Below are 57398 nucleotides of genomic sequence, written 5' to 3'. Positions count from 1 at the left end.
GGCGACTTCATCGGTAAGGCGGCGCTCGTTCGGCAGCAGCGGGAAGGTGTCAAACAGCGTTCCGTCACGATCGCGATTGATGTCGATGGTGCAAGCTCGCTGATCTACGAGGGCGTCTATCACGAGGGCAAGCTGGTCGGTCGCATAACCTCGGGCAGCTATGCCTATACGCTCGGCCATGATGTCGCCTTTGCGCTCCTGCCTCCCGAACTCGGAGTGCCGGGAACGGAACTGGAGGTTACGATCCTCGGCGAGATGCGCAAGGCGCGCGTGCTGGAAGAATCTCCCTACGATCCGCAGGCCCTGCGCGGCCGCATGTGACCGGGAAAGCCAAAAAGAGGGAAATCTGAACAATGAAAATCTTGGTCACCGTTAAACGTGTCGTCGACTACAACGTGAAGATCCGTGTGAAGCCGGATGGTTCGGGTGTGGAGCTTGCCAATGTGAAGATGTCGATGAACCCGTTCGACGAGATTTCGGTCGAAGAGGCTTTGCGGCTGAAGGAAGCCGGCAAAGCGGACGAGGTTGTCGTCGTGTCGGTCGGTCCGGCGAAGGCTGAAGAGACGCTGCGCACGGCGCTTGCCATGGGTGCCGACCGGGCCATCCTGGTGGAGACCGATGATGCGGTCGAGCCGCTCACTGTGGCCAAGATCGTCAAGGGTGTGGCCGAGGCTGAGCAGCCGGGCCTGATCATCGTCGGCAAGCAGGCGATCGATGACGATAGTAACCAGACCGGCCAGATGCTGTCGGCACTGCTCGGCTGGGCTCAGGGCACCTTCGCTTCGAAGGTCGAGATATCCGATGGCAAGGCAACCGTGACCCGCGAAGTCGATGGTGGCCTGCAGACGATCGACATCAAGCTGCCGGCCGTGGTCACCACCGACCTGCGCCTGAACGAGCCGCGTTATGCGTCGTTGCCGAACATCATGAAGGCCAAGAAGAAGCCGCTCGACAAGAAGACACCGGCTGATTTCGGTGTCGACACGACGGCACGCCTGAAGGTCCTGAAGACCGAGGAGCCGGAAGGCCGCAAGGCCGGCGTCAAGGTGAAGTCCGTCGCCGAGCTCGTTTCGAGCCTGAAGACCGCTGGCGTCCTGTAACCGGAAGATTTGAGGAGATATCACCATGGCCATTCTTCTTCTGGCTGACCACGACACCACCCACCTGTCCGACCAGACCGCCAAGGCGTTGACGGCAGCTTCCCAGATTGGCGGCGACGTCCACATCCTCGTGGCCGGCCCCAGGGCAATCGCCGAACAGGCCGCCAGGCTTGCGGGCGTCGCGAAGGTGCTCGTTGCTGACGATGCCGGTCTTGCCAACAATCTGGCGGAACCGCTCGCAGCGCTGATCGTCTCGCTGTCCGGCAGTTACGACACGATCCTCTCGGCGGCCACCTCGGTCGGCAAGAACGTGCTGCCGCGCGTCGCAGCCCTGCTCGATGTCGCCCAGATCTCCGAGATCACCGAGGTTGTCTCGGCCGATACCTTCAAGCGGCCGATCTATGCCGGCAACGCCATCCAGACGGTTCAGTCCACCGATGCCAAACGAGTGATCACCGTGCGCACCGCCTCCTTCGCTTCGGCTGCGGAAGGTGGTTCGGCTTCGGTCGAGAGCGTCTCGGCGGCTGCCGATCCGGGTCTGTCGACCTTCGTCAAGGATGCGCTGTCGTCGTCGGATCGTCCGGAGCTGACCTCTGCCAAGATCATCATCTCCGGTGGTCGTGCACTCGGTTCGTCGGAGAAGTTCCAGGAAGTGATCCTTCCGGTTGCCGACAAGCTCGGTGCTGCTGTTGGCGCCTCCCGCGCGGCCGTCGATGCGGGCTATGCGCCGAACGACTGGCAAGTCGGGCAGACCGGCAAGGTGGTTGCCCCGCAGCTCTACATCGCCTGCGGCATCTCCGGCGCGATCCAACATCTGGCGGGCATGAAGGACAGTAAAGTCATCGTCGCCATCAACAAGGACGAGGAAGCCCCGATCTTCCAGGTCGCTGACTACGGTCTCGTCGGCGATCTCTTCGTCATCCTGCCGGAGCTTGAGAAGGCAATGTGAGACTGCCATTCGCCGACAGGATGCACCGTCTTCTGATAGCGCGTCCTGTCGGCATGGGTTTACTTCGGTTTGCGAATGGCCCGAACTTTCCCGCTTTTACCGCCGCCGCAGTAGAAGAGGTCCGCCCCGTTTGATTCCAGGCCCGAGACGCCTGTTCCAGGCGGCATGGTGATCTTGTCAAGCACGGCTCCGGTTTCGGGATCGATGTGACGCAGGTCGCTTTCGTCACCATCCCAGGTGCCATGCCAGAGTTCACCATCGACCCAGGTGACACCCGTGACGACGCGGCTGCATTGGATGGTGCGCAGGACAGTTCCCGTCTCCGGATCGATCTGATGGATTTTCTGGCCGCGATACTCGCCGACCCAGAGCGAGCCTTCGGCCCAGGTCAGGCCGGAATCGCCGCCATTGCCTGGGGCGGGGATGGTTGCCAGCACCTGACCGGAGGTGGGGTCGACCTTGTGGATGCGGTCCTCGGCGATCTGGAAGAGGTGCCGGCCATCATAGGCAGTGCCTGCGTGAGCGGCGACCTCCAGCGAGCGCACGGTCTCGCCGCTTTCAGGGTCGAGCGCGTTGATCCTGTCGCCGGAGGCGAACCAGACATTCCTGCCGTCAAAAGTGACCCCATGCACCTGCTCGGTATCCGCAAAGGGGCCATATTCACGATCGATCTGGGCTAATGAGCTTTTCATGTCTTGATCCTCGTTAGAGTGGTTCACCCCTTGACCCTAGTCGCCTGGCAGCGGACCCGGGAGTAACAAGATTGTCGGGAAGGTGGTGAGCGGCGGCGTCATCCACCGGCAGGCCCTTCCACGACCGACGGCCTGCACCTTTCCGGTTGCTGCGAGTTGTTCGAGGGCGCGCTGGACCGTGCGCGGGCTTGCATCCAGCGCAATCGCCAGGGCCGAACTGGCCCATGCCTCGCCATCTGCCAGCAGGGCAAGCACATTGGCATGCTGCTCCTCGACCGGCGGGGCAAGCACCGCAATACGACGGCTTTCATGAGGAACAAGTGCAAAGCCATCTTTCGTGGCGCGAACCTCAGCAACCAGACGAAGGGCAGCGCGAAGGCGCCCGATCTCCACCCGCAGCCGGGCACGATGGGATTCATCCGCATGTTTGGCCCGGAAGGCTCGGGAGAGCAACGCACCACGCGAAGCATCCGCAGGCCATGCCTCGGCAAGGCCCCGAGCGAGGGCAAAGAGGACTGGCCGGGTTGCCAGTGAAACTGTCGTGCTTCCCATCCGCACACCGTTGCGGCACGCGTCGATAACGAGATCGCCGGACGCCAGTAGAGCCTCCACCTCCTCCAGCATCAGAAGGCGATCGCTATCCGCCGCGATAAGCCGAGCCGCGGGTGCATCAAGGGCGCGAGCAGCGTCCTCGATCTCGGCGATCAATGCAGGGATACCGGCTTGGCCGGCAGCATGCCGTGCGCGGGCAAAGGCATTCCGGGCATTCTCGGTCTGCAGGCGACGAACGGCGATGTTGGCGACGACGAGCTCATGGGCCGCTCGCGCCGGTGGTGGCAGCGGGCTTGGATCGAGATCGGCAAGGATGTGCTCGGCCTCGTCGAGATGACCGATCAAAAGCAGCCGCCGGATGGTAAGGTTGCGGGCGTGGGCCGCGTTCATGCGGTCGCCACGCGCTTCGAGGATTGCCCAGGCCGCTTCGAGTGCCTTGACGGGCCAGGAAAGGTCCCGGGATACCAGCGCGATCTCGGCCTCCGCAACAATGCAGCGGGCGCGGGCCACGGCTTCCCGTGGGCTGAAGGCGCGGGCAGCCTGCCGAAGAAGGATCTTGGCTCGGGCGAGGTCGCCGAGTTGCGCCATCGCGATGCCGCGCAAGGCAAGGGCGGCCGCGTCGTCGCGCAAGGCGACCCGCTTCAGGGCGCCGAGAGGATCGCCGGTCGCAAGCGCCCTGGCGGCCGCAGTGATCATCGAGTCCATCGAAATCCCGTCACACTTGTCACTCCCCGTCGTGAGCCGTGAGCCTTTATCTATACCTTCATCCTGAACCGACAACAGAAGGGAGTTTGCGATGCGCAATCAAGCCGTTTCACATAAGGACTGGCTGGCAGCCCGCATGGAGTTACTGGCTGCCGAGAAGGAATTCACTCGGCAGCGCGATGCCTTGACGCAGCAACGGATGGCCATGCCCTGGGAGAAGGTGGAAAAATCCTACAATTTCGAGGGACCGCAGGGTCGGCTTTCGCTTTCCGACCTGTTCGATGGGCGAAGCCAGCTGATCGTCTATCACTTCATGTTCGGGCCGGATTGGGAGGAAGGCTGCAAACACTGCTCTTTCTGGGCCGATAATTTCAACGGCATTCCTGTTCACCTCAATCATCGAGATGTCAGCTTCGTCGCGATCTCGCGTGCACCCCTGGAAAAGATCGAGGCCTACAAGAATCGTCTCGGCTGGAGTTTCCCGTGGGTTTCTTCCGGTGGCAGTGATTTCAATTTCGATTATCATGCTTCCTTCTCGGCGGTGGAACTGGCCGAGGGGAAGGGCTACTACAACTACATGGTCCGGCCGACTTCGGTGTCCGACTTGGTCGGGATCAGCGTTTTCTACAGGAATGACGAGGACGAGGTGTTTCACACCTATTCCTGCTACGGGCGTGGCGTCGAGATGGTCAACGGCACCTATCATTACCTCGATCTCGTGCCCAAGGGCCGCGATGAAGAGAGTTTGCGCTACCCCATGGAATGGGTCCGGCGCAACGATCAGTATTGAACGGTGTCGCGGACGTATCGTGAAGGGAGATGAAAATGATCAATACCGGATATCGTTGGGTGATCGTTGCTGCCGGCGGCCTTCTCGGCTGCCTCGCCATCGGCGCCATGTTTTCGCTGCCCGTGTTTCTCCTGCCGATCTCGCGGGATACCGGCTGGTCGGTGACCGGCGTTTCGAGCGCCATGACCATCGGCTTTCTGGCCATGGCCTTTGCAAGCATCTTCTGGGGCGGCCTTTCGGACCGCTGGGGTCCGCGACCTATCGTGTTTGCCGGATCCGTGTTACTGGCGGTCAGCCTGATGCTGGCCAGCTGGACGACATCCTTGATAGGATTTCAGCTTGTCTTCGGCCTTCTGGTCGGCGTGGCGGCGGCGGCGATCTTCGCGCCGATGATGGCCTGCGTCACCGGCTGGTTCGACACGCATCGCAGCCTTGCCGTCTCGCTCGTTTCGGCCGGCATGGGCATGGCACCGATGACCATGTCGCCTTTTGCCGCCTGGCTGGTTTCCGGCCATGACTGGCGAACATCTATGCAGATCATCGCGATCCTCGTTGCCGTCGTGATGATCCCGGTTTCGCTCCTGGTTCGACGTGCGCCGGCATTGGAGGCGAACGCTCCGGCGGCGGCTAAGAGCGTAAATACCCCGGCAGAGCCGTCGATGTCGTTGGGTGAAGTGCTGAAATCGCCACAGTTCATCATCCTGCTGCTCACCAACTTCTTCTGCTGCGCCACCCATTCCGGGCCGATCTTCCACACGGTGAGTTACGCGATTACCTGTGGCATTCCGATGATCGCAGCCGTCTCGATCTACAGCATCGAGGGGCTGGCCGGCATGGGCGGCCGCGTGGTCTTCGGCCTTCTCGGCGACAGGTTCGGGGCCAAGCACATCCTTGTGCTTGGTCTTCTCGCCCAAGCTTTCGGGGCTCTCGCTTACGTGTTTGCGGGCGGGCTTGGCAGCTTCTATGCGGTCGCTGGTCTCTTCGGCTTCATCTATGCCGGTGTCATGCCGCTCTATGCGGTGATTGCACGGGAAAACTTCCCGCTGAAGATGATGGGCACGGTTATCGGCGGAACGGCCATGGCGGGCAGCCTTGGCATGGCAACCGGACCGCTCGCAGGTGGCCTGATCTACGATACGTTCGCAAGCTATACGTGGCTTTATGTCGGTTCCTGGGGCATCGGGCTCGGCGCATTCCTGATCGCGCTAACCTTCAAACCCATCCCGAAGAGCCGCATGGCAGTGGCTGCCGCTGCCTGATGTTGTCGCTGCCTCCGGCCACCGGGGCAGGTCGGTTCAGGCCGCCCTGCTTCGGTGATCGTCACGAGGGACGGACGCGCCGGTTTCGCGAATGGTGCGCCGACGGTTCAGCTTGAAGTGGTTTACCAGTTCTGCCAGCTTGGCTGCGCCGGTTGCCAGTTCCTGGCTGATATCAGTGGTCCTTTCGACCATGCCGGCGTTCTGCTGTGTCATCCGGTCGATTTGCAGCAGAGCGTCGTTGATGTCGGACAAGCCGCTCGACTGTTCGAGTGCGGCCGAAGCGAGCGCGCCCATATTGTCATCGATCGTCGCCACGAACCGTTCGATCTCCGTCAGAGCCGTCCCGGTCTCGTCGACGAGGCGCACGCCCTCGTTGACCTCGTGCCCGGATTTTTCGATCAACCCCTTGATTTCCTTTGCGGCCTTTGCCGAACGTTGCGCAAGCTCGCGCACTTCCTGGGCGACGACGGCAAAGCCTTTGCCGGCTTCGCCAGCACGCGCTGCCTCGACGCCTGCATTGAGCGCCAACAGGTTGGTCTGGAAGGCGATATCGTCGATGACACCGATGATCTGGCCGATTTCGCTTGACGCGGTTTCGATGCGCTGCATGGCCGTGATTGTTTCGCGGACGACAGCAGCGGAGGCAGAGGCGGATTGCCTGGCGCTCTGCACCAGTTCGCGTGTCTGCTGGGTGTTCTGGGTCGAGGACTGCACGGTGCCGGTGACCTGCTCCAGAGCCGAGGAGGTCTGTTCCAGCGAGGCGGCCTGCTCCTTGGTTCGGTCCGCAAGCTCGCGAGCGGCCTCCCGCATTTCCTGGCTGCTGCCGTTCAGAATGTTGGTCTGGTTCAGAACATTGACAAGGGTCGCCTGAAACTCGCCGATCGCGATGTTGAAGTCGCGGCGCAACACTTCGAATTCGCCGGTAAAAGGCTCGTCGATCGTCTGGCGGATGTTGCATTCCGAAAGCCGGGCAAGACCGGCGCCGAGTTCCTTCACGGCTTTCAGACGCTCTGTGACATCCGTGGCGAACTTCACTACCTTGAACACACGACCTGCGTCGTCGAAGATCGGATTGTAGGAGGCCTGGATATAGACGGGTGTTCCATCCTTCGCGACGCGGACGAATTCGTCGGCTACGAACTTTCCGCTACCGAGTTCCGACCAGAAGCGTTGATAGGCTGGGCTACGGGCATAATCCGCATCACAGAAGATTGCATGATGCTTGCCGACGATCTCGGCGAGGCCATAGCCGAGCGTCGTCAGGAAGTTTTCGTTGGCGGTGATGATCTCGCCTGTCGGCGTAAATTCGATGATCGCCTGCGCGCGCGAAAGGGCTTCGAGCTTGCCCCGGTCCTCGGCGCTCTTCATACGGATTGCGGTGATATCGGTCGCGAACTTGACCACCTTGAAAGGCTTCCTGCCTCGGAAGATCGGGTTGTAGGTTGCCTCGATCCAGATCTCGCGGCCACCCTTGGCAAGGCGCTTGTATTGGCGCTGATCGTACTCACCTTCAGCCAGGCGCTTCCAGAAGGCAGCATAGTCCGCCGAGGCTGCCTCCGCAGGGTCGACGAACATGCGGTGATGCTCGCCGACGATCTCGGACAGCTCGTAGCCGATCGCCTTGCAGAAGTTTTCGTTAGCCGTCAGAATCTTGCCGTTGAGATCGAATTCGATGATCGCCTGTGACCGGTTGAGAGCTTCAAGCACGGCCGAATTGGAAAAGGAAAGTCTCGAAAACGGCCCGGCCATCGTTCGCCCCGAAATATGATTAAAGGAATGAACGGTAACGTACTGAACGGACGGTAAATTTTCGATAAATGTGATTTATCGTCGCCAATTATCTCCAGCCGAGCGCTGGCGCGACCTGGGTGAGGATCGCCTCGATGACGTGGGCGTTGTAGTCGACGCCGAGCTGGTTGGGTACGGTCAGCAGCAGCGTATCTGCCTCGGCGATCGCCTCGTCTTCCTTCAGTTGATTGATGAGGGCGTCAGGTTCAGCCGCATAGCTTCGTCCGAAGATGGCGCGGGTGTTTTCATCAATGAAGCCGATCTTGTCCTCTGCCTCCGAGCGATCACCGAAATACATGCGGTCGCGATCATCGACGAGCGCGAAGATGCTGCGGCTGACGGAGACACGCGGCGTGCGTTCATGACCGGCCTCCTTCCAGGCTTCGCGGTAGGCGCGAATCTGATCGGCTTGCTGGACGTGGAAGGGCTCGCCCGTTTCGTCGTCCTTGAGCGTGGAACTCTGCAGGTTCATGCCGAGTTTCGCGGCCCAGACAGCGGTTGCATTCGAGCTGGCTCCCCACCAGATGCGCTCGCGCAGGCCCGGTGCATGGGGCTCGAGGCGCAACAGGCCGGGCGGATTGGGAAACATCGGTCTCGGGTTCGGACGGGCGAAACCTTCGCCCCGCAGCGTGTCGAGGAAGACTTCGGCATGTCGGCGGGCCATGTCGGCTTCCGTCTTGCCCTCCTCCGGCTGGTATCCGAAGTAGCGCCAGCCATCGATCACCTGCTCTGGGGAGCCGCGGCTGATGCCAAGCTGCAGGCGTCCGCCCGAAATCAGGTCGGCTGCACCGGCATCTTCGGCCATGTAGAGCGGGTTTTCGTAGCGCATGTCGATGACGCCCGTGCCGATCTCGATACGGCTCGTCCTGGCGCCAACTGCGGCGAGCAACGGAAACGGCGAAGCCAGCTGGCGGGCGAAGTGGTGGACACGGAAATAGGCGCCGTCGGCACCAAGCTCTTCCGCAGCGACAGCAAGATCGATGGACTGCAGCAGTGCATCTCCGGCAGAGCGGGTGCCGGACTGGGGGGAGGGTGACCAGTGGCCGAAGGAGAGGAAACCGATTTTCTTCATGACTGTTTCGCCTCATATGCTGAAACCGTAGACGGTTGCTTCATCGCACGAACGCTTGACGAAACATAGCGCGGCGGTGGCGACAGACTGTTTCCTTAAACGAGCCGCTTGCGGCGCAGGACCACGGTCGCTGCAATGGTCATCGCCGCCAGCGCATACCAGGTGAAGATATAGGCGAGATGGTTGTTGCGGAAACGCACGATAGTCAGGCCGCCGACTGGATAGCCGCCGGGATTGGCGGTGCTGTCGGCATCAATGAAATAAGGTGCAACGCGCGAAAGCCCCTGGGTTTCGGCTATCGCTGCGATATCGCGGGAATACCATCGGTTGCCGGCTGGATCGTTCGAGCGCAGGAAGGCGCCGCCGGGCTCGCTGAGGCGCAGAAGGCCGGTGACGGTTAAATCCCCCGTCGGCGCTTTGCTGCGCGTTGTCGGATCGCGGCGGTCAGGTGGGACGAACCCGCGGTTGATCAGGATCGTCGTGCCATCTGACCGGGTGAGCGGCGTGACGACCCAGAAGCCGGCGCCCAGTTCCGTCACAGCCTGCACGAGGATTTCCTTGTCCTGCAACAGACGGCCGGATGCGGCGACATGGCGATATTCCTGCTCGACGGGATCAAAGCCTTGCCACTCCGTCTCGGCGGGTGGCGGCACGGCTGCTGCGTTTACCCGCGCTTCGACGCGTTGGATAAGGTCCAGCTTCCAGAACAGCCGCTGTACCTGCCAGGTGCCGAGCGCCAGAAAGACCAGCGTCAGCAGAAGCATGCCGGCAATGAAGAGCCCGCTACCTTGCCTGGCAGACGCCTCCATGGAAGCGCCTGCGTGATCAGGCATATCGGGATGTCCGCTCACGATATCAGCCCCGTCAGGGCATATTCTTCATCATCTCCGGCGACATCGGCATCATGTTGGTGTTGAGGTGATGCATGACCCATAGCGAACCGGCGAGCGTGATGGCGACGAGGACGAGCGTGAAGATCAACGCCATCATCGTCCAGCCACCTTCCGACCGCGGGTTCATGTGCAGGAAGTAGATCATGTGGACGACAATCTGCACAACCGCGAACCCCATGACGAGGAAGGCGGTAAGCAGCTTGCTGTCGAAGACGCCGCCCATGACCAGCCAGAAGGGAATGGCGGTCAGGATGACCGACAGGACGAAGCCGATCATGTAGCTCTTGAACGTGCCGTGGCCGGCTTCATGGCCGTGGCTGTGGGCATGGTGGGTATCCGAAGCGCTCTCGTGGGCGGGGGCGTGGTTGTTCGAGCTCATCCGAGAACTCCCATCAGATAGACAAAGGAGAAGACGCCGATCCAGACGACGTCGAGGAAGTGCCAGAACATCGACAGACACATCAGGCGGCGGCGGTTTTCCGGGATCAGGCCGCGCTTGCCGACCTGAACCATCAGCGTGACCAGCCAGATGATGCCGAAGGTGACGTGCAGGCCATGGGTGCCGACCAGCGTGAAGAAGGACGATAGGAATGCGCTGCGCTGTGGACCTGCACCTTCATGGATCAGATGCGTGAATTCATAGAGCTCGAGGCCGAGGAAGGCGAGACCGAAGAGGCCGGTGATAGCGAGCCAGAACAGCGTTTCCGCCTTGGCGTTTCGCTCCATCTGCAGCATCGCAAAGCCATAGGTGATGGAGGAGAACAGCAGCATCGCGGTGTTGATCGCCACCAGCGACAGGTCGAACAGATCGGCCGGTGACGGGCCGGCCGCATAGTTTCGGCCGAGTACGCCATAGGTGGCAAATAGCGCTGCGAAGATCAGGCAGTCGCTCATCAGATAAAGCCAGAAGCCCAGATTGGTGCTGCCTTCCGGGTGATGATCTTCCTTCAGGTAGAAGACCGGCTTTTCGCTTGTCTGCGCGTGGATGTCGTGTGCCATGTCAGGTCCGCTCCGCGAGCAGCTTCGAGCGCGCATCTTCCGTTGCGGAAACGGTTTCTGCGGGGATGTAGAAGTCGCGGTTGTAGTTGAAGGTATGGCCGATCGCGACGGCGATGAGACCAACGAAGGAGACGATCGCCAGCCACCAGATGTACCAGATCATCGCAAAGGCAAAGGCGATGCTGATGGCAGCAAGGATGACCCCGGTGCCGGTGCTCTTGGGCATATGGATTGGCCGGAAGCCGATTAGCGGGCGCTCATAGCCGCGGTTCTTCATGTCGTACCAGCTGTCATGATCGTGCACGACCGGCGTGAAGGCGAAGTTATACTCCGGCGGCGGCGAGGACGTCGACCATTCCAGAGTACGGCCATCCCACGGATCGCCGCTGTCGCAACGCAGCTGGTCGCGCTTAAGGAAACTGACGACGAGCTGGATGACCAGGGAGGCGATGCCGAGCGCGATCAGGCCCGCGCCGAAGGCTGCGATCACGAACCAGATCTGCAGCGACGGGTCTTCGAACTGGGAGACGCGACGGGTGACGCCCATCAGGCCGAGCACATAGAGCGGCATGAAGGCGAAGAAGAAGCCGATCTGCCAGAACCAGAAGGTCATCTTGCCCCAGAAGTCATCGAGCTTGTAGCCGAAGGCCTTGGGCCACCAGTAGACAATGCCCGCCATCAGCCCGAACAGCACGCCGCCGATGATGACGTTGTGGAAGTGGGCGATGAGGAACAGCGAATTGTGCAGCACGAAATCTGCCGGCGGAACGGCGAGCAGAACGCCGGTCATGCCGCCGATGACGAAGGTCACCATGAAGCCGATCGTCCAGTACATCGGCAGTTCGTAGCGGATGCGGCCGCGATACATGGTGAAGAGCCAGTTGAACATCTTGGCTCCTGTCGGGATCGAGATGATCATGGTGGTGATGCCGAAGAAGGCGTTCACCGAGGCGCCCGAGCCCATCGTGAAGAAGTGGTGTAGCCACACGAGGTAGGAAAGGATCATGATAACGCACGTTGCGTAGACCATCGACGCATAGCCGAACAGGCGCTTGCCGCAGAAGGTTGCGACCACCTCGGAGAAGATGCCGAAGGCCGGCAGCACGAGGATGTAGACTTCCGGGTGGCCCCAGATCCAGATGAGGTTGATGTACATCATCGGGTTGCCGCCGAGGTCGTTCGTGAAGAAGTTCGTGCCGGCGTAACGGTCAAGGGTCAGAAGGGCGAGCGTCGCAGTCAGGATCGGGAAGGTGGCGACGATCAGGATGTTGGTGCAGAGCGAGGTCCAGGTGAAGACCGGCATCTTCATGAAGGTCATTCCCGGCGCGCGCATCTTGACGATGGTGGCGATCAGGTTGATGCCCGAAAGTGTCGTTCCGACACCGGCGACCTGCAGGCCCCAGATATAATAGTCGACCCCGACGCCGGGACTGTAGTCCGAGCCTGAGAGCGGCGGATAGGCGAGCCAGCCCGTACGCGCGAACTCGCCGATGAACAGCGACATCATGATGACGATCGCGCCGGCCGTCGTCATCCAGAACGAGAAGTTGTTGAGGAACGGGAAGGAAACGTCACGCGCGCCGATCTGCAACGGCACGACATAGTTCATGAAGCCCGTGACGAATGGCATTGCCACGAAGAAGATCATGATCACGCCATGGGCGGTGAAAATCTGGTCGTAATGGTGAGGGTTGAGATACCCTTCCGAGCCATTGAAGGCGATCGCCTGCTGGATGCGCATCATGATGGCGTCGGCAAAGCCGCGCAGCAGCATGATCAGCGCCAGGATGATGTACATGATGCCGATCTTCTTGTGATCGACGGATGTAAACCATTCGTTCCAGAGATAGGCCCAGAGCTTGAAATAGGTGATCAGGCCGAGAACCGCGATGCCGCCGATCGCGACAGCGAAAAACGTCACGATGACGATGGGCTCGTGCGGGATCGCTTCAAGCGATAGCCGACCGAAGAGAAGTTGTGTCCAAGAAGTGGTGCCGAACATGGGTCTGTCCAAAGTCCTAAAGTGCGGCCTTACGGCTGCGTGCTGCCGTTGGTGTTGAGCTGCGCGGGAGCCGCGCCGCCCTGATCATCCATGGGCATCGAGTGGCCCTGGTGCATATCGTGATTCATCTGGTCCTCGCCAGATGCGCCGCCTTCGATGCCTTCGGCCGGTTCTTCGCTGCGGGCCGGGTTGCCGGTGGCAGGAACCGTCGCTGCCGGTGCCTCGTCGTTTTCATGGCGGCTGTCATATTCCAGCTTGGCCTTGTTTTCGTGGCTTTCGACACCGCCGCCGCCCATCATGTCGATGTGCATCATCTCGCTCATGCACATCTTGCCGGGATGGGCACACATGTTGAGGATCGAGGTATAGAGGCCGTCATCGACGGTGGCGTAGTAGTGGACCGGTTCCTTGATGCTCGGTTTTTCGAGCTTCAGGTAGGCATCGCGGTTCAGCGCGGTGCCCTGCGACTTCACGCGGGCGGCCCATTCCTCAAAACCCTGCTGTGTCAGGCCGTGGAACTTGAAGCGCATGTGGGAGAAGCCGTCGCCGGAATAGTTGGCGGAGAGACCCTCGAATTCGCCTTCCTTGTTGATCACGGCATGCAGCTTCGTTTCCATGCCGGGCATGGCATAGATCATGCCGGCGAGCGCCGGAACATAGAAGGAATTCATGACCGAAGATGCGGTGATCTTGAAGTTGATCGGCACATCCACCGGGGCTGCCATCTCGTTGACCGTGGCAATGCCGTAGTCAGGATAGAAGAACAGCCACTTCCAGTCGAGCGCGACAACCTCGACATTGATCGGCTTCATTTCCGGGGTCACCGGCCGGCTGACGTTGATACGATCGAGTGGCCGGTAGGGGTCGAGCTTGTGGGTGCTGATCCAGGTCACGGCGCCGAGCGCGATGATGATCGCCAGCGGCGCAGACCAGATGATGACTTCAAGCCGCGTGGAATGATGCCATTCGGGATCGTACTTCGCCGCCTTGTTGGAGCCGCGATAGTGCCAGGCGAAATACAGCGTGAGGAAGATCACGGGAATGATGATCAGCAGCATCAAAACGGTGGAGACAACGATGAGGTCTCTCTGCTGCGTCGCAATATCACCGGATGGCGACATCACCACGAGATCGCAGCCGCCAAGCAGCAACAAAGGCAGGAGAACGAACAGTCGTCCGGCGGATTTCACAAGATTGGGCATTTCGAGCTCGAAATTTGAGTCTGTTAGACGTGCACTAATCGCTGCGATGCCCATACAGGAATGAGGTGGTTCGTCGCACTGCAACAATGTGTCGCACTGCAACACGAAACCTTTGCGCCGTATTGGGCTATATCCGCAGCCAATGAAACATGCGTCGCGCGATATGCCAACCCGGAAATTCAACGGAAATGGCCGCTTTCGTGACAATGCAATACTGGAACTCAGCTTTTTGCAGTTGATCGCTTGATCTTCATGACGGGTTGATCAACATTTCGCATATCGGCGCTTGCCGCCAGGAGGATTATTTATGAGTACGGTCGCAAACCCCTCATCGTCCGTTCTTGAGAAAGATGCGCGCAGCCTGCACGACGACAAGCCGGTTTCCGCTGGCAACATCGCCATCGGCGTGATCATCGGCCGCATGTCGGAATTCTTCGATTTCTTCGTCTACGGCCTCGCATCCGTTCTGGTTTTCCCGCGGCTGATTTTCCCCTTTATCACCGATCCGGTCTCTGCGACGCTTGCTTCGTTTGCGATTTTCCCGCTTGCCTTCCTTGCGCGTCCGGTCGGTTCTTTCGTCTTCATGTGGGTCGACCGCAATTATGGTCGCGGAACGAAGCTGACGATCGCGCTTTTCATCCTTGGCGGCTCAACGGCCTCCATCGCCTTCCTCCCGGGCTATGAAACCATTGGTCTATGGTCCGTCGCGCTCCTTGCGCTGTTCCGGTTGGGGCAAGGTTTCGCCCTCGGCGGCGCCTGGGATGGTCTTGCTTCGCTGTTGAACCTGTCGGCACCGGCAAACCGTCGTGGCTGGTATGCGATGATCCCGCAGCTCGGTGCGCCGATCGGCTTTGCGCTGGCAAGCAGCCTGTTCGGGTTTTTCGTCTCCAATCTTTCCGATGCGGATTTTCTTTCCTGGGGCTGGCGCTATCCGTTCTTCGTGGCCTTCGCGATCAATGTCGTGGCTCTGTTTGCTCGTCTTCGCATCGTGGCAAGCCACGAGTTCGGCGAAGCGTTGGAAAACAAGGAGCTGGAGGCCCGCCCGGTTTTTGAAATGCTGAGTAAGCATGCGCATGACGTCGTGCTGGGTGCCTTTGCCCCGCTGGCGAGCTTTGCGATGTTCCACCTCGTCACGATCTTCCCCTTGAGCTGGGTCACGCTCTATGGCGGCCAAACGGCAGCGCAGTTTCTCTGGGTGCAGGTGGCCGGTGCGGCCGTCGGTCTCGTTGCGATCGTGCTTTCTGGCATACTGGCTGATAAAATCGGGCGTCGCCGCCAGCTGATGCTGGGCGCCGTCATCATCGCGATCTTCTCGTTTACTGCGCCCTTCCTGCTTGATGCCGGTCGCACGGGGCAGGATGCCTTCATCATCATCGGCTTCGGTATTCTCGGCCTGTCGTTCGGTCAGGCATCCGGCGCCGTCTCGTCGCGCTTCGGGCAATACTACCGCTATACAGGTGCTGCTCTCACTTCCGACCTCGCATGGCTGGTCGGGGCGGCCTTCGCACCGCTGGTGGCGCTCGGTCTCGCCAGCAGCTTCGGCATCATCTTCATCGGCGGTTATCTGATTTCCGGCGCGATCGTGTCGCTGATTGCTCTCAGCGTTACCCGCGCGCTGGATGCGAATAGCGAGCCCGGCCCGGCCGGTTCTAACAAGTAAGATCGGTTCTTCAAGCGGCGGCCTGTGCCGCCGCATTTGCCATCAGGCGTCGAGAGTTCGCGCATTCACATGCGTTGCGCGACCGGCCTTCCAGCCGTTGTAGGCTGCACCCAATCCCAGCAGGACGAATAATACGGCGCACCATGCAAAACTTCCCGTAACGCCACGGATCGTGCCGACGACCAGCGGGCCGATGGCGGCGAGCAGGTATCCGACGCATTGCGCCATGCCGGAAAGATGAGCTGCGACGTGGCTATCGCGCGAGCGCAACACGATCGCCATCATCGCGACGGCGATAAGCCCGCCCTGGCCGATGCCCTGCAGCACCGCCCAGACCCATACGCTCCCGAGCGGAGCAAAGAGCAGGCCGAGAAGCGCGACAACGGCGAAGGCGCAGAGCGTGACGTTGATGATGCGCTGGTCGCGGCCATGCACCGCGATATGCGGCACCACGAGGCACGATGCGGCCTGAACCATGACCGAGAGTGAGACGATGCCGCCAGCGGTTATGCCGTCAAGGCCGCGTTCGCGCAGGATAGGGACCAGCCAGCCGAAGACGCAATAGGCAAGCGCCGACTGCAGGCCCATGAACAGGGTGACATTCCACGCAAGCCTGTCGCGCCAAAGGCCTTCGACCCGCTTGCCACTCTGCTTTGCGCCGCTGTTGCGGGCGAGCACTTGCGGCAGCCATATCAATCCAACGATGACGGCCGGGACAGCCCAGATCGCCAGTGCCGCCTGCGTCGATCCGCCGAACGTGTGTTCGATCGGCAATGTCAACCCGGCGGCGCTTGCCGCACCGGCGCAGAGCGCCATCGTATAGGCCCCGGTCATCAGGGCAGCGCGGTCGGAAAAGTCGCGTTTGACGAGGCCGGGCAGCAGCACGTTGCCAACGGCGATGCAAGCTCCGGCAACGGCCGTTCCGAGGAACAACAACGGAATGGACGAAAAGCCGCGCAACGCCGTCCCGAGTGCCAGGAGAAAGATCATGCCGAGCAGCGTGCGTTCGGGACCGAAGCGCTGCGCGAGCCGCGGTGCAAGCGGCGAAAAGGCCCCGAGGCAGACGACCGGCAGGGTCGTGAGCAGGCTTGCTCCGAGCGGCGACAGGCCGAGGCCCGAGCGGATTTCCGGCAGAAGGGCCGAGGCGCTGGAGAAGAGCGGACGCAGATTGAATGCGATCATCACAAGGCTCAGGCCCAGAAGCACCCGCATCGCGGTGCTCTGGCTCGACACGGTTTGAGGAAGGGGCTGCATCTCGACTTCGGTTTCGATCGCCTCTTCGATGTCCTTCAGAACGTGGCTTGCCCGCGACGGCTGGGCGCTCATGATGCGAGCATCCGGTTCAGGGACGAGATGACTGGAGCCATGAAACGGCGAACGGCGGCGTCCGCCTTTTCTGGATCGCCAGTCTCGATGGCGTCGATGATATCGGCATGTGCCTGCATGTCCGGTTCTGGAATATCCTTGCCGAGCGTCGCCTCGATCGTCTCAGTGATCGAGGAAGAGAAGAAGTCGTAGATCTCGATCATGGCGCGGTTGCGGGAGGCGGCGATTATAGCCTTGTGAAAGGCAAGGTCGCGGGCGACGAAACCCTCGGCATCACCACCCTCGTAGTTTCCGCGTGCGGCCAGAAGCGCACGAAGACGGGCGATGATATCAGGTGTTGGCCGCCGGCAAGCGAGCCGCGCGGCTTCCACATCGAGCGCGCAGCGTGCTTCGAACTGATCGAGCAGGCTGGCGCGACGGGCCATGAGCAGCGGACGCTTCGTGTCGGTGGTCGAGAGCACATAGGTGCCTGATCCCTGCCGTGTCTCAAGATAGCCCTGCGAGGCCAGCACGCGCACGGCCTCGCGGATGGTACCGCGGCTGACGGAGAGCATGTCGCTCAATCCGGCTTCGTTCGGCAGCTTTTCGCCGAGGGACCAACGCTTTGCGATGATTTCCTGCCGTATGGCTTCCACCGCCGTATCCGCAAGATTGGTTCGTTCAAGGGCTTGCATAGACTACTCATAAAGTCATCAGATGACTTTATGAGTAGTCGTCGCGGCGGAATAGGTCAAGCGGAAGTTCGTCTGATGCCATCGTTTCGGCGTCTTCGCTTTCTTTTCTCATGGCGCTTGATTCAGAAGGGAGGGGCGGCCATGTCGAAAGCCACGCAACTTGTCGCGACCGTGTTTGCCAGTTTCGCACTGGCATTGCTCGCCGCCACGCAAGGGGCTGCTCAGGAAGAATTTTCCGGCCGTCCTGGGCTAACAGGTCCGGAGGGAACGCCCGCGGAGATCGCAACCTGCGACAATCTTCGTCAAGTGGTGAAGGGCTTCAAGCCGGTTCCCTATGAGCGCGTGGATCTATGGATATCCGGCCCGTTGACGATCCTTCACACCGACAGGGTGCTCTGGTATCTCGCCGTCTGCTCCGAGCCGGGCATCCGCGTGATGTGCGTCACCTATTCCGACAACGGTATGAAACTTGGCGAAAGGGTCGTGCTCGCTGGCGCTATGAATATCCAGGATCCGAAGCATATCGTGCTCGATCCTTGTCTCGCCTCCCGCGAAGACGAATAGGATTGGTCCTAACCCAGCGTAAACTCATCGCTTTCGCCGGCAACCAACTCCATCGGCCAGAGAAAGCGTTGCGGACGGTTGGGGTAGAGACTGGCATAGGCAGGCATGGTCGCCAGCAGGGATTCGGCAAGCGAGATGCCGAGATCGCGCAGCGAAAGGCTGAAGCAGGTAAGCCGCGGCGACAGGAACTGCGAATGCGGACTCTTGCGGCCGATGACGGCGATGTCTTTGCCGGGACGGAGGCCGGCTTCCTCCATGCCGCGATAGAACCCGATGGTGATGGATTCATTGACGAGCAGGATCGCCGTCGGGCGTTCCTTGCAGGCTAGGAGATCGCGGGCGATCTGGTAGCCGCCGGCCTGATTTGGTGTCGAGCGGAAGACGTGACCGTCGTCGAGCGTCAGGCCATGACGGGCGAGCGCTTCGCGGCAGCGATCGACGAAGACGTAACCAAGGTTCATGTCGTCATGCGGGCGGGTGACCGCGATATGGCGATGGCCATGGGCGACGAGCCGGTCGATCGAAGTCTCGGCCATGCCCTCGAAATCCAGATCGACCCAAGGTTGGCCGACATCGGAAAGGCTACGGCCAAGGGTGATGAACGGGATCTTGTGCCTGTCCAGCAACTCGAAGCGCTTGTCGTGGCGGCGGGTGGCAGAGAGGATGATGCCATCGGCAAAGCCGCGCGCCACCACGCGCTTCAGATAATCGTTCGGGTCTTCTTCGGACGAGCAGAGCAGAACCATCAGGTCAAGCTTGTGACGCGCAAAGACAGTCTGCACCCCGTCGAACACGCTCATGAAGAAGGTGTCGCCCTGTCCGGTGATTTCGGTGCCGGTCTGCATCATGAAGGCGATGACGCCGGTCGAGCCCTTGCGCAGCGCGCGGCCGGACTGGTTGGCGACATAGCCAAGTGATTCTGCCGCCTCCAGAACCCGCCGGCGCGTCTCTTCATTGACATCGGGCTTGCCGTTCAGGGCGCGGGAAACGGTTCCGATCGAGATATCGAGGTGCTCCGCAAGCCGGCGAATTCCCTTCATTTTCCCCGCTTCCTCCATGGCCATTCTCCAGGCCTTCATGGACCCTATTGACATAAAAGTGCTTTGCCGCATAGTATCGTAAACGTTTACGGAAGCCAGTCGAGGAGTTTCTGGCCCCCGTTCGCAGGAGGAAATCAGTGACATACAAGGCCGTTTTGTGCGGATGCGGAGCTATGGCCAAAGGGTGGCTCAAGGCTCTCGCGGAAACCCCCAGTCTGAAGGAAGCCGTCACAATCGTCGGCCTCGTCGATCTCGATCGCGCGACCGCTGAGGTACGTGCCGCAGAATTTGGTTTGGCCGATGCGGTGATTGGCACAGATCTCGTGGCCGTGCTTTCGGAGACGAAGGCCGATCTTCTGTTCGATATCGTCATCCCCGCCGCGCGCCGTTCGGTCGTCGCGGCTGGTCTCGCCCATGGTTGCCACGTGCTGAGCGAAAAGCCGATGGCGGCTTCTCTCGAGGAAGCGCGCGAGCTTCGTGCGCTTGCCGAACAGTCCGGCCGTCTGCACGCCGTCGTCCAGAACCGCCGCTTCATATCAGGCGTTCGCCGCATCCGCCGTCTGATCGAGGAGGGTACGCTTGGTGAGTTGACCGGCCTCCACTGCGATTTCTTCCTCGGGCCGCACTTCGGTGGCTTCCGCGAGCAGATGGACAATGTGCTGCTGCTCGACATGGCGATCCACACTTTTGATGCCGCGCGCTTCATGTCGGGCAAGGACCCGCAGGCGGTCTATTGCCACGAGAGCAATCCGGCCGGCTCCTGGTATCGCCACGGGGCTTCCGCCAACGCCATCTTCGAATTTTCCGACGGCGTGGTCTTCACCTATCGCGGCTCCTGGTGCGCCGAGGGGGCGCCGACCAGTTGGGAAAGCGCCTGGCGCATCACGGGCACGAAAGGCTCGCTCGTCTGGGATGGCGCCGATCGTTTCGAGGCCAATGTTGTTGCGGGCGAGGATGGCTTCTTCCGGCCGATCGAACCGGCCGCTGTGCCCGAGGTCGCAAGCGAGGCTGATACCCACGGCCATGCCAGCGTCATCGAGAGTTTCATTTCGGCCATTCGCGCCGGCACCAAGCCGGAAACGGACGGCAGCGACAATATCAAGAGCCTTGCCATGGTTTTCGGCGCAATCGACAGCGCCCGGGACCGCAAGCGCGTCACCATAGCAGCATAGGAATAAGCGATGACGAACCCGGCAAAATCCATCCGCATCGGCACCATGGTCAGCGGCAACAAGGGCGACGCGGCCAAACGCATCGGCCAGATCGCCGACATGGGCTTTGAAAGCTTTGAACCCTTCTTCTGGCAGACGACCAATGGCCAGGACCTTGCCGACCTCGGCAAACGCTGCGTCGAGGCGATCGGTGATCGTGACATCACCATCTCGACGCTCGGCATGTTCGGCAATCCGCTCGAAACCAGCGAAATTGACCTCCAGACCCTGCAAGGCTGGCAGGATTGCATCGACAACGCCCATCATTTCGGCGCCACCTGCATTGCCGGTTTCACCGGCCGCATTCGCAACAAGCCGCTGACCGACAGCCTGCCGCGCTATAAGGAAATCTGGAGCGAGCTTGCCAAGCGCGCCGCCGACAAGGGTGTTAAGATCGCCTTTGAGAATTGCGCAATGGACGGCAACTGGGCGACCGGCGACTGGAATATCGCCCATAACCCGGATGCCTGGGAACTGATCTTCAACGAGACCCCGGACGATCATATCGGTCTGGAATGGGAGCCGTGCCATCAGATGGTTTATCTGATCGATCCGCTGCCGCAGATCCGGAAATGGGCCTCGAAGATTTTCCACGTTCACGGCAAGGATGCGACGATCCGTTGGGATGTCATCCGAGAGCACGGGATCTTCGGCAAGGAAAAATTCGTCTTCATGCGCACGCCCGGTTTCGGCGACACCAACTGGACGGACGTGATTTCCGAGCTTCGGCTTGCCGGCTGGTCCGGCTCGATCGACATCGAAGGCTGGCATGATCCGGTCTATCGCGATGCGCTGGAAATGACCGGGCAGGTCCACGGTCTCAACTATCTGAAAGCTTGCCGGGGCGGCGATTTCGTCGTCGATCCGGTCTGAGAAGTGCATGCCGGCCAGCATGGAGGATGTTGGCCGGAAACGGATCACCAAAGGAGGAGAACATGGGTATCCGCAAATTTGCAGTCCTGGGCGCAGTCGCTCTGGCCACCGTTTCTTTGTTCGGGCTTTCGGCCAAGGCCGAGGATGTGACGATCAGCGTCTGGTCGCTCGACCGTGACATCCAGCCGGCGCCGAACCTGATCGCTGATTTCAACAAGCTCAATACCGGCATCAAGGTCGAGTATCGCCAGATCCAGTTCGATGACGTGGTGAGCGAGGCGATGCGCGCCTATTCCACCGGTCAGGCGCCTGACATCATCGCCATCGACAATCCGGAGCACGCGCTGTTTGCATCGCGTGGCGCTTTCCTTGATCTAACCGACATGATCGCCAAATCCACGGTCATCAAGACGGCGAACTATTTCCCCGGTCCGCTCGCCTCAACCGTCTGGGACGGTAAGAACTACGGCGTGCCGAAAGCGACGAACACGATCGCGCTCTACTACAACAAGGACATGTTCAAGGCGAAGGGTCTGGACCCGAACAAGCCGCCGCAGACATGGGACGAGCTGCTCGACGCAGCCCGCAAGCTCACCGATCCGGCCGCCAACGTCTATGGCCTCGCCTTCTCGGCAAAGGCGAGTGAAGAAGGCACCTTCCAGTTCCTGCCCTGGGCGCAGATGGCCGGCGGCAGCTACGAGAACATCAATTCCGAAGGTGCGGTGAAGGCACTGGATGTCTGGAAGACGATCATCAGCGAGAAGCTGGCGTCCCCGGATTCGCTGACCCGCGGCCAGTGGGATTCGACCGGCACGTTCAATTCGGGCAATGCCGCCATGGCGATCTCCGGTCCCTGGGAACTGGATCGCATGACCACCGAGGCGAAGTTCGACTGGGGTGTTGCGCTGTTGCCGGTGCCGGAAGCCGGTGCCGAGCGTTCGTCGGCCATGGGTGACTTCAACTGGGCGATCTTCGCCAACACCCAGCATCCGGCCGAAGCCTTCAAGGTTCTTGAATATTTCGCCTCGCAGGATGACCGGATGTTCAAGGACTTCGGCCAGCTGCCGGCCCGTTCCGACATCGCTATTCCGGCGACTGGGGTGCCGCTCAAGGATGCCGCTCTCAAGGTGTTCATCGAACAGCTGAAATACGCCAAGCCGCGCGGCCCACACCCGGAATGGCCGAAGATTTCGAAGGCGATCCAGGATGCTATCCAAGCGGCACTCACCGGCCAGATGAGCTCGAAGGATGCGCTCGATCAGGCTGCTGAGAAGATCAAGGCTGTGCTTGGTTAAGGGTTTGATGGCCACTTCTCCCCAGCGGGGAGAAGTGCAGAGCGAAGGCGAGGCGATGAGGGGGGCTTTGCCGCAAATTCAGGGCCAGCCGCTCCCTCATCCGGCGCTGTGCGCCACCTTTTCCCCGCTGGGGAGAAAAGGAGGCCAGTCGCACCCTCGGATCTAACCCTCCCCGCAAAGGGAGGGGGTAATCAGCCACCGGCACACACGATTCCTCCCGGCGGGTCTGCCTCGCGCAAATGCGGGGCGGCCCGGACGGGATGCGGAGGAGCCCATGAAACGTATCTTTTCCAGCCTCGTCGATGGTCGAGGCTTCGACATCGCCCTCGTGGCTCTGCCGCTGGCCTTTCTCTTGACGTTGTCAGGCCTGCCGCTGCTCTACAACGTCGTCATGAGCTTCCAGGAAGTCGACATGTTCAGCCTGGGCTCCTTCTGGCGCCCCTTCGTCGGCTTCAAAAATTATGTCGACCTGTTCTCACAACCCGAGACATGGCCAATCCTTGCCAATACCGGCACTTTCGTTGTCGCCTCGATTGCCGGTCAGTTCCTGATCGGCTTTGGCCTCGCTTTGTTCTTCTGGACAAATTTTCCCGGCGCCTCGTGGCTGCGCGGGCTGTTCCTGGTCTCTTGGGTCATGCCCGGCCTCGTTGTCGGCGCGATCTGGAACTGGATTTTGTCCGGCGACTTCGGCGTCCTCAATTTCTTCCTGCGGGAAACCGGCATCATCTCCGGCAATATCTTCTGGCGCTCGGACCCGAACTATTCGCTCTGGGCGGTGATCCTCGCCAATATCTGGCTCGGCATGTCGTTCAACATGATCCTGCTTTCGGTCGGCCTCTCCGCCATTCCCGGCGATCTCTACGAGGCCGCAGAACTGGACGGCGCCAATGCCTGGCAGCGGTTCTGGACGATCACGCTGCCGATGATGCGCTCGTCGATTGGCGCCATCGTCTCGCTCGGCCTGATCTTCACGCTGCAGCAGTTCGACCTCTTTGCAGCGATCACGTCAGGCGGACCGAACAATTCCTCCAACGTCACCCAATACTGGGCCTGGGACCTGTCCTTCCGCCAGTACGACTTTGCCAAGGGCGCGACCATCTCCGTCATCATGATCGTCTTCGTGATGTTCGCTTCGGTCGTCTATGTCCGCTCCACGCGCCATGAGGTGAGAGGATGAGCCAGACCAATCGCGAAAGACTCATGCTCGTCGTCGCCCTGATCCTGGCCGCGATATACCTGTTTCCCCTCTACTGGATGTACATCACCACGCTGAAATCCGGCTCGGAGATGTTCGCAACGCCACCGACCTTCTGGCCGAGCGATCCGCAATGGGGCATCTACGGCGCCGTCTGGGAAAGCCGGAACATGGGCCGCTATATCTGGAACTCGTTGGTCATCGCGTCCGGTGCCGTGGTCGTGATCTCCGTGCTCGGCGTCGGCTGCGCCTATGTGCTGGCGCGTTACCGCAATGGCTGGGTCGATATCGGGCTTTTCCTGATCCTGATGCTGCAGGTCCTGCCGGCCTCGCTGATGATCACGCCGATCTTCGTCGGCTTCTCCCAGGTCGGCCTGCTCAACTATCCGCGCGCCGCGGTCATCCTGGCGATTGCCGCCAAAAGCATGCCCTTCTTCGTGGTTCTGGTGCGTGCCACTTTCATGAGCGTGCCGCAGGAACTGGAAGAGGCGGCGCTCGTCGACGGCAATTCCCGCGTCGGCGCCTTCTTCAACATCGTCCTGCCACTGGCGCGCAACGGCATTCTCGTTGCCGCCATCCTCATCTTCATGCAGGCCTTCGGCGAATTCGTCTATTCGAAGTCGATCATTCAGGCCGTGGAACTGCAGCCCGCCAGCGTCGGCCTCAATTCCTTCATGGGGCCGAACACCAATGAATGGAACAACATCATGGCCTACGCGACCATGTATGTGACGCCTATCCTCGCCATCTTCGTGCTCCTGCAACGGCGCATTGTCTCTGGTCTTACCTCGGGAGCTCTCAAATGACCGCCCAGATCGAACTTTCCGGCGTCAACAAGCACTACGGCGCCTATCACGCCCTGCGCAACATCGACCTGTCGATCCGCAAGGGCAGCTTTACGGCGCTTGTAGGGCCATCCGGTTGCGGCAAGTCCACGCTGCTGCGCTCGCTCGCCGGTCTTGAAAGCATCTCCACCGGCACGCTGAAGATTGCCGGCGAGATCATGAACAACGTGCCCCCGCGCAAGCGCGATGTCGCGATGGTCTTCCAGTCCTACGCGCTCTATCCGCATATGACGGTGGAGGAAAACCTGACCTACAGCCTGCGCATCCGCGGCACGCCGAAGGCGGAAGCCAAGAAGGCGGCCGAAGAGGTGGCGGTCACGACCGGACTATCCGGCTTGCTTGGACGATACCCGCGCGAACTTTCCGGCGGCCAGCGCCAGCGCGTGGCAATGAGCCGCGCCATCATCCGCCATCCCAAGGCGTTCCTGTTCGACGAACCGCTGTCGAACCTCGATGCCGCGCTGCGTGTGCACATGCGCAAGGAAATCCGCTCGCTACATGATCGTCTCGGTGCAACCTCGGTTTACGTCACGCACGATCAGATCGAGGCGATGACCATGGCCGATCACGTCGTCGTCATGCGTGCCGGCGTCATCGAGCAGCAGGGCAAACCGCTCGATCTCTACGACAAGCCGGTCAACAAGTTCGTCGCCGGGTTCATCGGCTCACCGGCCATGAACTTCATTCCCGCTGTCGTCGGCGAAGATGGTGGCTCGGTCGTGCTCGATCTTGGTGAACATCAGAAGATTGCGATCGCGACGCAGGTCCAACCCGGTCGCAAACTCACGGTCGGTATCCGGCCCGAACATATGACAGTCGTTTCCGGCGATGAAGGCGTGCTTCGTTTGCCGGTCTCCGTAGTCGAATCCACGGGCTCATCGACCTACATCACTACCGCGACGACGCCCGAACTTGCTGTCGTGGAAAACGGCCGCTCCGGTGTTACGGCCGGCGACCGCATCGGTCTTTCGTTCCCGACAAGTGCCGTGCAGCTGTTTGACGCGGATACGGAGATGCGGATCTAGCGGATAGCGATAGTTCGTACATTATATTTTGAATTTGTGTTGAATAATGTATGATCATGATTTATCCCTCTCTGCAAAAGGGAGGCTTTTCATGTTTCTGGTTCGTTATGACGTCGATGGCGCAGCCGCGCTGGGTGTACTGAAGGATGGTGCGGTCTTTGCGATTGCAGAGCTGGTACCGGATGCGCCGGACGATATGATAGCGCTGATGCAGGCAAAGGGAACGCTGTTCTCGCGACTGCGGGATGCCATCGCGAGCGGCGAGGCAAGGGGGCTGCCGGTCGAGACGGTGAAGCTTCTGTCTCCCGTCGAGCGTCCCGGGAAATTCATCTGTCTCGGGCTCAACTATCTGGAGCATGTGAAGGAAGGCGGCCGGGATGTGCCTGAGTTTCCGACGCTGTTCCTGCGCGTGCAAACCAGCCTTCTGCCGCCGGATGGTGAGATTGTCGCGCCTGTTGTTTCCGACAAGCTGGATTTCGAAGCCGAATTGCTTGTCGTCATCGGCAAGAGCGGCCATAATATTCCCGAGTACAAGGCACTGGAACATGTCTTCGGCTATAGCGCCTTCAACGACGGCTCGATCCGCGACTATCAGCGACGTACGACCCAGTGGACGGCGGGCAAGAATTTCGATGCCACCGGCCCATTCGGTCCGGCCATTGTAACGGCCGATGCCCTGCCTCCGGGTGCATCCGGGCTTTCCATTCGTTCGCGCCTCAATGGCGAGATTATGCAGGATGGCAATACGGCCGACATGATGTTCAGCGTGGCGCGCATCATCGCCGATATCTCGGAAATCATGACGCTGGAACCGGGCGACCTTATAGCTACCGGAACGCCCTCCGGTGTCGGCTTTGCCCGCAAGCCGCCTATTTTCATGAAAGCCGGAGATCTGATCGAGATCGAAATCGAGGGCATGCCGGTGCTCGCAAACCGTGTGGTCACGGCCTGACCGTCTCAATCATTTCCGTTCGAAATGGGCTTCGACGACGCCAAGTGTACGCTGATAATGGGCGCACAGGAGTTTGACGGCCTCTTCGACCTCGCCGCCGACTACGGCGTCGGCAATCTCCTTATGCTCGGATTGAGTGAGCCGAGGGCCTGTCGGGGAAAGGGCGGCAATGCGACGATAACGGTCGGAGCGTTCGCGCATCTCCTCGCAGAAGTCGAGGATGATCCGGGAATTGCAGCTGGCCAGCAGCGCGTGGTGAAAGGCGTGGTGATGGAGTTCCCAATCCGGGTTCGGTACGCGGTTTTCCACGTCGAGAAAGCGCGCCGTGCGGGAGAGGCGGTAAAGGCTGAGCACGATACCCTCTTCCCAGACTGGCGTGCGGTTGCTCATCGCTTCGCGAAGCGCGCAGGCCTCGATGAGGCAGCGACTGCGCACCAGTTCGCGCCACTCATCGTGCGATACCGGCGCGACGGAGAAGCCGCGCTGATCTTCCAGGACAACCAGCTGTTCGGCTGTCAGTCGGTTCAGCGCTTCGCGCACCGGGTTTATGGTCACGCCGTAAGTCTGGCAGAGATGGTCGATCCGAAGGCGCGAACCCGGTGGCAGCGCGCCGGAAAGAATTTCGCGCCGCAGGGCCGCAAAGACGGTCGATGCGGCTGTCGTCTTGCCGCCAGCCTGCATGCGTCCACTTGCCTTCGTATCTGTCACGCGTTCCTCCGTGGCGGAGTTTTAAAAATGCATTTTTTGAAGAAAGAATGCAGATCACGCATTATCACCGAAATCGACAGGTTCAAGCTGCGAAATATCGAATTCGCCGTTATTCTACCCCCAGACACCACGCCTTGGAGTTCCCATGCCCCGCATCATTGAAATTCGCGAAGTGACGAAGCCGATTTCGTCGCCCATCCGCAACGCCTATATCGACTTCTCCAAGATGACGAGCAGCCTCGTCGCCGTGGTGACCGACGTGATCCGCGACGGCAAGCCGGTGGTAGGTTACGGCTTCAATTCCAACGGACGCTATGGGCAGGGCGGCCTTATCCGCGAGCGCTTCGCCGATCGCATCACCACCGCCGACCCCGAAACACTTCTGAACGACACCGGCGACAATATTTCGCCGGAAAAGGTCTGGGCGGCGATGATGACCAATGAGAAGCCGGGTGGGCATGGCGAACGCTCCGTCGCGGTCGGAACCATCGACATGGCGGTTTGGGATGCGGTGGCCAAGATTGCCGGCAAGCCGCTGTTCCAGCTTCTGGCCGATCGTTTCGGGCTGACGCCGAACCGCAAGGTCTTCGTCTATGCTGCCGGGGGCTACTATTATCCGGGCAAGGACAACACGGCGCTCTGCGCCGAAATGCGGGGTTACCTCGATCGTGGCTACAATGTCGTCAAGATGAAGATCGGCGGCGCATCGGTTGAAGAGGATCAGACACGCATCGAGGCGGTGCTTTCGGAAATCGGACCGCAGGCACGGCTTGCTGTCGATGCCAATGGCCGGTTCGATCTTGAGACAGCCATCGCGTATGCGAAGATGCTACGGCAATACCCGCTCTTCTGGTACGAAGAGGCCGGCGATCCGCTTGATTATCAGCTACAGGCGGCACTTGCGGAATTCTATGCCGGACCGATGGCCACCGGCGAAAACCTCTTCAGCCATCAGGATGCCCGCAATCTCATCCGTCACGGCGGCATGCGACCTGATCGCGACTGGCTGCAGTTCGATTGTGCGCTATCCTATGGCCTCGTCGAATATCTGCGCACGCTGGAAGTACTGGAAGCCCATGGCTGGTCGCCGTCGCGCTGCATTCCCCATGGCGGCCATCAGATGTCGCTTAATATCGCAGCAGGTTTGGGGCTTGGCGGCAATGAAAGCTATCCCGATCTGTTCCAGCCCTATGGCGGCTTCCCCGATGGAGTACGTGTCGAAGATGGCCATATCACCATGCCGGACCTGCCCGGCATCGGTTTCGAAGGCAAGGCCGACCTTTATCGCGAGATGCGCGCGCTATCGGCGTAAAAAGATTAAACGGTCTCTGCGCGCGGCGAGCGGGCCATCAGCCGCGCATAGGCGATGGCCGAAAGCATGTTCACATGATTTGCCTTGCCAGTGCCGGCGATATCGAAGGCAGTGCCGTGATCGACGGAGACGCGATCGATCGGCAGGCCGAGCGAGACGTTGACCGCGGTATCGAAGGCGACGAGCTTGATCGGGATATGGCCCTGGTCGTGATACTGTGCAATGACGAGATCGAAGGCGCCGTTATAGGCGCGGGCGAAAACCGTATCGGCGGAAATCGGCCCGACGACATCAATGCCCTTGGCCTGCGCCAATTCCACGGCAGGGGCCAGAAATTCACTATCTTCCGTGCCGAACAGTCCGTTTTCGCCGCAATGCGGGTTGATACCGGCAACGGCGATCCGGGCCTTTTTGCCGAGGCGCAGGAAGTGCTTGTGTCCGGCCTCGATAGTCGCCAGCACGCGCTCGGTCTTTGCCCGGTCGATGGCGCCGCGCAGAGAGATATGGGTGGAAACGTGGATCGTGTTCAGCCGCTCCGAGGCGAGCAGCATGAAGGAACTCTTCGATCCCGTCAGATGCGCCAGGAGCCCGGTATGGCCGTCATAATGATGGCCGGCAAGGTTCATCGCTTCCTTGTTGATCGGCGCTGTGACGATCACATCAGCGTCTTTTGCCATCGCGAGATCGACGGCGCGGCTGATGTAACGCACGCAAGCATCGCCAGCGATCGGGCTCACCTTGCCGATCTCCGGCAGGGCGGCATTGAGTGGCACTTCATCGACGGCAATTACCGAACCATCTTCCGAAGCCACCGGCCCGAAGCGCAGCGAGATACCCGTCGCTTTTCCCGCACGCTCCAGCGCTTCGGTATTGCCGACGATGACGAAATCCTGGCGTTCTTCAGGTGGTAGCGCGGCGAGCGCCTTGATGATGACTTCAGGGCCGACGCCGGCGGGATCGCCCAGGGTCACCGCAACTTTTGCATTTCTGTCCATGGGGTCGGTTTCCCTTCATAGGCCTGGTTCAGTACGCGGCTTCGTAGATCGAGCGGATATCGGCACGCGTCAGGTCGCGCGGATTGTTATCCAGCAGGCGGCGGATGGCGAAGGCGTCGTCGGCCATGGCATCGAGATCATCCTTCGGAACGCCAAGTCCCGACAGGGTCATCTCGATACCCAGCGTTTCGCAAAAGCCATAGGCGGCCTCGAAAACCGAGGCAACATCATCCGACACGGACGAGCCGAGCGCTTCCATGACAGCGCGCGTCTTTTCCGCCACCGAGGGCGTGTTGAAGGCCAGCACATGCGGGAAGATCAGCGCGTTGGCGGCGCCATGGGCCACATGCCAGCGGGTGCCAAGCGGATAGGCCAGCGCATGGCCGCCGGCCGTATTGACCGGGCCGAGGCAGAAGCCTCCATAGAGCGAGGCAAGCGAAAGGCCGGCGCGCGCCTGGGCATCGTTGCCATCGCGCACAGCGCGGGCGAGATATTTGCCGACCAGCCGCGCACCCTCGATCGCGTAGATATCGATCATCGGATGGGCCTTGCGGTTGGTGAAGGCCTCGACGCAATGCGCCATGGCATCGACGCCCGTGGCAGCCGTGGTGCGCGCGGGAACGGTAAAGGTGAGCGCCGGATCGACAACGGCGATATCGGCCAGCATGAGGATGCTCTCGACCGCCAGTTTCGCCTGGGTTTCCGGGTCGGTGATCAAAGCCCGGATGCCGGCTTCACTGCCGGTGCCGGAGGTTGTCGGCACCTGGGCAAGAGCGACCGTGCGCGGCCCTTTCACCTTGTTCGGACCAACGACCTCACGCAGCGTCTGGGACGAGCCGCCAAGCACGGCGGCGAGCTTGGCAAGATCCATGGCGCTGCCGCCGCCGAAGCCGACGACGAGCTCGGCCTTCGCCTGCTCCGCCGCTGCCAGTACCTTGTCGAGATTGGCGATATCGGGCTCAGGCGTCACCTCGGAGAAAACCGTGACATCCCCTTTCAGCTCGAGAACATCGACGCGCGAGGCATTGAAGGCGTCGGAAATCACGAAAATGCGCTTGAAGCCTTTGTCTTCGGCCCATTTGCCGAGCCGGCTGGCAGTGCCGACGCCGAACTCGATGAGATGTGGCCGGACGATGGTGATCGGCGAATCCAGACTGACCATGATGGCGGCACCTCCCTGAAACAGCACTCCTCCGTGCCGTTATGATGTAAAGTTGTTATATTACCTGTTGTCTCGTGGCAAGAATGTTTGAGAGATTTTTCTGTTTCGTTCGATCTGCGCGGATCGAAGATGTCTGCGTTTCGAGGTTGTGACGCCACAAGTAACTGTTTTTGTGAGAAATATATGGCCTGCTGGTTTCTAGAACCACGAATCTGCAGCAAGCCCTAGCCCATGGAACGTCATTCTTAAACTTGTAAATTCGAGTTCGACGGCGAAACCTAACCGGCCGCGGTCAAGGGTATACGCACGTATTTGATCGCCCGGCGGTAATAGGTATAGGCGACGTGCAGGTCGCCATCCGGTCCCTGCACGATCGAGGGATAGGAAAATTCGCGGTTGAGCTGGTCTTTAGAGTTGTTGCTGAGGCAATAGCCGTCGCCCGTGTCGAGATCGACGCGCCTTTCGAACTCACCCTGATCCGGCTGGCCCATGGCAAGGCTGAGCGGCGCGCGTGGCACGCCCCAGATTGCCTTTCGTTCCGTGTCGCTTTGCGACGACTCCGCTATCGTCGCAGGCGCTTCGCCCTCGATTTCGTCATAGAGCGATTGGCGCCGGGCATCGGAAGATGCTGCATTGCTGTGGTTGTAGACAATGGCAATCCGTTGATCTTTCAAGAGAATAGACTGGATAGACGAATTGTTGTTGGGCAGGTTGGTGGCTGTTGGCGAGCTCCAGTTTAAGCCATCGTCGCTCGAGTGGCTTTGCAGAACGTTTTGCGCATACCGATGTCGGAAGAGGGCAGTCATGGTGCCGTCGCCGAGATCGAGAATGTTCATGTGAACCGCACCGATACTGTCGGGCACATCCACCATGGTCCAGCTTTCGCCGGCATCTTTCGAGATCAATACACCGGCGGTATCGGCATCGCCGCTCCATCGCTGGCCGGGCAGGCTGCGGCAGCGGAAGGTCGGCAAAAGCCAGTCTCCGTTGCCATTCACGACGATCGGCTGGCGCACGAAGGTTCCGGGCAGGTCGCAAAGCACGCGGACGGGACCGAAGCTATTGCCGCCATCCTCGGAGATGCGGCATTTGACAACTGCGCCATCCTGGTCGCCTGACGTCTGCGACGTGTAGAGCAGCCACACTTTGCCGTCGGGAGCCGTGAAAATCAACGGATTCTGCTCGGATTTGGCCGGATCGTCGGAGAGTTTCTCCGCTTCCGACCATTCCAAGGCGCCCGGCGCAAGGCGCGAGATGTAAACGGAGATGTCGCCCATCCCCTCCATCGTGCCGCCGAACCAGACGCAGGTCAGCGTACCATCCGGCAAAAATGCGAGGTTTGCGGCGTGATTCTGGATGCAGGGCGATGGTAGGAACGCATTCGTTGCGCCCGGAATTCGAGCATCCGGCGTTAATTGACCGGTCATCAAGGCAGGAATGGTCTGGGCGGGCAGGGCCGTGACAGTCATGGCGCCATCCTCACGGCAGTGCTGCGAAAGCCTGCGAGAGGCTCGCGTATTCCTCGTCATTCAACGGGACAAGCGGTGCACGCGTGCGGCGCCAGGCGTCGTTGCCGGTCTTCAAACCGACCATTGCCTTGATTGTCGGGATCTGCACATAGGAGTTCGACAATGTGCGGTAGGCGTTGATGCGCGCCTGCGCCGCCTCGACAACTGACGTCTTGCTCTCATCGGCGACATGGTCGTAGACCGTGCGCAGCGAATCCGCCACGAGATTGGACGTGGCCGTGATGCAGCCCGCACCGCCGGCTTTCAGCAGGGGCAGGAGCAGTGGATCAGCGCCGCAGAGCACGGAGAAGCCGGGGCAGGCGGCAATAATCGCCTGCATGTTGTTGAAATCGCCAGCAGATTCCTTGATGCCGACGACAGTGTCGGGATAGGCGGCAACCAGTCGCTCGATCAGCGGGACGGAGAGCGGAACGCCGGAGACCTGCGGAATATGGTAGAGGATCACCTTCAGCCTGTTGTCATCGATCTTGTCGAGAATCTGGGCATAGGCGGTGAAGAGGCCCTCGTCGGAAACACCCTTGTAGTAGAAGGGTGGCAGCATCACCACGGTGGTTACGCCATGGGAAAGTGCGTGTTTCGTCAGTTCGACGGTTTCGGAAAGAGCGACGACCCCCGTTCCTGGCAACAACTTGTCTGAAGCAATGCCGGCGTTCAACGCCGCCTCCAAAATCGCAAACCGTTCCCGCGAGGAAAAGGAGTTGGCTTCCCCGGTTGTGCCGAGCAGCGCGACGCCGTGGCAACCCTCGGACAGAAGCCTTTGACAATGCTCGGTAAACAGGCCGAGATCCGGTGTTCCGTCCGCGTTCAGGGGCGTCGTGGCGGCGCTGAAAACGCCTGATATCGCGTGCTTTCTCAATGGATACTCCTCCCAGAGATCTGCGGCTCCCGTCGTAAAAAGCCGCATGCGTTTTCGGGTGAAGCGAGCAAGTTGTCAATGTCAGAAGAGAAGATTTTTTAAATCAAAATAAATTAAACATATGAAATATAACAATAAAAAAAATTTATTCCGTCTTTTTTGGTTTTCATCATCGATTTTAATTGACAGATTTACAATATCGCGCAAATCTCCCGTCACTTCGCGCCGGCCTGGGGAGGGTCTTTCGGGAAGCGCTCGATTGTCATGGGAGGAATAAATGACAGGTCGTAATGAGAAATCCGCCGCCGGAATTTCGCGCCGTGATGCGCTGAAGTTCGGCCTTGCCGCTGGCGTCGGCTTTACGCTGCTTGGAATGAACGCCCGCATCGTCATGGCGCAGGACGGCCAGGTGCTGAAGGCGATCCATCCCGCTTTCGACCAGGATTGGTCGCCGCTGCGCGGTGGCGGGCGTCCCTTCCGCTGGAACTCCTTCTGGTGGGCCTCGCCGATGTATTTCGATGCCGAAGGCAAGATCCAGCCTTACGTCTTCACCAGCTGGGAATCGCCGGACAACAAGGTCTGGACCTTCAAGATCGACCCCAAGGCCGTCTTCTCGGATGGCAGCAAGATCACCTCTGCCGACGTCAAGGGTTCATGGCAGGTCGCTGCCATGCCGAACACCAAGAGCCAGCGCGCCGATCAGGTACTGAGCAAGGTGGACGGCTACAAGGATCTGAGTGGCGGCACGGCTCCGGAACTGTCCGGTGTCGCAACGCCGGATGAGGGCACCGTCGTCGTCACGCTCTCCGAAGTCGATCCGATCTTCTTCATGCGCATGGCCAACCACATCATCCCGATCACTAAGGCCTCGCAGTCGCGTGGTGCCGATGGTGAGGAAGTGGCCGATTGGTACAAGCCCGACAGCGGCGCTGTCTATTCCGGACCGTTCAAGATGACCGCGCTGGATATCGATGCCGGCACGCTGGTGTTCGAGCCGAACGAAAACTTCTTTGGCCCGAAGCCGAAACTGGCACGCATCGAACTGAGCTCCGTCGAAGACAACGTGACGGCAACGTCGCTGATCAAGTCAGGTGAATACAATGCCCATACCGAGCTTGTGACTTCGACGATCATCCAGGATCTCGGCCCAGAATTCTCCGCCGGCCCGATCATCCCGACGAGCCAGCATTTCTGGTTCAACGCCAGCCGCGCACCGATGGATGATCCGAAGGTTCGCCAGGCGCTGATCATGGCAGTGGATCGCGATGGTCTCTTCAAGGCCTCCTATCCGGATGGTCCGCACAAGAAGGCCGACCAGATCCTCAACTCGGTACCCGGTGCAGACGATTCCGGCTTCGAGCCCTATCCGTTCGATCCTGAAGCCGCCAAGAAGCTGCTGGCAGAATCGAGCTATGGCGGGCCGGAGCGTCTTCCGAAGCTGATGTTCGTCGGCGTCTCGGCACCGGCCATCGAGGCTGCAGCCCAGTTCATCGCCGAGCAGTGGCGCCAGAACCTCGGCATCACCGCCGTCGATATGAAGCCACAGCAGGATGCCTACGCCGGTCCCGACCAGAACGCGGTCCAGATCTTCCGTGATGACGTCGGCACCCGCGTTCCCGATGCCGTCAGCTATCTCGCCGGCTCGATCGCCTCGTCCTCGTCCAACGCCCAGAACAAGCTCGGCGGCTACAAGAACGACAAGGTCGATAGCCTGCTTGCCGAAGCTTCGACCAAGGCGGCGGATGATCCGGAGCGCGTAAAGCTCGCCCAGGAAGCCCAGAAGGCCTTCCGCGACGACTGGGCCTTCATCCCGTGGTATTCTCAGGCGATGTCCCGCTGGGCCGTCAAGGAAGTCAAGGGCATGGAAAAGAACCTCGACTGGCAGGTTGTTGCTCCCTGGGATGTTTCGATCGGCTGACCATCCGCCGTTGAAAATCCCCAGCTGAATAAGGGCCGGCAGAAACATGCCGGCCCATCTCGCTCACTACAGGCAGGAGGTGGCCTTGCTTCGCTATGTGCTCTCACGGTTTGCCATCTGGATACCGTCCGTTCTCGTCGTCATGCTGGCGGTCTACGCCATGGCCTTTTATGGCGCCGGTGATCCAATCAAGCTGATCTTTCTTCGTGCCCCCGGCGACGTTGCCTATAATCCGGAGCGCATCGAGGCGATCCGCGAAAGCGCGGGGCTGAACAAGCCCTTCATCGAGCAATTCCTGCTTTACATCTGGAACCTGCTGCACGGCCAGTTCGGCAATTCCTTGAGCTCCGGCCGCTCCGTCTGGGCGATGGTGAAAGCCGCAGCCCCGGTCTCCTTCCAGCTCGCCATTTGTTCCATCTTCCTCACGGCCGTCGTTGCGATCCCGCTCGGCATGATCGCGGCGCTCAACCAGAATTCGCGGATCGATTATACGATCCTCGGCTCGGCACTGTTCCTGTGGGCAATCCCGGCTTATGTCGCTGGACCATTGCTGATGGTCGGGCTCATCGTATTCCTGCCGATGATCAAGGTGCCCTATGGCTGGGGCGGCGTCTTCGATGTGCGCATCATTTTGCCGCTCATCGTTCTGTCCTTCCAGCCGATCGCCCTGATCGTCCGCCAGACCCGCGCCGCTGTTATCGAGGTGTTGTCTGAGGATTTCGTGCGTACGGCCCGGGCCAAGGGGGTGCCGGAGATTGCCGTGGCGCTGAAGCATGTGCTGCGCCCGGTGTTGACGCCGGTGGTCACCCAGCTCGGCCTCATCATGATCACCATCGTCAACGGCGCGATCTTCGTCGAGCTGGTCTTCGGCCTTCCCGGCCTTGGCCGCCTGACGGTGCAGGCGCTCACCAATTCCGACTATCCGGTGATCCTCGCGATAACGCTGATCGGATCGTTCCTCGTCATGGCATCGAACCTGCTGGTGGATATTCTTTATCCGCTGCTTGATCCGCGTGCCAGTGCCGCTTCAAGGAGCCGATGACCATGTCCGTCGTTCCCCTTTCGGCTATAGACACGGCAGAAGAACCCCCGGTCAACCTGTGGCGCGATGCCTGGCACCGCCTGAAGCGCAACAAGCTTGCGGTCTTCGGTCTTGCCACCGTCATCATCCTTGCGCTGATCGCCTTGATCGGCCCCTATGTGCTGCCGCACGATTTTCTGAGCCAGGATCTGGCATCCCGCAACATGCCGCCGTCGCTGGAGTATTTCTTCGGCACGGACGATCTCGGTCGCGATGTCTTCAGCCGCGTCGTCTATGGAACGCGCACCGCGTTTCTAGTGGCGATCATCGTCACCTTCTTTGCCGTCGCGATCGGCCTGACACTCGGGGCGATCGCCGGCTTCTTTGGCGATCCCTTCGACCGCATCATCATGTGGCTGACGGACGTGACGATGTCTGTGCCGAACCTTCTGCTCGTCGTCGTCATCAATGCATCGCTGAAAAACCCGATCACCAACTGGATGGAGGCGCGTTATATGGCGACGCTCAATCCGATCTACCGCGAAACAGTGTGGGTGGATTTCATCCTCGTGTTCGGTTCCATGGCGTTGATCTCCTGGCCACCCTATGCGCGCCTCGTCCGCGCGCAGGTCATGTCGATCCGCAGCCGGCCCTATATCACGGCGGCCCAGGCGCTCGGCCTCACCAACTGGATCATCATCCGTCGCTATGTAATCCCCAACGCGCTTGGCCCGCTGATCGTGTCGGTCAGCGCCGGTCTCGGCACGGCGATGGTTCTGGAAAGCGCCTTCTCGTTCCTCGGCGTCGGTGTCAATCCACCGACCCCGAGCTGGGGCAACATGATCTCCGACGGTCTCCGCGTCTGGCAGCATTATCCGCATCTTCTGGCAGCACCCGCTGCGGTGCTTGGCCTTGCCTCGGTCGCCTTCAGCTTCCTCGGCGACGGGCTCAACGATGCGCTCAATCCGAAAGGCAGCAAATGACGGCGAACGCGAAAGAACGGCTGCTCGACGTGCGCGGTCTCACCGTCGAGATCGAGACGCGCCGCGGTCCGGCTGTGATCGTCGATGGCATCGATCTGCATGTCGACAAGGGCGAGACACTCGGCGTCGTCGGCGAATCCGGCTGCGGCAAGAGCCTGACGATGCTGAGCTTGATGCGGCTGCTGCCCAACAAGATCAAGGTCGCCGGCGGAACCGCGACCTTCGATGGCCGCGACCTGCAGAAGATGTCGAAATCGGAGTTGCGCAAGGTGCGTGGCGGCGATGTCGGCTTCATCTTCCAGGACCCGATGACCTCGCTCAATCCGGTGATGCGCATTGGCGACCAGATCTGCGAGCCGCTGATCTATCATCGCAAGATGTCGAAGGCGCAGGCGCGGGTGCGGGCGGTGGAACTCTTGCGGCTGGTCGGCATTCCCGGGCCGGAAGAGAGGCTGATGGCCTATCCGCACGAGCTTTCGGGCGGCATGCGTCAGCGGGTGATGATCGCAATCGGTCTTTCCTGCAATCCGAAACTGCTGATTGCCGACGAGCCGACGACCGCGCTCGACGTGACCATTCAGGCCCAGATCGTCGATCTCGTAAAAGAACTTCGTGGACGGCTCGGCATGTCGGTCGTCTGGATCACGCACGACCTCGCGTTGATTGCCGGGCTCGTGGATCGCGTGGCGGTGCTCTATGCCGGAACGGTTGTGGAAGATGCTCCGGTCGATGATCTCTATGCCCGGCCAAGCCATCCCTATACGCGCGGGTTGCTCGCCTCCATTCCAAAGCTTTCGGATGCGCCATCCAGCCGCCTAAGCTCGATCGGCGGTACCCCGCCGGAGCCTGGACGCCGGCCAAAAGGCTGTCCTTTCGCCCCGCGTTGCCCGCTCGTACAGTCGATCTGTCTCCAGAGCGTGCCGAAGCTTGAACCGATTGCCGGTCAGGGCAGCCACCGGGCGGCATGCTTCGTCGTCCAGAAAATGCAGGAGGCCGCGTGATGGGTGCTGAACCGCTGCTCCGGATCGAGAAGCTCGTCAAGCATTTCGATGTCCGCCTCGGCGCCTTTGGGGAACGATCGGCGACCGTCTATGCGCTCGACAATGTCGATCTCGATATCATGGAAGGCGAGACGCTGAGCCTTGTCGGCGAATCCGGCTGCGGCAAGTCGACGACAGGTTTCACCATTCTCAATCTCTACCGCGCCACCAGCGGCAAAGTCGTCTATCGCGGCCAGGATCTGGTAAAGCTCGACGAGAAAGCCATGCGGCCCTTCCGCCGCGATCTCCAGATCGTCTTCCAGGATCCCTATTCGACCCTCAACCCGCGCATGACGGTGGGTGAGGCGGTCGGCGAGCCGATCCTGTTTCACAAGCTGGCGACCAAGGCAGAACTAAAGGGCAAGGTCGAGACGCTTCTCGGCGATGTCGGGCTGCCTGCCCGCTTTGCCCAGCGCTATCCGCACGAGCTTTCCGGCGGCCAGCGCCAGCGTGTCGCGATCGCCCGCGCGCTTGCCTGCCAGCCGAAATTCATCGTCTGCGACGAGGCGATCTCGGCGCTCGATGTCTCGATCCAGGCGCAGATCATCAACCTGCTGCTCGATCTTCAGGACAAGTATGGGCTGACCTATCTGTTCATCGCCCATGACCTTGCCGTCGTGCGGCACATCTCGACCCGTGTCGGGGTAATGTATCTCGGCCGCCTTGCCGAGCTTGCAAGCCGCGATGCGTTGTTTGAGGAGCCGCTGCATCCCTATACGAAGGCCCTGCTCTCCGCCGTACCGGAAACCGATCCCGCGCATGAGCGCAGCCGCCAACGCCAGATTCTGCAGGGTGACGTGCCAAGCCCGCTTAATCCGCCGGCTGGGTGCCGCTTCCACACGCGCTGCCCGATTGCCATGGAGGTTTGCGGCCGGATCATACCGGAGTGGAAGGAAGCGAAACCCGGGCACTATGTCGCTTGCCATGCTGTCAACACGGGGCAGACGGCATGACGCTTCGGGTCGCGATCGTCGCCGATGACCTGACCGGGGCGCTCGATACGGGCACGCCCTTTGTCGAAGCGGGGTTGTCGGTTGCGGTCGCGGTGGAGGTCGATGCGATTGCTGAGGCCCTGGCAAGTGGCACCGCGGTGGTGGTGGTCAACACGGCGTCTCGTGCCGTTTCTCCCTCCGAAGCCGAGGAGAGGGTTCGGCAGGCGGGGGAGGCGTTGCGGTCGGGTGCGCCACGTATCGTGATGAAGAAGATCGACTCGCGGCTGAAAGGCAACGTTGCTGCCGAGAGCCGGGCGCTTGCGGAAGTGTTCGGGCATAGCCGGATTATCCTGGCACCGGCCATTCCCGATCAGGGCCGGGCGACGGTGGATGGCATGGTTGTCGGACGCGGTGTCGATCAGCCCATTTTTGTCGCGTCACTTTTCGGAGCAAATGAGCGCTCGATTGAAGTCGCGGATGCTGCCAATGACGATGACCTCGACGCCATTGCCAAAGGCCATGATTGGGGTGTGACGTTGGCGGTCGGGGCCAGAGGCCTTGGCTTGGCGCTGGCGCGCCTTGTGGGAAAGCCTGCTCGGCGCCCCGATTTCTTTGCTACGCCGAAGACCTTATTTGCCCTCGGTTCGAGGGATCCCATCACCATCGCCCAGACGGAAAGTCTCATCACCAGCAACCTGCTCGGCGATGTCATGGATGCTGAACACGGTGTTTTGCACGCAACGCGCTCGCTGCGGCTTCCGGCACTTCTGCGCTGCATCGGGGAAATGACGTCCGATAGCGAAGTCGTCGCCCGGCATTTTGCCCGAGGCGTGAAGGTGATCGTCGAAGAAAGTAGACCGGACATGCTCGTTGTCGGCGGCGGCGACACGGCGCTTGCGGTATTTCGCGAAATGGGCATGCGGGTGCTGTTGCCGCGTGGCGAAATCGAGCCGGGCGTGCCCTGGTTCAAGGTCACGACGGATGATGGCCGCACCTTGCGGTGTGCGGTCAAGTCGGGGGGCTTTGGTCAGCCCGATAGTCTGCTAAGAGTGATTGAGCGGAATCAGGCAGCGTAAGGGCTGCCGACGAGGAGAATATGGTGGAAGAAGGCGCATCGCTGAATGTCGAGACGGCTCGGAACGGGAAACCGGGCCGCGCTGTCAAGCTGGTCGACCGCGTCTTCGATCAGTTGATGGATCGCATTCGCGCCGGCAACTACCCGCCGGATTCGCGTCTTCCGGGCGAGCACGAGCTTTCATCAATGCTCGGCGTTTCGCGACCGATCGTACGCGACGCGCTGGCCCGGCTGCGCGAGCAGGGTGTCGTCTATGCCCGTCAGGGAGCAGGCACTTTCGTCAGCGCCCAAGGAACGCCTTCCGCCCATCTCGCCTATTCCCCGGTCAAGACCATTGCCGATATCCAGCGCTGTTACGAATTTCGCCTGACGATCGAGCCCGCAGCAGCGTTTTTCGCGGCCAAGCGTCGGGACGAGACCGCGATCCAGAAGATCGCCGTTGCACTCTCCGATCTGCGTGAAGCGACAAACCATCATCTTCACAAGGCCGATGCCGACTTCGCCTTTCACCGGGCGGTGACGGAAGCGGCCAACAATCATTACTACACCGCCTCACTTGATGCCCTGAAGGCGCATATCGCCGTCGGCATGCACCTGCACGGCTTGTCGCTGCTCGGTCCGCGGCAGGGGTTGCAGCAGGTTTTCGAGGAGCATGACGAGATTTACCGCGCCGTTGCCGAAGGGCGCGCGCAGGAAGCGCGCGATCTCATGCACAGGCATCTCGAGGGCTCACGTGACCGCCTTTTTGAAGGACGTGCCCTCGATCTGTCCTTCTGATGTGAAGGCCCACACAGCTCACTGGCCAGCTACAGTCCTTGACCGCGGCAAGGTCGATATCCCCTTGATCGCTTGCGGCGTAATATCCTTAAGAAAAGCACAAGCGCATCTTTTTCATCGGTGAAAAGATGGATGCGCTCCTGCCCGAGGGTGCCGATGCGCCCCCAGCGCCGAACCAGCGCTACGCCGCCGAAAAGCGACGCCTCGATCGACATGGCATAGAAGCGCGCCATGTTCGCCCCATCGTCAAACCGTCTGATATTAATCTGAAATGTTCCCATGCCGCGAGAATCGCGCCTTTGGGATTCGACGTCCAATGAGTTGTTTGAATCGATTGAGGCTCATCGATTCATGATGGTGATGGGACGTGGGCGTCGCGCGACAGCCGGATTGTCGTCTTCGTTCAGTTTGCCGCAACACGTCGCTCAATCATCCTTGTAACGATGGATTTTAATTCCAGTTTTGCAAGGATGGTTGTGAAGAGCAGACGGGCGTTTGGATGTCGCCTCCTGGTCGGTGACTCTTCGTGAATAGCCAGTTCGGACAATTGCCGAACCGGCCAAACATTCAGTGCCAGCTTTATTTGGCGCTCTTCGGGAACGCGGGCAGTCGGTTGATATGCGAGGCGTCGTGCTGGATGATCAGCTTCGCGCCCAGACTTTTCGTGATGCCGGTCAGCCTGTCCATCGAGGCAAGCGTTTCGGCGCGGTCATAGTTGAATGCCGGGACGCCGTGATTTTTGAACTGCTCTTCGAAATGTGCGACGTCACCGGAAAGAAGCACCGGACCAGTATCAGCCAGACGCACCAGCAGGCTGGTCTCCCCCGGTGTGTGCCCCGGCGTCGAGAGGATGGTGACGCTGCCGTCGCCAAAGACGTCGCGATCAACCGAGATCGCGTCGATTTTCGAGCCGCCTTCGAGCCATGGTTTGATGAAAGCAGGATCGACGGCGAAGGGAAGCGGTGTGGCCTTGAACTGGGCAAGGTCGGCGGCCCCAATCATCAGTGTTGCATTCGGGAAGCTTGCCGCCTGTCCGACATGGTCGAAATGGTTGTGACTGATACCGATGCGACTGATGTCGGTGGGCTCCACCCCGATCTCCGATAGCTGGGTCGGCAGGTCCACCTTGAGACGTGGAACCAAAGGCACGGTGTCGTCGGATTTCGCGCCGATCAGTGCTGTCGGCAGGCCTGTGTCCCACAGCATGTATTCCTGATCGTGGCGGATGAGGTAGCAACTGTCAGTGAGCGTGCGTTTCTCGCCGGCATAATTGAACGTATCTGAAAAGAAGGCGAGTTCGTGGACATCGACCTCGCCGCAGTCGAGCCGCCAAAGCTCCAGGTCAGCAGCTGTTGCGCCGGAAGCAAAAAGAGCGGTGGCGGCGAAGAGGGCTATCGATTTCATGTCGGTCTCCTTGTTTGGAAGACCGCTTGTGCCGCATTTCCGTCCATCGAACGGGTCCGGTTCGATCGATTGTGGACCCGAAACGCTCATGCTGCCATTTTTTATGGGGCCGCTTTGAGGTATGTTGCCAGAATGAACATTCATACCAAGAACCGCGATGACGCTGAGCTTAGGGCAAGGCTGGTGGAGCGTCTGCGCCCGATGATGGCGCCGAGCGGCACGGCCGGACGCTACGCCCATGGAAAGCAGCTGTTTTCCTATTGCTCGATCGACAAGGAACGTTTGAAGGCGATATCGCTTCCGTGCCCGATCATCGGCATCCTGCTGCGTGGCCGCAAAGAGGTATGGCTCGGAGACCAGGCCCATATGTTTGAGCCAGGCACGGTTTTCGTTCTGCCCGGCCGGGTGCCGATGGATGTCGTGAATATTCCGGCGGGTTCCAACGCATGCTACGAATCCTTGCTGCTTGAGGTTCCTTCTTTACCTGCCGGCGTGGCGCCGCTTGTCGGTGGCAATGGCGGCAACGGAAGCGAGACCGGTGGTGAGTTTCGCGTGACCTTGAACCCCGATCTCGTCGATACGCTCGTTCATGCGGCAACGGCAATTGCCGATGATGCGCTCGGTGAAACGATGAAGACGCTGCGCCTTATCGAGATGCTGACACTTTTGCGCCCACTGCGGGCCGCCAGTCCCCTGTTCAGGACGGTGCTTGACGAGGAGGTGGCGTGGCTGGTGCGCAGCGCGCCGTCTGAAATCTGGACCGTTGAAAGCGTGGCTACTCGCCTCGGTCTGGGGGCATCGACCTTGCGCCGCCGGCTGGCACTCCGCGGAAAATCCTTTAGAGAAATCCTGCGGCAGGAACGGCTCAAGGCGGGCGAAAGTGCGTTGGCCTCCGGAGCATCGAGCATAGCTGCTGCAGAGGCTGCCGGTTATGCCTCGCGTTCGCATTTCGCCCGTCGGTATCGGGAAAGTTACGGCACCACCCCGAAGGGGCGGCGGGCCGTATGAGGATCATCAATAATCCCTTATAAAGGGAGGCCTTTTGTGTCTGGCGCTGGCGAGTTCCAGCGCGCTTGTCGCTGGCATTTGCTGTCGTGATCCCGTAATTAGACCCTAAGAATTCAGAGGGTCCCGACATTGACGAGTACTATACAGACACCGCGTAAAGTCTGGCCGATCGGCGGCGGTGAAACGGGCGAGCTCATCCGGCATATGGACTGGTCCAAGACTGCCCTCGGACCCATGGAACAATGGCCGCAGCATCTGCGGATCAAGGTGAACTCGATCGTCAATTCGCCGATCCCCCAGGTGCTGATGTGGGGACCGGACCACATCATGCTCTACAATGACGGCTATGTCGAAATCGCCGGTGGCTATCACCCGGCCGCGCTGGGCGGCCGTGTGCCGGATATCTGGCCGGAAATCTGGGACTGGAACCGCGCGATCCTTGAAGCGGGCTTTCGCGGGGAGGTGCAATCCTTCCGCGACCAGCCGATGGTTCTCGGTCGTGCCGGGGTGCCGGAGACAGTCATTTTCGATCTTTTCTATACGCCGATCTATGACGAAGACGGCAATGTCGATGGCGTCCTGTGCACCGTTCTCGAAAACACCGCCAAGTTTCAGGCGCAGAAGGATCTCGCGGAAAGCCGCTCGGAGCTTGCCCGGCTCACCAGTGCGCTGCCGATCCTGGTCGGCTTTCTCGACAACGAGCGCATCTATCGTTTTGCCAATGACGCCTATGTCGAATGGTTCGGCCTTGAGCCGTCGCAGGTTATCGGACGTCACGTCGCCGAGATCATCAATCCTGACTATTACGAGGGCCGAAAACCGTTTCTGACCCGCGCCTACGCAGGTGAAACCGTGATCAGCGACACTGTCATCCGGCGGGCGGATGGACAACCGCGCCATGCGGAGGTGCGGTACACGCCGCGGCGGACTGATGAAGGCGACATTGACGGTATCTATGTGCTGATCATCGACATAGAAGCACGCAAGCAGCTCGAAAAGGCCCAGCTCGAGGCCCAGCAGCAACTGAGCCAGCACGCCGCTGATCTCGAGCAGCAGGTGCGCCACCGCAGGCGCGCGGAAGACCAGTTGCGGCAGCTCAACGAAAATCTTGAGGCGCGGGTTGCTGCCGAGATTGCCGAGCGCCGACAGGCGGAACTCAAGCTGCAGCATTCGCAGAAGATGGAAACCATCGGCAAGCTGACCGGCGGGGTCGCCCACGATTTCAACAATCTCCTTCAAGTGGTTGCCGGCAATCTTCAGCTTTTGATGAAGGATGTGTCCGGCAACGAACGCGCCGAGCGCCGCGTCAGCAATGCGCTCGCCGGTGTCAGCCGTGGCGCAAAGCTGGCAAGCCAGTTGCTCGCCTTCGGCCGACGTCAGGCTCTCCATCCCAAGGTGATCAATGTCGGCCGTTTCGTGCGGGACATGGACGACATGCTGCGCCGGTCGATCGGCGACGGCGTGGAGATCGAGACTGTCATCGCAGGTGGTCTGTGGAACTGTCTTGCCGATCCGACGCAGGTCGAAAACGCTATCCTCAACCTGGCGATCAACGCGCGCGATGCCATGGATGGCCAGGGCAAGCTGACGGTCGAGGTTGGCAACGCCTATCTCGATGACGACTATGCCACCAAGCATGACGAGGTCGCGCCCGGCCAATATGTGGTGCTCTCCGTTTCAGACACGGGCAGCGGCATCGCCCCGGAAATCCTGGAGCAGGTTTTCGAGCCGTTCTTCTCCACAAAGGCAGAGGGCAAGGGCACGGGGCTCGGCCTTTCCATGGTGTTCGGCTTCGTCAAGCAGTCGGGCGGGCATGTCAAGATCTACAGCGAGGTTGGCCATGGCACGACGGTGAAGATGTATTTGCCGCGTGCCCATGCGACCGAGGACCGTGAAGTCGCCATCCAGTCGGGACCAGTCGTCGGCGGCAACGAAACCATCCTGGTCGTCGAGGATGATGACGAGGTCCGCGATACCGTGGTCGAGACACTGAGCGATCTCGGCTACAAGGTGCTGAAGGCGCCGAATGCGGAGGCTGCGCTGATCATCGTTGAAGCCGGAATGGCAATCGACCTTTTGTTCACCGATGTCGTTATGCCCGGCAAGCTGAAGAGCACCGAGCTTGCGAAGAAGGCACGCGAGCGCCAGCCGGATATAGCCGTGCTTTATACCTCGGGCTACACGGAAAATTCGATCGTGCATGGCGGTCGTCTGGATGCCGGCGTGGAGTTGCTATCCAAGCCTTATCCGCGAGAGGCGCTTGCCAGGAAGGTTCGTCACGTACTGGCGAACCGCAGCCAGCGGATGTCCAGGATTGAAGAGCCTGCGGCCACAGTACGGGTTGTGGCCCCCGCAAGAGCCGAACAGCTTCGCATCCTCCTTGTGGAGGATGACAGCCTGATCCGGATGAATACGGCGGAAATGCTGGAGGATCTTGGGCATAAGGTCCATCAGGCAGGGTCCGCGGCGGAGGCGGTCGCGCTGGCGGATCGCCAGCCGGTCGATGTACTCATCGCCGATATCGGCCTGCCGGACATGCCCGGTGTCGAAATGGCGGCGCGTATTGCGGCAAAAATTCCGAACCTGCCGGTGATCTTCGCCAGCGGCCATGACGAAAATTCGGCAGGTCTTTCGGACGATGCGGTGCTGATCACCAAGCCCTACGGCTCAAGCGATCTGGACCAGGCCCTGAGCCTGATCCGCCAGCGACGGTCGCTCAGCCATTGAGTTGAAGATCTATATTAATGAAACACAGACATAACTTCATGCGGATTATACGACCTTATCCCTGGGGCTGATCGGCTCTAAGTTCTCTTCACGAAACCTGAAAGCTCAAGATTGAGCAGGAGGAAAGTTCATGAAGAAACGTATGCTTGGCAAAAGCGGCCTCGAAGTCTCGGCTCTCGGCTTCGGCTGCATGGGTCTGAATTTCGGATATGGCACCGCGCTCGGCACGCCGGAGAGCGTGAAGCTCATCCGCGACGCGGTCGATCGCGGTGTCACCTTTTTCGATACGGCTGAAGTCTACGGCCCCTTTACCAACGAAGAGATCGTCGGCGAAGCGCTGAAGCCGGTGCGCGATCAGGTGGTGATCGCCACGAAATTCGGCTTCAGGTTCGAGGATGGCAAGCAGGCGGGGCTCGACAGCCGACCGGAGACCATTCGTGCCGCTGCCGAAGCGTCGCTGAAGCGCCTTGGCGTCGATGTGATCGATCTGCTTTACCAGCACCGGGTCGATCCGGAGGTACCGATCGAGGACGTGGCAGGCGCCGTCAAGGATCTGATCGACGCGGGCAAGGTCAGGCATTTCGGCCTGTCTGAGCCGGGTGCTGCCACCGTGCGGCGCGCCCATTCGGTCCAGCCGGTGACGGCATTGCAGAATGAATATTCGCTCTGGACCCGCGGTCCCGAGACCAACGGCATTCCGGAGGCATGCGAGGAACTTGGTATCGGTCTCGTCGCCTATAGCCCGCTGGGCAAGGGTTTTCTCACCGGCGCGATGAGCAAGAACACCAAGATCGGCGAGAAGGATTTCCGCAGTATCCTGCCGCGCTTCACACCCGAAGCGATGGAAAAGAACCAGGCTCTCATCGATCTCCTGAAGCGCATCGCTGCAGACAAGGATGCGACGCCCGCGCAGATCGCTCTTGCCTGGCTGTTGTCGCGCAAGCCCTGGATCGTACCGATCCCCGGCACGACCAAGCTCCACCGCCTTGAGGAAAATCTCGGTGCGGCCGAGATCGAGCTGACGGTCGCCGACCTTACCGAAGTCGAGCGAGCAGCATCGGAAATCCGGGTCGAGGGTGAACGGTACCCCGAACAGTTGATGAAAACCGTCGGCCGCTGATTACAGCCGTCGCATATCCAGCCCGCGCCGTTCGGTGCGGGCCTATCCATTTGTCCTATCAGGAGAGAAAACATGTCAGAAGCGATCGAAGGCAAAGTTGTCGTCATCACCGGTGCAAGCAGTGGTCTCGGTGAGGCAACCGCCCGGTATCTCGCCGGCAAGGGGGCAAAGGTTGTCCTCGGCGCGCGGCGCCTGGATCGGCTGCAGGCGCTTGCGCAAGAACTCGGCCTGCCCAACGGCGCGGCAGTGCAGACGGATGTCACCGACCACGAACAGGTCAAAAATCTCGTCGACACAGCCGTCCGAATCCATGGCCGTATTGATGTGATCCTCAACAATGCCGGCCTGATGCCGCATTCGCCACTTGAACGCGGCAAGATCGAGGATTGGGACCGGATGATCGACGTCAACCTGAAGGGCGTGCTTTACGGCATCGCGGCAGCCTTGCCGCACATGAAGGCGCAGAAGAGCGGGCACATCATCAACGTATCCTCGGTTGCCGGCCACAAGGTCCGCCCCGGAAGCGCCGTATACGCGGCAACCAAGGCTGCGGTTCGCATGCTGTCCGAGGGACTGCGCCAGGAGGTGAAGCCCTACAATATTCGCACGACGATCATTTCTCCAGGGGCGGTGGAGTCGGAACTGCCACAAAGCATCACAGAAGCCGATGTCGCCAGTGGTATCCAGGATTTCTACGAAGCCTACGCCATTCCGGCAATCAACTTTGCCCGTGTTGTCGCCTTCGCAATCCAGCAGCCGCAGGAGCTGGACATCAACGAAATCCTCTTCCGCCCGACCGCGCAGGAGATGTGATGTCTTCGTTGGGCTTGCTCTGAGGACAGCCAAAAGAGATCGGCACCAGCAAGGTCTGACGCCGATCTCGAAAGTCCGAAGAGGTCAAAGCTTAACGGGCGGAGACCGTGTAGCGCAGATGCAGGACACCGTGGTCCAGCTGCTCAAAGCTTTTCAACGACAGCTGCATCTTGCCGCGCAGGCCCTCGGTTCCATTCTCGATAATCGACTGGTTGTCCACGCGTCCTTCGACTGCCGGTGAAAGCAAAAGGCTCAGTTCATCGACCAGACCGACAGCGAGGAATGATCCATTGATGCCGGCGCCGCCCTCCAGCAGCAGGCGGCGGATGCCGAGTTCGCTTCCCAGTACCTCCAGCATCGCGGCGAGATCAACGGTCGGCTCCGTCGACACAATGTAGGAAACGCCATCCGCCGCCAGTTCAGCGAGATGGCTGTCGGGGACGTCACGGCCCAGAAGCACGACCACATGGTCACCATTGATGTCGCTCTTGTCGAAGTGCAGCTTGCCGGAAGCATCCAGTGCAACGGCGTAGCTTCCGGCATTCCTGTTTGCGAAATGAAACGGCCGCGTGACGGCAATCTCGCCCTGTGGCGGATGGGCTTTAGCCTTGCTCATCTCAGCCATGGTGATGCGGCCGACGAGCCAGGCGTCGCCCTCGAATTTTTCGTGTAACGCTTCGTAGAGCGCCGACCACTGGCCGATGTCACCGTCCGGGCTCTTTGTCCAGCGGCTGGGATGCAGGCTGCCATCCAGTGAAGTGATCATGTGGCAGATGACATAGGGCCTCGTCACGGAGTATCTCCCAGGTAATCCTGATCCGCGACCTTTTCCAGCCACGTCACGGGCGTTCCATTCTCCATTTCGGCGATGGCGATGTGGCTCATCGCGCAATCCGGTGCTGCTCCGTGCCAGTGCTTTTCGCCGGGCTCGAACCAGATGATATCGCCCGGGCGGATTTCCTCCACCGGTCCGCCCTCGCGCTGAACAAGCCCGAGGCCGGAAACGACGAGCAATGTCTGGCCAAGCGGATGCGTATGCCAGGCTGTGCGAGCACCAGGCTCGAAGGTCACGGTTGCGCCGCTGAGATTACCGCTGCCGTTGAACGGCGCATCAATGCGAACCGTCCCGGTGAAGTAGTCGTCCGGCCCCTTGGCCGAGGGCCTTGAGCCCGCCTGTCTGATCTGCATGTCAATGCTCCTTGTGTGGGAAGGCAAATAGGTGCCGTCCATTCTACGTCGAGTCTAGGTCCCTGACATTTCCAGGACCAGCCGATATAAACAGCATGTTGTCATATCCGGAGTTCATGAATGCGCCGCGAAGAGCTTGTCGATCTGAACGCCTTTCTGGCTGTCGCCGAAGAAAAGAGCTTCACCCGCGCTGCGTCCAAGCTCGGGACGTCCCAATCGGCACTCAGCCACACGATCCGGCGTCTTGAGGCGCGGGTGGGCGTGCGCCTGCTGACCCGCACCACCCGCAATGTCGCGCCGACCGAGGCGGGGGAACGGCTGTTGACGACGCTGCGTCCAGCGCTCGAAAGCATCAGCACCGAACTCACGTCCCTGGGCGAACTGCGCGCCAAGCCCGCCGGCACGATCCGGCTCACGACCGCCGAGCACGCGGCGACCACGGTGCTCTGGCCTGCACTGGAAAAGCTTCTGCCTGACTATCCAGACATCAAGGTCGAACTCAGCATCGATTCCGGCCTCACCGATATCGTCGTGGATCGTTTCGATGCGGGCGTGCGGCTCGGCGAGGCGCTGGCGCAGGACATGGTGGCGGTCAGGATCGGGCCTGATTTGCGTATGGCGGCGGTGGGCTCGCCCGCCTATTTCGAAGAACATCCTGCTCCCACAACCCCGAACGATTTGGCGCAGCATGACTGCATAAACCTGCGCCTGATGAGCGCGGGCGGATTCTATGCCTGGGAAATGGAGAAGGATGGGCGCGAGGTTCGCGTGCGGGTCGAGGGCGCGCTTGCGTTCAACAACGTCAACATGATCGTACGCGCCGCTAAGGCCGGTTTCGGCATTGGCTTCGTGATGGAGGATCATGTGGTTGCGGACATCGCGGACGGACGGCTCTTGCGGGTTCTGGAGGACTGGTGCCCGCCGTTTTCGGGATATCATCTCTACTATCCCAGCCGCCGCCAACCTTCGGCAGCTTTCGCGTTGCTTGTGGAAGCCTTGCGGTATCGAAGCTAAAGGTCCTTCGCAGTGCAACAAAGCCTGCGACAGAACGGGGCACACATGATATGGGCGCAGCCAACACGCTTTCCCGTACGGTCCGGACATCATGATACGCCTTGAAAACATCAGCAAGCAGAACAGCCACCGCCTTCTTTTCATTGAGGCGTCCGCTGCCCTCAACAAGGGCGAAAAGATTGGCCTCGTGGGGCCGAACGGTGCCGGCAAGACAACACTCTTTCGTATGATCACCGGACAGGACGCGCCGGACGAAGGACAAGTCTCTGTCGAAAAGGGCGTAACCGTTGGCTATTTCGACCAGGATGTCGGGGAGATGGAGGGCCAGAGCGCCGTTGCTGCCGTGATGGAAGGCGCTGGTCCCGTCAGCGAGGTTGCGGCCGAGCTGCATCAGCTTGAGGCGGCCATGGTCGATCCGGACCGGATGGACGAGATGGACGCAATCATCGAGCGCTACGGCGAAGTGCAGGCGCGCTACGAGGAGCTTGACGGCTACGCGCTCGACGGCCGGGCGCGCGAAGTGCTCGACGGTTTGAGCTTTACACAGGAAATGATGGACGGCGACGTCGGCGCGCTTTCCGGCGGCTGGAAGATGCGCGTGGCGCTCGCCCGCATCCTGCTGATGCGTCCGGATGTCATGCTGCTCGACGAGCCGAGCAACCACCTTGATCTCGAAAGCCTGATCTGGCTGGAGGCTTTCCTCAAAGGCTATGACGGCGCGCTGCTGATGACCTCCCACGACCGGGAATTCATGAACCGCATCGTCACCAAGATCATCGAGATCGATGGCGGTTCGCTCAACAGCTATGCCGGCGATTATGGCTTCTACGAGCAGCAGCGGGCGCTGAACGAAAAGCATCAGCTGGCGCAGTTCGAGCGCCAACAGGCGATGCTGGCCAAGGAAATCAAGTTCATCGAGCGCTTCAAGGCGCGGGCCTCCCATGCCTCGCAGGTTCAGAGCCGGGTCAAGAAGCTGGAGAAGATCGATCGCGTCGAGCCGCCGAAGCGCCGCCAGACGGTCGCCTTCGAATTCCGCCCGGCACCGCGCTCCGGTGAAGATGTGGTCTCGCTGAAAAATGTCCACAAGAAGTATGGCAGCCGCAGCATCTATGAAGGCTTCGACTTCATGATCCGCCGGCGCGAGCGGTGGTGTCTCATGGGCGTCAACGGTGCAGGAAAATCCACTCTGCTGAAGCTCGTTGCCGGCGCGACCGAACCGGATGTCGGCACGGTGAATGTCGGGGCGAGCGTCAAGATGGGCTATTTTGCCCAGCACGCCATGGACCTGCTCGATGGCGAGCGCACGGTGTTTCAGTCACTGGAGGATTCGTTTCCACAGGCAGGGCAGGGACCTTTGCGGGCGCTTGCAGGTTGCTTCGGCTTTTCAGGTGATGACGTCGAGAAGCGGTGCAGGGTATTGTCGGGTGGCGAGAAGGCACGATTGGTCATGGCGATCATGCTGTTCGATCCACCCAACCTGCTGGTGCTCGACGAGCCGACCAACCACCTCGATCTCGACACCAAGGAAATGCTGATCAAGGCGCTTTCTGATTTCGAAGGCACCATGCTGTTCGTCTCGCACGACCGCCATTTCCTGGCCGAGCTTTCGAACCGCGTGCTGGAACTGACGCCGGAAGGTGTCCACCAGTACGGCGGCGGTTACACGGAATACGTCGCCCGCACCGGCCACGAGGCGCCGGGTCTGCGCAGCTGACATAAAAAGGCCGGGCCGGGTAATTTTCCCGCCCGGCTTCAACGTTCGTGCGTCACCCTGTTCTCAAGGGAGGCGTTCCACGATCTGGGTCGCTTCATCCAGCGCCTTGGCAATGGCATTGGCAGTTTCGTCTTCCATCGGGCCACGCTTGAAGCGCAGCCGCATCGCCATTTTCAGATTTTCCATGGCGCGCAGAACCTGCGGCGGAAGATCCTTGCGTCCACCCGGTCCGCCTTCGCGCCCGCGGGCGACGAGCTCGTCGATCATGGCGCGGTTGGCGGTCAGGAAGGCTTCGCCCTCGGCGGTGATGCGGTAGCGCTTGCGTCCGCCGGCCTCGGGCTCGATCACGGCGTAACCCATGTCATCGAGCCAGGCGAGCGTCGGATAGATGACGCCCGGGCTTGGCGTGTAGCTGCCGCCAAAACGTTCCTCGATGGACTTGATCAGCTCGTAGCCATGGCTTGGTGCCTCGGCAATCAGGGCCAGGATCAGCAAGCGCAACTCGCCGTAGTCGAACAGGCGGCCGCCCCGGCCGTGTCTGTGGTGCGGGTCGCCATGTCTGCCGGGCATGTCGCCGGGCGGTGAAAAGTGTCGGCCAAAGCCGAAAATATGTTTGTGTCTCATGATCTCGATATAGATCACGATATATCGAAAATCAAGATATATCGGAATTGCCCTGTCGAGATATATCTGGTCATACCGCCAGATCGCGCGTCTTGACTGCGGCCTGGTTGATTATGTGGTGCCGCGTGGATTACTCCGCCCTGAGCGTGATTTTGGAGCAAGGAGATTGTTGGCCTCCGCTATCGCATGAATTGCGACATTGATGTCGCATGGCCGCCATCGATTGGCCCTGAATTTTGCTCATCTGCTCCGGGACCCATCACGGCTAAGCGCCGTGCGTCATACATGACGTACAAAGCTTCGCTGTAGCCTTTTATATGCAGTAACGATGCCTCGGCGCAGGCTTGGGAGCGGGGAGCGACATGGTAACCGAGGCGAGAACAAAAGGTGCTGTCGCAGCAGCCAGCAGCCCGAAGTCGCTTCGGGTCGGCTTCGTTCTGTCCAAGAATTTTACCCTCTCCGCCTTTGCACTCTTCGTCGACACGCTGCGTCTCGCGAGCGACTTCGAGGACCGCTCCCGCCGGGTGCATTGTGACTGGGACGTTTTGAACGGGTCGCGCAATTTCGTCATGTCGAGCTGCGGCGTGCAGGTCGCGCCGACAGCGCCATTCACCAACCCGACCAATTATGACTATATCGCCGTCGTCGGTGGTCTTTTGAGCGTCGAGGAACCGCTGGATTCGGTTTCCCTCGATTATTTGCGCAAGGCCGATGCTGCAGGGGTCGGGCTCATCGGGCTTTGCACCGGCAGCTTCGTTCTGGCGCAGGCAGGCTTGTTGGGAGATCACTGCGCCTGCGTCAGCTGGCTGCATCACCGTGAGTTCCGGGCGCGGTTCCCCGGGCAGCCCGCCACATCGGCGCAAATTTTTCATTTTGACGGCAGGCGGGCGACCTGTGCCGGCGGCAGTGCCGTTGCTGACCTTGCCGCAACGATCGTGCGCCATCACATCGGCGAGCAGGCGGAACGCAACGCACTGGAAATCCTGCAGATATCCCATCGCCGCGATGGCACCGACATTCAGGCCCGCTCACCGCTTGGCCTTGAAGCCAGTGATCGCCGCGTGCATCTTGCGCTGATGTTGATGGAACAACATGTGGAGGATCTGTTGCCGATCGAAAGCATCGCGTCCTTAGTATCCCTATCACGCCGGCAGATGGAGCGGTTGTTTCGTGACAGCATGCAGATGTCGCCGAGCGAGGCCTATACGAAGATTAGAATGGATGCTGCGATGCGCATGGTCGTCGCCCAGCCGACACGCCCGCTGATCGATATTGCCCTTGCCGTCGGCTTCGAGGGCATGTCGCACTTCACCAAGCGCTTCCGCCAGAGCTTCGGTCAAACGCCGTCGCAAGCGCGCAGGCAAAGCGGCCGCAAGAAATAGGTCCAGACTTTTCCGCTACTTGTGCAGAGCGACGAAAACGCCGTTCCACCCTTCGGGAACCCCGTCCGATTCAAGCGCCGATAGGCGTTTCGCGTAGAGCTCATGAAGCTGTTTCAGGCTTTCCTCTCCAAGACCCATCGCCTGTTCGAGGGCGGCGCGAGCCCGATCGAAATCGGCCGCACGATAGGCGCTGAGAAAACGCGTATGGGCCGCGTGCAGTAGATGGAATGTGGATCGTGCGGCGACATCCGCGTCCCCCAATATCGTGAAAAGCGTGACCGGCACCTCGCGTCCGGTAACCTGCACCATATCGACCGGCAGGATAGCGAGGTCTTCCGCCCCCTCGGCGACCGTTTCGGAGAGGAGAACCGGGAGACTATATTCCTTGCACAGGCCCTCTATGCGGGAGGCGACATTGACGCCGTCGCCGATCGCCGAATAGCTGAAACGCTGCGACGAACCGAGGTTGCCAACACAGCAATCGCCGGTGTTGAGGCCGATACCGACCCGGAGATTATAGCCCCTTTGACGGTTGAGAGTGTCAAGCGCCTGCAGCATCTTCAGAGCGGCAAGACATGAGCGGCGGCGGTGGTCCATAATCTCCATTGGCGCGTTCCAGAACGCCATGATGGCATCACCCATATATTTGTCGATCGTCGCTTCGGACTTGAGAAGCACGTCCGACATTGGTGTGAGAAAGTTGTTCAGGAGCGTGGTCAGCGCCTGAGGGTCGAGTTTTTCGGAAAGCGAGGTGAAGCTTCGGATGTCGCAGAAGAGCACGGTGAGTTCCCGAAGCTCTCCGCCAAGCGACAACATCGAAGGATCTTCCGCGAGCCGTTCGACCAGAGAAGGTGCAAGATAGAGCGAAAACGCCGAGCGCACGAATTTTTTTTCGCGGCTGGTCAGCAGCAGCAATACGGGCATGGTCACGGAAAAAACGGAACCGACGGCTGCTGCCGGCAGGATTGGGTCGAGCAGGATCCGCCAGGTGCTGAAGGCGTACCACGACGTGGCTGCTGCCGCCGCAATGAAGAAGATCGCGATTGCGGCACCCGTCAGCGCACCGGCCCCGCGCACGAATATGATCAGCAGCACGCCGAGGGTGAAGGCGAGAGCAACTTCCGCACCTTTTGCCCAATCCGGTCGGGACAGAAAAGTGCCGCCGATGATCTGGTCGAGGATTTCCGCATGCACGCGCATCCCGGGCATGCTCGCCGCAACGGGCGTTGCCACGATGTCGCGCAGCCCGATCGCACTGGTGCCGACGATGACGATCGCGCCGTTTAGGCGCTCGGTGAGGCTGGCGTCGGGCAGCGGTTGCAGCAGCTTGGCTGCGGGGATGGTCATCAGGTCCGGCAGCGTTGAGTAGTAGATCCAGAATTCGCCTTGCGGGCCTGTCGCTAGCTCGAAGTCACCGGCCTTGACGGCGGTCAACGCCTGTTGGCCGGCGCTGTCGTCGCCGCTTGCACTGGCGGTTCGCAAAATGAAGCCGCTGGCGCCCTGCGCAACGCGCAAGGCTTCGATGGAGAGAGCTGGGTAAAGGGCATCACCGACGCGGGTAATGACGGGAATTTCGCGGATAATGCCGTCCGGGCTTGGTGGAAAGGAAAAGAAGCCGATCCCTTTCGTAGCGTCATCCAGCATCTGAAGATTGCCGAGGCCGCCCCGCCGCCCCGCGAGAAAAGTACGAGGATCCTCCCCGCCGAAAGCGAAGCCGGCTTTCGGTTTCGGCAAGCCGCCGTCGCTTTCATCGGTGATTGCGATGCCCGTCACAACGTTTGCAGCTGCGATCGCATCTCGGAACACGATATCATTGTTGGCTTGCGCGCCAGGCGGCACCTGTATCGTGACGCCCGCGCGCTTGAGGTCTTCGGCAACACGGTCGAGCGACGTTCTGTCGGGCTCGGGAAACACCATGTCGAAGGCGATCACCGCAGCGCCCATCTCGTTCAATCGGTTGACCATGTCGGCCAGCACCGTGCGCGGCCATGGCCATTGGCCAAGCGCATTGATCGAGGTTTCGTCAATGTCTACCAGGACGATCGGCGCGCCGGTTTCCGGCCTGGGCTGAACACGCTGGTAGACATCGAACACCAGGAATGTCAGCCGGTCGAGAACGGTTTGGGTATAGACGGCGGCGGATAGGCAGGCGACCAGCGCAACCATGCCATAGAGCCAAACAATCAGCGTTTCGCGCCAGTTTCGCTTCAGCCGAACATATGGAAGCCTCATGATATGCCGTTTCTGCCCGGAGCCTGTGGCGCGAAAGTCGCGTCACCTATCGACGCGAGCCCCCAAAAATACCAACAGCCGACCAGCTATCACCAGCCCCCAGGCTGAAGTCACCGGCCACGCCCTGGGCGATCTTGCGCCCGTCGTTGACGAAGGCACCGTTGATCGTTCCGAAGGAATCATTGGCGCTTGACGACACCGCGCCGGAGAATGTCGCGTCGCGGCCGCTTTGGCCGTTGACTGAAGCATTGAAGTTGTGGCCGTCGAAGTTCGATAGCGCCATCGAGCCCTTGCGGGCTCCGAAATCGTAGCTCATGGCCATGTCGCCGGAGGCTATGTAGCTCGACGAGTTGGCCAGAACCGTGCCGATTGCCTTGCCGTCGTATGTGCCCGTCGTGCCGGCCAATGTTCCGAGCTCGACATTGCTGGTGATGTCGCCGGCAACCCACGTGCCCAGATGAACCGTGCTGCGAAGCTGTGGGTCGGTTGCGTCAGGGTTGGAAGAGGCGTTGATCTGCGTGCCCCACCAGCCCCATTCGAGGAATGCGCAATCGCACAGTTTACCGCCGGGAAGCACGCTCCCCTGGGAGGTGGCGTCGCCAGAAACGAAATAGGTGGCATTGTTCGTGGATTTGACAGGCAGGAACTCGGTGACGACGTTTCCTGCGGTATCGATATCGCGCAGGTTGGTGCGCGTGCGGCTACGATTGTTCGTCGCTGCAAAGTTGTTGTCGTCGATGTAGGTCGATGCGCCGCCTTCGGTGTTGCCTTTGACGCCCTTGCCGAAGGCGACGGAAAGCGTGGTGCCCGGCGTGCCGACCGTCAACTCGCCACCGAGCGCGTTGCCGCTGCCGTCGAACTCCAGATAGAGGTCGTCGGGGTTCCGGCCGATCGAGTTGAAAGTATATTGAGTTTCGTCACGGCGGGTCCCCTGTTCCAATCCCGCCGCGAAGCCGCGCAAGGGCGATTTGTCTGCAAGGAGGCGGGTGGATGCCGTTTCGCTCAGATAGTCCGAGAGTGTCTGCTCCTGCTCGAGATTGAAGACATGCAACGTTCCGAAAGGTTTGCCCCCGCTGAAGTCGCCGGAGCTGTTGTTATAGTAATCATTGGTTTCGGAGTCGGTGCCGAGAACGAAGTTCTGGCCGTTCGAGCCGAAAATCTCGTTTCCGCCCGTCCCGCCCGCTTGAGTGGTGATACCCCC

General features: G+C 60.5%; 53 protein-coding genes (2 of these 53 cut by a window edge). 29 read left to right on the top strand and 24 right to left on the bottom strand.

The window, feature by feature from the left end; genetic code table 11:
* The 3 genes in view from QO002_RS23845 to QO002_RS23835 are tightly spaced (at most 32 nt apart) and all read left to right on the top strand, a layout consistent with a single transcriptional unit that may run on beyond the window.
* Positions 1-321 carry the end of a GcvT family protein gene (locus QO002_RS23845; protein ID WP_307234501.1) on the top strand. 2121 nt of this gene lie to the left of the window's left edge, so the window shows 321 of its 2442 coding nt (coding positions 2122-2442); its start codon lies off the left edge, out of view; its stop codon occupies positions 319-321.
* Between the two features lie 32 nt (positions 322-353).
* Positions 354-1100, top strand: coding sequence for an electron transfer flavoprotein subunit beta/FixA family protein (locus QO002_RS23840; protein ID WP_307232364.1), 747 nt, complete (start codon positions 354-356; stop codon positions 1098-1100).
* 25 nt (positions 1101-1125) lie between these two features.
* Positions 1126-2049, top strand: coding sequence for an electron transfer flavoprotein subunit alpha/FixB family protein (locus QO002_RS23835; protein WP_307234499.1), 924 nt, complete (start codon positions 1126-1128; stop codon positions 2047-2049).
* Between the two features lie 59 nt (positions 2050-2108).
* Here QO002_RS23835 and QO002_RS23830 read toward each other — a convergent pair whose 3' ends face one another.
* Positions 2109-2741, bottom strand: a complete 633-nt coding sequence (locus QO002_RS23830; RefSeq protein WP_307234497.1) for a Vgb family protein — start codon at positions 2739-2741, stop codon at positions 2109-2111.
* Between the two features lie 36 nt (positions 2742-2777).
* Positions 2778-3998, bottom strand: a complete 1221-nt coding sequence (locus tag QO002_RS23825) for a helix-turn-helix domain-containing protein (protein WP_307234496.1) — start codon at positions 3996-3998, stop codon at positions 2778-2780.
* A 91-nt stretch (positions 3999-4089) separates the two neighbouring features.
* Between QO002_RS23825 and QO002_RS23820 the strand changes: the two genes are divergently transcribed.
* Positions 4090-4788, top strand: a complete 699-nt coding sequence (locus tag QO002_RS23820; protein WP_307234493.1) for a DUF899 domain-containing protein — start codon at positions 4090-4092, stop codon at positions 4786-4788.
* Between the two features lie 35 nt (positions 4789-4823).
* Positions 4824-6047 (top strand): MFS transporter, encoded by a 1224-nt coding sequence (locus tag QO002_RS23815; RefSeq protein ID WP_307234491.1) that lies wholly within the window; start codon positions 4824-4826, stop codon positions 6045-6047.
* A 36-nt stretch (positions 6048-6083) separates the two neighbouring features.
* Here the strand turns inward: QO002_RS23815 and QO002_RS23810 are convergent, their stop codons facing one another.
* From QO002_RS23810 to cyoA, 7 genes are all read right to left on the bottom strand, one after another.
* Positions 6084-7796 (bottom strand): methyl-accepting chemotaxis protein, encoded by a 1713-nt coding sequence (locus QO002_RS23810; protein ID WP_307234489.1) that lies wholly within the window; start codon positions 7794-7796, stop codon positions 6084-6086.
* A gap of 88 nt (positions 7797-7884) precedes the next feature.
* Positions 7885-8907, bottom strand: coding sequence for an LLM class flavin-dependent oxidoreductase (locus tag QO002_RS23805; protein ID WP_307234486.1), 1023 nt, complete (start codon positions 8905-8907; stop codon positions 7885-7887).
* Positions 8908-9002: 95 nt separating this feature from the next.
* Positions 9003-9740: an SURF1 family protein gene (locus tag QO002_RS23800; RefSeq protein ID WP_370878572.1), complete on the bottom strand. Its 738-nt coding sequence runs from the start codon at positions 9738-9740 to the stop codon at positions 9003-9005.
* A 31-nt stretch (positions 9741-9771) separates the two neighbouring features.
* Entirely contained in the window at positions 9772-10179 is a 408-nt protein-coding gene (gene cyoD, locus QO002_RS23795; RefSeq protein ID WP_307234484.1) for a cytochrome o ubiquinol oxidase subunit IV, read from the bottom strand.
* Positions 10176-10799 (bottom strand): cytochrome o ubiquinol oxidase subunit III, encoded by a 624-nt coding sequence (gene cyoC, locus QO002_RS23790; protein WP_307234482.1) that lies wholly within the window; start codon positions 10797-10799, stop codon positions 10176-10178. The genes cyoD and cyoC overlap by 4 nt, the downstream gene beginning before the upstream one ends.
* 1 nt (position 10800) lies before the next feature.
* Positions 10801-12801: a cytochrome o ubiquinol oxidase subunit I gene (cyoB, locus tag QO002_RS23785; RefSeq protein WP_307234480.1), complete on the bottom strand. Its 2001-nt coding sequence runs from the start codon at positions 12799-12801 to the stop codon at positions 10801-10803.
* A 29-nt stretch (positions 12802-12830) separates the two neighbouring features.
* Complete coding sequence (gene cyoA / locus QO002_RS23780; RefSeq protein WP_307234478.1) at positions 12831-14003, bottom strand: ubiquinol oxidase subunit II; 1173 nt, start codon at positions 14001-14003, stop codon at positions 12831-12833.
* A 307-nt stretch (positions 14004-14310) separates the two neighbouring features.
* Here cyoA and QO002_RS23775 point away from each other — a divergent pair, with 307 nt between their 5' ends.
* On the top strand, positions 14311-15663 hold the full coding sequence (locus tag QO002_RS23775; RefSeq protein ID WP_307234476.1) for an MFS transporter: 1353 nt from the start codon (positions 14311-14313) through the stop codon (positions 15661-15663).
* A 42-nt stretch (positions 15664-15705) separates the two neighbouring features.
* Here the strand turns inward: QO002_RS23775 and QO002_RS23770 are convergent, their stop codons facing one another.
* Positions 15706-16989, bottom strand: coding sequence for a CynX/NimT family MFS transporter (locus tag QO002_RS23770; RefSeq protein ID WP_307234474.1), 1284 nt, complete (start codon positions 16987-16989; stop codon positions 15706-15708).
* Positions 16986-17663, bottom strand: coding sequence for a FadR/GntR family transcriptional regulator (locus tag QO002_RS23765; RefSeq protein ID WP_307234472.1), 678 nt, complete (start codon positions 17661-17663; stop codon positions 16986-16988). Before QO002_RS23765 ends, QO002_RS23770 begins: the two co-directional genes overlap by 4 nt.
* 141 nt (positions 17664-17804) lie before the next feature.
* Between QO002_RS23765 and QO002_RS23760 the strand changes: the two genes are divergently transcribed.
* The gene (locus QO002_RS23760; RefSeq protein ID WP_307234470.1) at positions 17805-18227 is read left to right on the top strand and encodes a hypothetical protein; all 423 of its coding nucleotides are present in this window, start codon (positions 17805-17807) and stop codon (positions 18225-18227) included.
* Positions 18228-18235: 8 nt separating this feature from the next.
* Here the strand turns inward: QO002_RS23760 and QO002_RS23755 are convergent, their stop codons facing one another.
* A complete protein-coding gene (locus tag QO002_RS23755; RefSeq protein WP_307234468.1) occupies positions 18236-19267 on the bottom strand; it encodes a LacI family DNA-binding transcriptional regulator in 1032 nt (343 codons plus the stop codon).
* A 137-nt stretch (positions 19268-19404) separates the two neighbouring features.
* Between QO002_RS23755 and QO002_RS23750 the strand changes: the two genes are divergently transcribed.
* The 7 genes from QO002_RS23750 (at position 19405) to QO002_RS23720 (ending at position 26663) form a co-directional block, all read left to right on the top strand.
* Positions 19405-20439, top strand: coding sequence for a Gfo/Idh/MocA family protein (locus tag QO002_RS23750; RefSeq protein ID WP_307234465.1), 1035 nt, complete (start codon positions 19405-19407; stop codon positions 20437-20439).
* Between the two features lie 9 nt (positions 20440-20448).
* Positions 20449-21351 carry a sugar phosphate isomerase/epimerase family protein gene (locus QO002_RS23745; protein WP_307234463.1) on the top strand — a complete coding sequence of 301 codons (903 nt, stop codon included), beginning with the start codon at positions 20449-20451 and terminating at the stop codon, positions 21349-21351.
* 62 nt (positions 21352-21413) lie between these two features.
* Positions 21414-22646, top strand: coding sequence for an ABC transporter substrate-binding protein (locus tag QO002_RS23740; protein WP_307234461.1), 1233 nt, complete (start codon positions 21414-21416; stop codon positions 22644-22646).
* Positions 22647-22920: 274 nt separating this feature from the next.
* Complete coding sequence (locus tag QO002_RS23735; RefSeq protein ID WP_307234459.1) at positions 22921-23823, top strand: carbohydrate ABC transporter permease; 903 nt, start codon at positions 22921-22923, stop codon at positions 23821-23823.
* Positions 23820-24647, top strand: a complete 828-nt coding sequence (locus QO002_RS23730) for a carbohydrate ABC transporter permease (protein ID WP_307234456.1) — start codon at positions 23820-23822, stop codon at positions 24645-24647. The genes QO002_RS23735 and QO002_RS23730 overlap by 4 nt, the downstream gene beginning before the upstream one ends.
* Entirely contained in the window at positions 24644-25711 is a 1068-nt protein-coding gene (locus QO002_RS23725) for an ABC transporter ATP-binding protein (protein WP_307234455.1), read from the top strand. Before QO002_RS23730 ends, QO002_RS23725 begins: the two co-directional genes overlap by 4 nt.
* Before the next feature lie 91 nt (positions 25712-25802).
* On the top strand, positions 25803-26663 hold the full coding sequence (locus QO002_RS23720) for a fumarylacetoacetate hydrolase family protein (protein WP_307234453.1): 861 nt from the start codon (positions 25803-25805) through the stop codon (positions 26661-26663).
* A gap of 9 nt (positions 26664-26672) precedes the next feature.
* On the opposite strand, the gene QO002_RS23715 is transcribed toward QO002_RS23720, so the two are convergent.
* Positions 26673-27371: a GntR family transcriptional regulator gene (locus QO002_RS23715; RefSeq protein ID WP_307234451.1), complete on the bottom strand. Its 699-nt coding sequence runs from the start codon at positions 27369-27371 to the stop codon at positions 26673-26675.
* A 145-nt stretch (positions 27372-27516) separates the two neighbouring features.
* Between QO002_RS23715 and QO002_RS23710 the strand changes: the two genes are divergently transcribed.
* Positions 27517-28683: a mandelate racemase/muconate lactonizing enzyme family protein gene (locus QO002_RS23710; protein WP_307234449.1), complete on the top strand. Its 1167-nt coding sequence runs from the start codon at positions 27517-27519 to the stop codon at positions 28681-28683.
* Between the two features lie 5 nt (positions 28684-28688).
* On the opposite strand, the gene pdxA is transcribed toward QO002_RS23710, so the two are convergent.
* The 4 genes from pdxA to QO002_RS23690 form a co-directional block, all read right to left on the bottom strand.
* The gene (pdxA, locus tag QO002_RS23705) at positions 28689-29678 is read right to left on the bottom strand and encodes a 4-hydroxythreonine-4-phosphate dehydrogenase PdxA (RefSeq protein ID WP_307234447.1); all 990 of its coding nucleotides are present in this window, start codon (positions 29676-29678) and stop codon (positions 28689-28691) included.
* A 28-nt stretch (positions 29679-29706) separates the two neighbouring features.
* Complete coding sequence (locus QO002_RS23700; RefSeq protein ID WP_307234446.1) at positions 29707-30840, bottom strand: iron-containing alcohol dehydrogenase; 1134 nt, start codon at positions 30838-30840, stop codon at positions 29707-29709.
* Between the two features lie 278 nt (positions 30841-31118).
* Entirely contained in the window at positions 31119-32309 is a 1191-nt protein-coding gene (locus QO002_RS23695; protein WP_307234444.1) for a sialidase family protein, read from the bottom strand.
* Between the two features lie 10 nt (positions 32310-32319).
* On the bottom strand, positions 32320-33225 hold the full coding sequence (locus tag QO002_RS23690; RefSeq protein WP_307234441.1) for a dihydrodipicolinate synthase family protein: 906 nt from the start codon (positions 33223-33225) through the stop codon (positions 32320-32322).
* 277 nt (positions 33226-33502) lie between these two features.
* Here QO002_RS23690 and QO002_RS23685 point away from each other — a divergent pair, with 277 nt between their 5' ends.
* The 7 genes from QO002_RS23685 to QO002_RS23655 all read left to right on the top strand — a co-directional run bounded on the left by QO002_RS23685 (position 33503) and on the right by QO002_RS23655 (position 40971).
* Complete coding sequence (locus QO002_RS23685) at positions 33503-35143, top strand: ABC transporter substrate-binding protein (RefSeq protein WP_307234439.1); 1641 nt, start codon at positions 33503-33505, stop codon at positions 35141-35143.
* Between the two features lie 85 nt (positions 35144-35228).
* Positions 35229-36185, top strand: a complete 957-nt coding sequence (locus QO002_RS23680; protein ID WP_307234437.1) for an ABC transporter permease — start codon at positions 35229-35231, stop codon at positions 36183-36185.
* 2 nt (positions 36186-36187) lie between these two features.
* Positions 36188-37147, top strand: a complete 960-nt coding sequence (locus tag QO002_RS23675; protein WP_307234435.1) for an ABC transporter permease — start codon at positions 36188-36190, stop codon at positions 37145-37147.
* Positions 37144-38148, top strand: a complete 1005-nt coding sequence (locus QO002_RS23670) for an ABC transporter ATP-binding protein (RefSeq protein ID WP_307234434.1) — start codon at positions 37144-37146, stop codon at positions 38146-38148. Before QO002_RS23675 ends, QO002_RS23670 begins: the two co-directional genes overlap by 4 nt.
* Positions 38148-39140, top strand: coding sequence for an ABC transporter ATP-binding protein (locus QO002_RS23665; RefSeq protein ID WP_307234431.1), 993 nt, complete (start codon positions 38148-38150; stop codon positions 39138-39140). Before QO002_RS23670 ends, QO002_RS23665 begins: the two co-directional genes overlap by 1 nt.
* A complete protein-coding gene (locus QO002_RS23660) occupies positions 39137-40195 on the top strand; it encodes a four-carbon acid sugar kinase family protein (protein WP_307234429.1) in 1059 nt (352 codons plus the stop codon). Before QO002_RS23665 ends, QO002_RS23660 begins: the two co-directional genes overlap by 4 nt.
* A 20-nt stretch (positions 40196-40215) precedes the next feature.
* A complete protein-coding gene (locus QO002_RS23655; protein ID WP_307234427.1) occupies positions 40216-40971 on the top strand; it encodes a FadR/GntR family transcriptional regulator in 756 nt (251 codons plus the stop codon).
* Between the two features lie 29 nt (positions 40972-41000).
* Here the strand turns inward: QO002_RS23655 and QO002_RS23650 are convergent, their stop codons facing one another.
* Together QO002_RS23650 and QO002_RS23645 are read right to left on the bottom strand one after the other, a co-directional pair.
* Positions 41001-41252, bottom strand: coding sequence for a WGR domain-containing protein (locus tag QO002_RS23650; RefSeq protein ID WP_307235055.1), 252 nt, complete (start codon positions 41250-41252; stop codon positions 41001-41003).
* A 298-nt stretch (positions 41253-41550) separates the two neighbouring features.
* Complete coding sequence (locus QO002_RS23645; RefSeq protein WP_307234425.1) at positions 41551-42375, bottom strand: N-acyl homoserine lactonase family protein; 825 nt, start codon at positions 42373-42375, stop codon at positions 41551-41553.
* Between the two features lie 132 nt (positions 42376-42507).
* On the opposite strand from QO002_RS23645, the gene QO002_RS23640 reads away from it, so the two are divergent.
* The 4 genes from QO002_RS23640 to QO002_RS23625 all read left to right on the top strand — a co-directional run bounded on the left by QO002_RS23640 (position 42508) and on the right by QO002_RS23625 (position 48043).
* The gene (locus QO002_RS23640; protein WP_307234423.1) at positions 42508-43383 is read left to right on the top strand and encodes a helix-turn-helix domain-containing protein; all 876 of its coding nucleotides are present in this window, start codon (positions 42508-42510) and stop codon (positions 43381-43383) included.
* 129 nt (positions 43384-43512) lie between these two features.
* Positions 43513-46110 carry a response regulator gene (locus QO002_RS23635; RefSeq protein WP_307234420.1) on the top strand — a complete coding sequence of 866 codons (2598 nt, stop codon included), beginning with the start codon at positions 43513-43515 and terminating at the stop codon, positions 46108-46110.
* A 130-nt stretch (positions 46111-46240) separates the two neighbouring features.
* On the top strand, positions 46241-47230 hold the full coding sequence (locus tag QO002_RS23630) for an aldo/keto reductase (protein WP_307234417.1): 990 nt from the start codon (positions 46241-46243) through the stop codon (positions 47228-47230).
* A gap of 72 nt (positions 47231-47302) precedes the next feature.
* Positions 47303-48043, top strand: a complete 741-nt coding sequence (locus QO002_RS23625) for an SDR family oxidoreductase (RefSeq protein WP_307234415.1) — start codon at positions 47303-47305, stop codon at positions 48041-48043.
* A 91-nt stretch (positions 48044-48134) separates the two neighbouring features.
* Here QO002_RS23625 and QO002_RS23620 read toward each other — a convergent pair whose 3' ends face one another.
* Both QO002_RS23620 and QO002_RS23615 read right to left on the bottom strand, forming a co-directional pair.
* Positions 48135-48836 (bottom strand): RibD family protein, encoded by a 702-nt coding sequence (locus QO002_RS23620; protein ID WP_307234412.1) that lies wholly within the window; start codon positions 48834-48836, stop codon positions 48135-48137.
* A complete protein-coding gene (locus QO002_RS23615; protein ID WP_307234410.1) occupies positions 48833-49231 on the bottom strand; it encodes a (R)-mandelonitrile lyase in 399 nt (132 codons plus the stop codon). Before QO002_RS23615 ends, QO002_RS23620 begins: the two co-directional genes overlap by 4 nt.
* 120 nt (positions 49232-49351) lie before the next feature.
* Here QO002_RS23615 and QO002_RS23610 point away from each other — a divergent pair, with 120 nt between their 5' ends.
* On the top strand, positions 49352-50245 hold the full coding sequence (locus QO002_RS23610; RefSeq protein WP_307234408.1) for a LysR family transcriptional regulator: 894 nt from the start codon (positions 49352-49354) through the stop codon (positions 50243-50245).
* Positions 50246-50336: 91 nt separating this feature from the next.
* Complete coding sequence (locus QO002_RS23605; RefSeq protein ID WP_307234407.1) at positions 50337-51959, top strand: ABC-F family ATP-binding cassette domain-containing protein; 1623 nt, start codon at positions 50337-50339, stop codon at positions 51957-51959.
* A 63-nt stretch (positions 51960-52022) separates the two neighbouring features.
* Here the strand turns inward: QO002_RS23605 and QO002_RS23600 are convergent, their stop codons facing one another.
* A complete protein-coding gene (locus tag QO002_RS23600) occupies positions 52023-52583 on the bottom strand; it encodes a PadR family transcriptional regulator (protein WP_307234404.1) in 561 nt (186 codons plus the stop codon).
* A 362-nt stretch (positions 52584-52945) separates the two neighbouring features.
* On the opposite strand from QO002_RS23600, the gene QO002_RS23595 reads away from it, so the two are divergent.
* Positions 52946-53965: a GlxA family transcriptional regulator gene (locus QO002_RS23595; protein ID WP_307234402.1), complete on the top strand. Its 1020-nt coding sequence runs from the start codon at positions 52946-52948 to the stop codon at positions 53963-53965.
* Positions 53966-53980: 15 nt separating this feature from the next.
* Here QO002_RS23595 and QO002_RS23590 read toward each other — a convergent pair whose 3' ends face one another.
* Complete coding sequence (locus QO002_RS23590) at positions 53981-56197, bottom strand: CHASE2 domain-containing protein (RefSeq protein ID WP_307234400.1); 2217 nt, start codon at positions 56195-56197, stop codon at positions 53981-53983.
* A 46-nt stretch (positions 56198-56243) separates the two neighbouring features.
* On the bottom strand, positions 56244-57398 hold the 3' portion of the coding sequence (locus tag QO002_RS23585) for a FecR family protein (protein WP_307234398.1). 1566 nt of this gene lie beyond the right edge of the window; 1155 of the gene's 2721 nt are visible here — the last part of the coding sequence; its start codon lies off the right edge, out of view; the stop codon is at positions 56244-56246.

The sequence above is a fragment of the Pararhizobium capsulatum DSM 1112 genome (assembly GCF_030814475.1).
Lineage (GTDB): Bacteria > Pseudomonadota > Alphaproteobacteria > Rhizobiales > Rhizobiaceae > Pararhizobium > Pararhizobium capsulatum.
The sequence above is the reverse complement of the archived record's forward strand: the minus strand, read 5'-3'. Positions and strand labels throughout refer to the sequence as shown.

Bases quoted from the DNA above. Each gene is read 5' to 3' on its own strand.
- QO002_RS23840 (WP_307232364.1), top strand. From the start codon at position 354: ATGAAAATCTTGGTCACCGTTAAACGTGTCGTCGACTACAACGTGAAG.
- QO002_RS23835 (WP_307234499.1), top strand. From the start codon at position 1,126: ATGGCCATTCTTCTTCTGGCTGACCACGACACCACCCACCTGTCCGAC.
- QO002_RS23830 (WP_307234497.1), bottom strand. From the start codon at position 2,741: ATGAAAAGCTCATTAGCCCAGATCGATCGTGAATATGGCCCCTTTGCG.
- QO002_RS23825 (WP_307234496.1), bottom strand. From the start codon at position 3,998: ATGGACTCGATGATCACTGCGGCCGCCAGGGCGCTTGCGACCGGCGAT.
- QO002_RS23820 (WP_307234493.1), top strand. From the start codon at position 4,090: ATGCGCAATCAAGCCGTTTCACATAAGGACTGGCTGGCAGCCCGCATG.
- QO002_RS23815 (WP_307234491.1), top strand. From the start codon at position 4,824: ATGATCAATACCGGATATCGTTGGGTGATCGTTGCTGCCGGCGGCCTT.
- QO002_RS23810 (WP_307234489.1), bottom strand. From the start codon at position 7,796: ATGGCCGGGCCGTTTTCGAGACTTTCCTTTTCCAATTCGGCCGTGCTT.
- QO002_RS23805 (WP_307234486.1), bottom strand. From the start codon at position 8,907: ATGAAGAAAATCGGTTTCCTCTCCTTCGGCCACTGGTCACCCTCCCCC.
- QO002_RS23800 (WP_370878572.1), bottom strand. From the start codon at position 9,740: ATGCCTGATCACGCAGGCGCTTCCATGGAGGCGTCTGCCAGGCAAGGT.
- cyoD (WP_307234484.1), bottom strand. From the start codon at position 10,179: ATGAGCTCGAACAACCACGCCCCCGCCCACGAGAGCGCTTCGGATACC.
- cyoC (WP_307234482.1), bottom strand. From the start codon at position 10,799: ATGGCACACGACATCCACGCGCAGACAAGCGAAAAGCCGGTCTTCTAC.
- cyoB (WP_307234480.1), bottom strand. From the start codon at position 12,801: ATGTTCGGCACCACTTCTTGGACACAACTTCTCTTCGGTCGGCTATCG.
- cyoA (WP_307234478.1), bottom strand. From the start codon at position 14,003: ATGCCCAATCTTGTGAAATCCGCCGGACGACTGTTCGTTCTCCTGCCT.
- QO002_RS23775 (WP_307234476.1), top strand. From the start codon at position 14,311: ATGAGTACGGTCGCAAACCCCTCATCGTCCGTTCTTGAGAAAGATGCG.
- QO002_RS23770 (WP_307234474.1), bottom strand. From the start codon at position 16,989: ATGAGCGCCCAGCCGTCGCGGGCAAGCCACGTTCTGAAGGACATCGAA.
- QO002_RS23765 (WP_307234472.1), bottom strand. From the start codon at position 17,663: ATGCAAGCCCTTGAACGAACCAATCTTGCGGATACGGCGGTGGAAGCC.
- QO002_RS23760 (WP_307234470.1), top strand. From the start codon at position 17,805: ATGTCGAAAGCCACGCAACTTGTCGCGACCGTGTTTGCCAGTTTCGCA.
- QO002_RS23755 (WP_307234468.1), bottom strand. From the start codon at position 19,267: ATGAAGGGAATTCGCCGGCTTGCGGAGCACCTCGATATCTCGATCGGA.
- QO002_RS23745 (WP_307234463.1), top strand. From the start codon at position 20,449: ATGACGAACCCGGCAAAATCCATCCGCATCGGCACCATGGTCAGCGGC.
- QO002_RS23740 (WP_307234461.1), top strand. From the start codon at position 21,414: ATGGGTATCCGCAAATTTGCAGTCCTGGGCGCAGTCGCTCTGGCCACC.
- QO002_RS23735 (WP_307234459.1), top strand. From the start codon at position 22,921: ATGAAACGTATCTTTTCCAGCCTCGTCGATGGTCGAGGCTTCGACATC.
- QO002_RS23730 (WP_307234456.1), top strand. From the start codon at position 23,820: ATGAGCCAGACCAATCGCGAAAGACTCATGCTCGTCGTCGCCCTGATC.
- QO002_RS23725 (WP_307234455.1), top strand. From the start codon at position 24,644: ATGACCGCCCAGATCGAACTTTCCGGCGTCAACAAGCACTACGGCGCC.
- QO002_RS23720 (WP_307234453.1), top strand. From the start codon at position 25,803: ATGTTTCTGGTTCGTTATGACGTCGATGGCGCAGCCGCGCTGGGTGTA.
- QO002_RS23710 (WP_307234449.1), top strand. From the start codon at position 27,517: ATGCCCCGCATCATTGAAATTCGCGAAGTGACGAAGCCGATTTCGTCG.
- pdxA (WP_307234447.1), bottom strand. From the start codon at position 29,678: ATGGACAGAAATGCAAAAGTTGCGGTGACCCTGGGCGATCCCGCCGGC.
- QO002_RS23700 (WP_307234446.1), bottom strand. From the start codon at position 30,840: ATGGTCAGTCTGGATTCGCCGATCACCATCGTCCGGCCACATCTCATC.
- QO002_RS23695 (WP_307234444.1), bottom strand. From the start codon at position 32,309: ATGACTGTCACGGCCCTGCCCGCCCAGACCATTCCTGCCTTGATGACC.
- QO002_RS23685 (WP_307234439.1), top strand. From the start codon at position 33,503: ATGACAGGTCGTAATGAGAAATCCGCCGCCGGAATTTCGCGCCGTGAT.
- QO002_RS23675 (WP_307234435.1), top strand. From the start codon at position 36,188: ATGTCCGTCGTTCCCCTTTCGGCTATAGACACGGCAGAAGAACCCCCG.
- QO002_RS23670 (WP_307234434.1), top strand. From the start codon at position 37,144: ATGACGGCGAACGCGAAAGAACGGCTGCTCGACGTGCGCGGTCTCACC.
- QO002_RS23665 (WP_307234431.1), top strand. From the start codon at position 38,148: ATGGGTGCTGAACCGCTGCTCCGGATCGAGAAGCTCGTCAAGCATTTC.
- QO002_RS23660 (WP_307234429.1), top strand. From the start codon at position 39,137: ATGACGCTTCGGGTCGCGATCGTCGCCGATGACCTGACCGGGGCGCTC.
- QO002_RS23655 (WP_307234427.1), top strand. From the start codon at position 40,216: ATGGTGGAAGAAGGCGCATCGCTGAATGTCGAGACGGCTCGGAACGGG.
- QO002_RS23650 (WP_307235055.1), bottom strand. From the start codon at position 41,252: ATGGGAACATTTCAGATTAATATCAGACGGTTTGACGATGGGGCGAAC.
- QO002_RS23645 (WP_307234425.1), bottom strand. From the start codon at position 42,375: ATGAAATCGATAGCCCTCTTCGCCGCCACCGCTCTTTTTGCTTCCGGC.
- QO002_RS23640 (WP_307234423.1), top strand. From the start codon at position 42,508: ATGAACATTCATACCAAGAACCGCGATGACGCTGAGCTTAGGGCAAGG.
- QO002_RS23630 (WP_307234417.1), top strand. From the start codon at position 46,241: ATGAAGAAACGTATGCTTGGCAAAAGCGGCCTCGAAGTCTCGGCTCTC.
- QO002_RS23625 (WP_307234415.1), top strand. From the start codon at position 47,303: ATGTCAGAAGCGATCGAAGGCAAAGTTGTCGTCATCACCGGTGCAAGC.
- QO002_RS23615 (WP_307234410.1), bottom strand. From the start codon at position 49,231: ATGCAGATCAGACAGGCGGGCTCAAGGCCCTCGGCCAAGGGGCCGGAC.
- QO002_RS23610 (WP_307234408.1), top strand. From the start codon at position 49,352: ATGCGCCGCGAAGAGCTTGTCGATCTGAACGCCTTTCTGGCTGTCGCC.
- QO002_RS23605 (WP_307234407.1), top strand. From the start codon at position 50,337: ATGATACGCCTTGAAAACATCAGCAAGCAGAACAGCCACCGCCTTCTT.
- QO002_RS23600 (WP_307234404.1), bottom strand. From the start codon at position 52,583: ATGAGACACAAACATATTTTCGGCTTTGGCCGACACTTTTCACCGCCC.
- QO002_RS23595 (WP_307234402.1), top strand. From the start codon at position 52,946: ATGGTAACCGAGGCGAGAACAAAAGGTGCTGTCGCAGCAGCCAGCAGC.
- QO002_RS23590 (WP_307234400.1), bottom strand. From the start codon at position 56,197: ATGAGGCTTCCATATGTTCGGCTGAAGCGAAACTGGCGCGAAACGCTG.